Below are 51,680 nucleotides of genomic sequence, written 5' to 3' on the forward strand. Positions count from 1 at the left end.
GGGAAAGGCGATGTTACGGGTCCCAACCATCAGCGGCACGAGATAGACCGCAATCGCTTCCATGACCGGTACGGCAAACAGAAACATCATGTTGGTGCCGTGCATCGTGAATATTTGGTTGTACCGGTCTGGTCCAATGAATCGCGCTTCGGCTCGCGACAACTGCAGTCTCATCAAGAGTGATAAAATTCCGCCCAGGAACAGAAACACGAACGCCGTCACGATATAGCGGCGACCTATGATCTTATGGTCGACCGTGGACAAGGCACCCCAGAAGCTCCGAGGCGTACGCCAGATCGCTGTCAGGTGCCGGTCGACGTCGGCCAGGTCAAGGTCGGTGTCACGAAGATCGTTCGCACGGTCATGAGCCGTCATTTGAGGCTCTCCAGGTAGGCCGAGACGGATCGCAACTCGTCGCTGGTGAGAGGGACCGCAGGCATGTTGTTGCCAGGTTTAAGTGTTTGAGGGTCGGCGATCCACGCGGCCAACGTACCCCTCGTCCGGTCGAATAGACCCGCGCCAATCGTCCCGCGGCTTCCGACATGCGTGAGGTCGGGGCCGGTCGTCCCGTCCGCGGTGGTCCCGCGAACGCGGTGGCAGGCCGCGCAAGGCTTTCGCAGGAAAGCAGCCTTGCCGCGCGCCAGCTCCGGCTGATCTGGCACGAGACTTTCAGCAAGTTGGCTCGCATACCACCGACGATATGAAGCTTCATCGTCGGCCATGACCAACAGCGCCATGTGGCTGTGCTGAAGACCGCAGAATTCAGCGCACTGGCCGCGGTAGACACCTGGTCGATCCGCGTGAATTGTCAGGGTGTTGGTTCGCCCTGGTACCAGATCCTGCTTGCCGGCCAGGCTTGGGACCCAGAAGGAGTGGACGACGTCCGCGCTCTCGAGTTGTAGCCGCACACGGGTGCCCACGGGAATATGTATCTCGTTCGCCGTTTGGAATGCCGATTGGCCATCTTGGAGATAGGTGACGCGCCACCACCATTGCTCGCCTCGAACGACCACCGTCATCTCCGGCTCCCCGATACCGTCGATCAGCCGCGTGGTGTAGAAGCTCGCCACCGTCAGGCCAGCGATAATCACCGCCGTGGCGACGACCAACGAGGTCACGATGAACCTGGCACGTCTGTCCGAGCGGGCGGCGCGGTCGATCGGAGAGGACCGATGATGAAGAACCGCGTAGGCGAGAGCCGCCACGACAATGACCCACACCGTCACGCCCACGAAGATGAGGATCAGCATGAGCTGCCTTAGGTGGACCGCGGGCTCGCCATGAACGTCGAGCGCTGACTGTGTTCCCGCGCAGCCGGCAAGTGTCCCGATGACAAATATGAGGGGTATCTTTCCATTCACGGGCTTGGCCCTTGCCGCGGGTGGACACCTATCGGACCCTCTTCGAACAACATGACCGCCGGCCCGCGGTTTTCCGCGGGCCGCGCATGCTTGGCGTCATCTCGTCCGGGAGCACTGACTTTCGGTGTGTAGGACCCCATGGACTGAACATAGCCGGCGAGCTGCCAGATCTGCTCGATCGGGATGCGTTCACGGAAAGGCGGCATGCCGTGCGGCCGTCCGTCACGGATTGACGCAACGATCGAAACCATCTCCGGGCCATAAAGCCACCAGCCATCCAGGAAAGACGGGCCTTGCCCACCTCGTCCGTCGCCATGACATGTGGGGCAGCCGAACCAAGTATAAAGGCGCTTGCCTTGGCTCAGGTTATAAGCGTCGTTTTCGTATGGTTGGCCGCGCGCGAAGTCTATCTCGGGCGGCGCTCCACTTATGCCGTTCGGCATCAGCCTGAAACCGTCCAGTTCGGAATTAACGGGCGGATCGAGCCGGAACCTTCTGCCTTCGTCGATCCAGCCCATCACGCCGGCGCCTACGATAAGCGCGGCGGCAACACCCGACCAAGAGATGACATGCGACCAAGTGACGGCATGCCGGATCGGCGAACTTTGATCACGACAGTCCACGGGTTGATCGCGATCGCCGCGTGGAGCGCGCGCCACGCCCGAAAATCCTCGGCGGGCTGGGCGCCACGTCACGAACAAGGCCACCCCAACCAGCAGCATCGTAAGCCCGTTTATAAGCCTGGAAGATGTTATGATCATCCTTCTTAATCTTCACGTTAGTCGCGAGGTGCCTCCGAGGATCGGGTGACCGTGACAGGAAGCAGCTTGTAGGACGGGGTTTTGGACCTTGGGTCATGGTGGTCCAAGGGAAATAGCGGGTTGGCCTCCGGAAAATAGGCGGCGCACGAGCCTCTCGGGATGTCGTACTTGACAATTCGAAACCCGTGGACCATGCGTTTGCTTGATGGGTCGATCGCGGTGACAAGATCGACCGACATCCCGTTCTCAAGACCAAGGGCCGCGATGTCGGCGGCATTCATGAATACAACTCGCCTCGTTCCATCCACGCCCCGAAAGCGATCGCTGTAGCCATACACGGTCGTATTGAATTGATCATTGGACCGAAGAGTGGCCAAGTGAAGAACGTCGGTCCGTCCCTGCGTTGACAGGTCCGGGAAAAGCCTCCGCGGCGTCAAGAAATTCGCCTTGCCGTTCGCGGTGACCCACTTTCGTTCGCGCGCCGGAACGGGTCGAGGAAATCCTCCCGGCTTGAAAAGCCGCTTGTTGAAGTCCCTGAAGGTTTCGGGATATGTCTCCTCGATCGCATCCCTGATCTTGGCGTAGTCGTTTGTCCACTCGTCCCAAGGAACGCTATCTGATCGCAACGTGGCCTTGGCCAGCCCCGCGATGATCGCGGGTTCCGAGAGCAGCTCCCCGCTCGCCGGTTTCATTTTGCCAACGGAGCCGTGGAAGTGAGCGATCGAACTTTCGATCGACACGGCCTGGGGACCCGTGGCCTGTTGATCGATCTCGATCCTGCCCAGGCAGGGCAAGAGGTACGCGATTTCTCCGTGGACGACGTGGCTTCGATTGAGTTTCGTCGCGATCTGCACGGTCAGTCGCATTTTTCGCCAGGCTCGTTCCATTGCGTCGGTTTCCGGCGCCGCCCTCAGGAAATTGCCTCCGAGACCGAGGAAGGCGCGCGCCTCCCCCCCCAAGATCGCCTGACAGGTCTCCACTGTCGTGCGGCCAGTCCATCGAGGCGGTTCGAAGTGGTAGAGCTCGGAGAGCTTGTCCAAGGGTACCAGACCTGGCTTCTCGGTTATGCCCACGGTTCGTTGCCCCTGCACATTGGAGTGTCCCCTCACCGCGCATATGTTCGCGCCGGGCTTTCCGATGTTGCCACGAAGCAAGGCTAGATTGGCGACCATGTGGACCGTCTGAACGCCCATGAGATGTTGAGTGAGACCCATCCCGTAGACGAGTAGAACCGCCTTGGCGTTAGCGTATATGGTCGCGGCCTGCTCCATCTCTTGACGTGAGAGACCTGAGATTTTTTCCAGTTCGCTCCAGTCATGGCCGCGAGCCGCGGCGGAGAATTCCTCGAAGCCCGCCGTATGCTCCGCTATGAAGTCGTGATCCAGCACATGTTTCTTATCCACGGCCGCCATCGAAGCCGCGAACGCTACCATCGCGGCGTTCGAGGGATCGGCGGGTTGACCGTCATTTCCCGCCACTTTTGTGCTGGTTTCGGCGCGAAGGGCATCGTCCGCCTCGATCAAGGCCTTGCATATACCAAACAGCGCCGCGATATCTCCTCCGTTGCGCACCTGGTGGTAGCTCGACGAGATCTTGGTTTCAGGGCCGCCTAGCATTTGCGTCGGCGATTGCGGGTTCACGAAGCGCTCAAGCCCCCTTTCCCGAAGCATGTTGAAGGTCACGATCGGGACGCCTCGATCGACCGCGTCCTGCAGGTCATGGAGGAGCCTCGGCGACGATGTCCCAACATTCTGGCCGATGTAAAATATGCAATCGGTGTTTTCAAAGTCCGACAGGATCGCTGTCCCGACGGAGGCGCCGATACTTTCCGGCAGCGCTACCGACGAACTCTCGTGGCACATGTTGGAGCTGTCGGGCAGATTGTTGCTGCCATAGATGCGCGCGAACAACTGATACATGTAGCTCGCCTCGAGGGACGCGCGGCCCGAGGTGTAGAAGTCGACTTGCCTTGGCTCGAAGCCCCGGAGTTCCTTGCCTATTTCCGCGAATGCTTCCTTCCATGAAACCGGGACATACTTGTCCGTCGAAGGATCCCAGCGCATCGGATGGGTCAAGCGACCCTGCTCCTCGAGATCGTGATCGCGCCATCGCTCAAGCTCGCTCAATGTGTGGGATGCGAAGAATGCCCTGTCAGCTCGGCGATCGGTGATTTCCCATGCGGTCGCCTTTGCTCCATTTTCGCAGAACTCGAGGGGATGGGTTTTCGCGGGCTTGGCCCATGCACAGCTCACGCACATGTAACCTTGCGGCTTGTTTTGCTCCGATAGCCTTCTAGCGCCTAAGGCAACCTTGTGCTCCCGGAGCAATATTTCGGCGACGGATTTGGCCGATCCCCAGCCCCCGGCGGGTCCTCCGTAACGCTTGATCTTGGGTGGATGGCCTGGTTTCGCAGACATGGCGGTCCCTCTTTTGTCGGCAAACCACGAAACGTGCCGTTTGTTCCCGATGGTCATGGGGTGGTCCGCGTATCGAAGCCGGGGCGGCTCCACGCAGCCTCGCTCGATGGTAAGATTGGCCGACAGACGAGCGGGAAGCGTGCCTAAACTAACGTTGGGCCGTGGAACGTAACCACACCAGTCCCGTGGAACTATCCTTCATGAATGGTGTTGGGACTTGCCACGCCAGCGAAATATTTTCTTGGCTGCTGACTGTTTAACCACTGGAGAGAAGCCTAGTGCGACGGCCCGCCCTGAGACTGCTTGTCGGAAAACGTGTCTTGATCGTTGAAGACGAGTATTTCCTAGCCGATGAGACCCGGCGAGAACTGGAAAGCAATGGGGCCGTCGTCGTGGGGCCGGTGGGCACTGTCGGCGCCGCCTTGGAGTTGCTCGAAACGGAACAGGTCGACGCCGCCATACTGGATATCCATCTCGCCGACGAACTCGTGTTCCCGGTCGCCGAGGAACTTGAACGACGAGAAATTCCCTTTGTATTCGCCACGGGATACGACCCTTCGATCCTGCCCTTGAAGTTTACCGGTTTCGCGCTTTGCGGGAAGCCAACGGAACTCGGCACCATCGCCGAGGCTTTGTTCGGCAATGGTCCGGTGGACCTTCACTGACACCGTCTATCCGAGCATGCCGGCCAGGCGCGCGCGGGCGCGGCTCACCCTGCTCTTGATGGTGCCGACAGGAACGTCGCAACGCTCGGCGGCGAGTTCGTAGCTCATCCCCTGGATCAGCACCAGATCCACGACCAAGCGAAAATCTCGCGGCAGCGTGTCAATGGCCCGCTCCAATTCATGGGCTCGCAGCTCCAAATCCTGGGTCGGTGGTGACCAAACCTCGCCAGCGCAGTCATCCAGGCCGCCGACCTGTTCCCTCCTTGAGAGCTTGTATTTCGTGCAGAAGGTGTTGCGCATTATCGTGAAGAGCCAGGAGCGAAGGTTCGAACCGCGCTGGAACCGGTGCGAGCTCCCGATTGCCTTCGTCAAGGTTTCCTGAACAAGATCGTCGACGTCGCTCGCCCCCCGATGAAATCGCCGAGCGAATTGCTGTAACGCGGGCAGAATTGCCATGAGTTCGGCTTCAGTGAAACCAGTCGCGCGATCATCCAACATCGTTGCTCTCCCTTGTCGGATGAACATCCCTTGCGGGCAGTCGTTCCATCGACACGACGTTTCGTCTCCGACCGTACAGACAGGCACGCATTGTTGGTGATTTCGAGCGGTCATCGCGGGGTTGCCGGAGACACCGCCACGGCTTATTCGCGAGGCGACGATCTTCCAGCCAAGTCAGGGGTTTGATCGCCCCTCGCGCATCGCCTCGCAGATTTTCAATAGCAGGGGGAGCTTGGATAGCTGATCCAAATCGACAGACAGCTTTGGCTTCCAGTTTGGGTAACTGTCGCTCGTGCCGGGAATGTTGGTTGGGCGCTTTTCGTCAGTCATGTCGGCCAACCGAACAGCGGCGAGCATCGAGGAGGTCTTGGCGATGAATTCGTGCGCGCTCACGACCAATTCCTCCAACTTTTTGTCGTTGGTGGTCACCGCTGGCGGATCAGCGGGCGGGTGCGTGCCGGTAATGTCCAGCGCGTTCTTGAGATCCTCCCGTTCGTGACGCCGCTCCTCGACATGGGCTTTCGTCACATCCGGGGGGACGATCCCGTGTCGCAGTCGCGCTTGAATATCGGCGCCACGCCACCAGCCAGCCAACGTTTGATGATCATGGGTCGAAATGCACGCGATAGACAGCCGAGGATAGGCGTCGGCGGGCTTGAAGCCGTGCTCTCCACGCTCGTAGGACAAAATTCGGTAGGATAAAACTCCAGCCGCGGCCAGATCTTCCCGAAGGCCGTCGGGGAGCACCCCAAGATCTTCCCCGATGACGATACACCGAAACCTTTTGGAGGTCTCGGCCAGAATTCGCAGCAGTTCATCTCGCGGATAGTCGACGTAAGCGCCCTGATCCGGCGTGCATTCGATCGGCACGAGAAACAGACGTCGGAGCGCCGCGGCGTGATCGATCCTGATGGCTCCCGCGTAGCGCATCGCCGAGGACAGCATGCGCCGAAAAGGCGCCTCGCCTCCTGACGCCATGGCGGCGGGATGAAAGGCCGCCAGATGCCAATCCTGTCCTTGCGTCGCGAACGGGTCAGGGGGGCTTCCGATGGTCGCGTCGGAGATGTAGGCGTCGCGCTCACCCCAGGTGGCCGACCCATCGATCGCCTCGCCGACAGCCAGATCGAGATAGAGGCCAATCCGGAGACCCTCTTGGCGCGCGGCCCGCGCGGCAGTCATCAGTTGCTGATGCGCATGCCATTGCAGCCACATGTGAAAGTCGATTGTTTCGGCGTGTTCCTTGGCGAAAACGGCAGCCTCGGAGCTGGTGGCGCGCTGGTAATGGATCGGCCATGATTTCCAGCCCGTGCCCCGTCCAAGCCCGCCCATGTGCGACGACAGGGTTTCGAACATGGCGTGCCGTCGAAGACTTTCACCTCCTTCCATGACGAAAGCGTCGAACGCCCGCCATTCATCCGCAAACTCGCCCCTCGCCGCCTGGAATTTTTTCCATAGATCACGCAGCACCTTTATCTTCGTCTCGGCGACGCCGAGATAGTCCACGAGGTCGGTTTGCCTTAGCGCCTCCAATCTCGCGTCCAATTCTGGATTGCTTTCAAAACCCGTGATCTTGTCGGCTGCTATATATAACGGATTGAGCATTTGCCGGTTCGAGGGTTCATAGGGACTGCATCGCTCCGGGTCGGCCAGGAATGGCGCATGCAGTGGATTAAGGCCAACGAAGTCAGCGCCCTGGGAAGCAGCGATCGTGATCATTTGAACAAGATCGTCGAAGTCGCCCATGCCCCAGTTGCGCGCCGAGCGAAGCTCATAGAGCTGCAGGCTGATCCCCCAGACCCGCTTTCCCTCGAGAAAGCCGGGCAGAAACGACTTGGGAACGATCTTTTCCACTACTTGCCTTGGTGTGGGCTTGGGGGCGGTTTGGCGGGCGGGGTCGGTCTCGACCCCTAACGCGGCCAGAATTTTTCGCTTGGTAGCGTCCGTGATCGGCACCTCCACATTCTCCGGGCTCGGCCTTGTGAGGCTGATCCCGTGTTCTCGCGCAAGCTGGTCAAGATTCGGTTCCAATATTTTTCTTTCTGGAATACGCTCTCGCATCTCAATTGGCCGCCGGACTAATGATGGCTGTCACGGCCCATGGCCCGAAAATCTCGTCGGTGGCCGCACCACGTGAGAAAATGACTTCGCCAGAGGGTGGTGATGGCGGTGTTCCTGTCTTATCCGAAAGGTTCGCGAGCAGACGTAGCGTTGACCCATTGTTCAGCACCCACTCGGCAACGGTCATGCTCCCATGTCGGTGGTGCCTTCCCACCCCGCCACCGGTCCCCTTGAGCAAGGGAACAATCCGTTGATGCCGCAGCGTGAGAAGTGACCGATAAAGCGCGAGCATTTCCAGCGCTTGTGGTTCGGCGAGCCTGGACCAGTCGAGCCTGGCCATTTCGAACGTCGACATCGCGGTCGGATCGAGAAGCTCATCGGTGTCGAAGCCGGGAAGACGAGACAGCTCCTTTCGGCGTCCCTCCCTCACCTTTCCGTTCAATTCTTCATTGAAATCACAAAAATATGGAAACGGCTCGCGCGCGCCCCATTCCTCGCCCATGAACAGCATAGGGATCTGTGGCGACAACAAATAGAGCGTCGCGATGGCCTTGAGCCGGTCGAGCGGCCGGTATGTGATCATGCGGTCGCCGAGCGCCCGATTCCCAATCTGATCATGATTTTGAATGAAGGAAACGAAGGCGGTCGGTGGTAGGTCGCGTGTCGGCTTGCCGCGATTTCCGCCACGATATGGCATATGTTCGCCTTGAAACACGAAACCCTGCGCGAGCGCCCGCCCGAGCTTGTCAGGCTCATCGGCATAATCCTGATAGTAGCCGAACGTTTCGCCTGTCGCCGCGATGTGCAGCACATGGTGCATATCGTCGTTCCACTGAGCGGTGAATAAGGTGGCGCGTCCAGTCTCGTCACGCTTTAGGAGATCGCTGTCGTTGTCTTCGTTCTCGACGACGAGGTGAACATGCCGTTTGTCGGCCGCCCACCGAACACGGCGCGCAAGCTCGTGCAAAAGATGTTCCTCGCTGTCGTCCTTGATGGCGTGCACGGCGTCAAGACGCAAACCGTCAAGGCGAAATTCCGTAATCCAGAAAATCGCGTTCTGAATCATGAATTCCCGAACGGCGGCCGAAGCCTCGCCGTCATAATTAAGACCGTTACCCCAGGGCGTCTTGTGATGTTCGGTGAAAAGCGGCGCGTAATTGGGAAGATAGTTCCCGTCCGGCCCGAAGTGGTTGTAGACGACATCCATGAAGATGCAAATGCCGCGTTGGTGAGCGGCATCCACCAGCGCCATCAAATCCTCCGGGCGGCCATAGGTGGCGTCGGGGGCATAGGGGAGGACGCCGTCATAGCCCCAGTTGCAGCGGCCAGGGAAGTCACTGACAGGCATGATTTGAATGGCGGTAACACCAAGGCTCGCCAGATGGTCCAGTTTTTCGATCGCGGCTCGGAACGTCCCCTGCGCGGTGAACGAGCCGATATGGGCCTCGTACAGAACGACTTCCTCCCAAGGCCGGCCCGGCCATGAATTCGTGTTCCATCGGTGGGCCTTCAGGTCGACGAGTTCACTTGGGCCGTGAACGTCGTGGGGCTGATGGCGCGAGGCGGGATCGGGGACCGCCGTTCCGTCCGGTAAAATGAACCTGTAGAGGTCACCGGGTCCCACTTCAGCGACGCGGCATCGATGCCAACCGTCATCATCCCGCTCCATTCGCCAGGGCTCACGGCCGTCGACGCTCAAGAGAACCTTATCCATGAAGGGGGCCCAAAGCCGAAACTCGACGCCGTCGTCAAGAAACCGAGGGCCAAAGGAATAATCCATCACGACATCACCTCGTTATCCAAATACATGTTGAAACCGACGCGGCACTCCCGCCCGACGTTCGACCAAGGTGGACGAACCGGACGTGCCGAGATACTTGAGACGCGAAAAGACGATCACGTCCTCACCGTCCTTGCCCGGCCGTGGTGCCGGTTCTTGATGGGTGACCGGCCTTCGGGCGACCGACGCGTATCCCGGCTCCTTCGCTTTCCGGTGCTCGTGTTGGCGTCGAGCGTTGGTTGCATACTCCGCCAAACCCCGCAACGAGCTGTCCGATCGCTTCCGCATCGCGTGCTCGTGCGAAATGTCCGCATGAAGCTGGATGGCTTGGCGCACACATCCCGGTCGCGCGCGAGTGCTCCGACCTTCAACCCTTCAGCGGCACGTGCCAACGCCGCGGCCCTCCCAATCGCCAGGCCGGCTCCGGTGACAAGCGCTGCTGGTGGCGTCATTTCTAGCCTCCAATAATGTAGATGGTCGTCAGGAACCCGTGACATTGATCCGGGTTCCCCGGCCGGGGGCGTTGGCTGGATGAACAAGACCTGATCCGTGATGCGACTGGAGCCGTTGGCGCGGCAGGATTGCGTTGAATGGACGGGCAAGCCCGGTTCCAAGTCGCGGGCCAGCGGCGATTGGAAAGTCAGCGCTTGGAATCCTCCGCGTTGCTGTCATGCAAGTACCTTGGCCACCACGGCGGCCTCCACGAATGCCCGTCGAGCGAGCTCCGGGCTGCCGTGGCGGGCGATGGCGTCCACGCAACGGCGCTTGGCGATCGCGTATTCCGGGTAAGTATTGGATGGCCAGCGGCGAAGAAGCTCCGAGAGTGCCGCGTCGGGCCCGTCTATCCGTTCGCGGAACCCTGTTCCTATCCTCACGAAAACGGGCGTCTCCCAGGTAACGTGGAAGTCCACGTCAATAATCCTTTCCATGAGGGGCTCCTTTCTTGACATCTTTGCCGACAAACCACGCCCGGGCCGCCAAGTTCCTCCACCGGTCGGTTCGTGCGCTAACGGACACGAGCCATCCGGTTGGGAACCCGTGGCGAAAGCCAGGGTTGGGTGGGTGCAACCAAAACACATGGAGATCGAAAATGTTCTATACTGACGGGAAACTGCAATTCCCCGTGCGCGTTGAGACGCCCGACCCACAATTCGCGCGAGCCTTGCAGCAGGCGATCGGCGGGGTTGAGGGAGAAATTCGCGTCGCCATGCAGTACTTTTTCCAGGCCTGTGGAGCCCGTGGCAATCCAAAGTTCCGCGACCTCTTGATGAACACGGCCGCGGAGGAGCTGGGACATATAGAGATGCTGGCGACCGCCGTCGCGCTCAATTTGGAAGGGGCGCCGGTCTCGGTCAAGGACGAGGTCGCGGCGGACCCGGTGGCGAGCGCGGTGCTCGGCGGCCTCAACATGAAGAACCTGCTGTCGGCTGGGCTTTCCGCGATGCCCGTCGATTCCGACGGCGTCCCGTTCGATATGTCGCACATCTACGCCAGCGGGAACATCGCGGCCGACATGACCGCGAACGTCGCGGCGGAATCCACTGGGCGGGTACTAGCGGTGCGTCTCTTCAATCTGACAAACGACGCGGGCATGAAGGAAATGCTTTCCTACCTCATCGCGCGCGACACGATGCACCAGAACCAGTGGTTGGCCGCGCTCGAGGAGCTTGGTGGTCCCACCGGCGTTTTTCCAATCCCCAACAGCTTTCCCCAAGAAAAGGAACTTCAGGAATTCAGCTACACCTATCTCGGCTTTCAAGCCGACGGCAGCGCCCCGGCCACGGGTCGGTGGTCGGAAGGGCCATCGGTCGATGGCAAGGGAACGTACTCGATGCGATCTCTATCGCCGATGGGCGAGACACCCAATCTTGGATCCGCGAAGCCGAACAGCGGCGCGCAAGCCGAGCAACTTTGATAAAATGGCGGGCTTCGGCCCGCCTCGCCGGATGAGCGATGAAGGATATTTTCCAGCCTTTCTGTCTGCCTGACCGCGCTACCCGCCGCGACTTCCGATGACGCGCGCGAAGCAGGAATTCGCGCGAAAGGTCATCACGTCAAATCTGCTCGAGATGGATGCGGCGAAAGTCGAAGTCGCCAGGGGGCGAGCGAACGATGCCACGTTCGCCCAGGATATGCCGCGGAACCACGGCCAAGCAGCGACGCCGCTCTCGGAAGCCGCCAGGAGCGATGCTGTGACCGTCGCGCGATCGCTCGACTTGGAGCATGGAAAAACTCGACGCGTTACGAGCGAGCGACGCCGCTAATCTGGACCTGGCGTGTCTCTCGACGCAAATGATCGCTCATCAGCAGACATTCGAAATGTTCGAGGCGTATCAGAGGGACGGTCCGGAGACGGTTCCTTGAGGAACTCGCCATGCGATGATGCCGGACCCGCGCATGCATTTAGCTCGTGTCCAGGGATTAGCCAACACATAGAGATACTCACGACGTGTCGGCTCGCGTTATTTGAGCCACCTTTGGGATTTAGTCATGAGGTAATAGTCGCGCGACTTGCCACGGGATTTTTTTGCTTCCGCGCTCGTCAACTCCTATTCCTTGATGAACATGAGCGTGGATAACGGCGGCAAGTCGGCTTCGATCGAGAATGAACGACCGTGAGCGGGTACGGGTTGGCCCGTGGCATCGAGAGCGTCCATTCCCGACCCACCATAGACCACATCGTCCGTGCTCAGTATCCTACGCCACAAGCCATCCAAGGGCACGCCTATCCTGTAGGCGTGGCGAGGCACGGGAGTAAGGTTCGATACAACGAGGCAAGCGCTGCTCCGCGTCTTATCGTACCGGACCATGGCCAGGACGGATCGCTCGGAATCGTCGGCGACCGCCCACTCGAACCCATCCGAATTCAGATCGCCGTGCTGAAGGCTCGGAAAATGCGAATATACCCGATTCAGGTCCCTTACCAATCGCTGGAGCCCTCGATGACGAGGATCGTCGAGCAGATCCCATTCGACCGAACCCTCGTGGTTCCATTCACTTCGCTGGCCAATTTCGCAACCCATGAACAGCAGCTTTTTGCCTGGATGGCCCCACATGAAAGCGAACAGCGCTCTTAGATTAGCGAGTTTGCCCCATTCGTCGCCCGGCATCTTTCCCAGCATCGAGCCTTTTCCGTGCACCACCTCGTCATGGGAAAACGGCAACACGAACCGCTCGTCATATGCGTAGATCATGCCGAACGTCATGGAACCGTGGTGGTATTTTCGATAGACCGGATCATCCGACATGTAGTGAAGAGTGTCATGCATCCACCCCATGTTCCATTTCATGTCGAAACCCAGACCTCCGTGGGCGGGCGATCCCGTCACTTTCGGAAAGGCGGTGGATTCCTCGGCAATCATCAACACGTTGGGATGGCGTTCGTGAACGACGCTGTTGAGGTGCTTGAAAAACTCGATCGCTTCCAGGTTCTCTCGACCACCAAACCGGTTGGGGATCCACTCCCCTTCAGGGCGGCTGTAGTCCCGATAAAGCATCGAGGCCACCGCGTCGACGCGCAGACCATCGACATGATACCGTTCCAACCACTCGAGAGCGCTGGCGATCAGGAAGTTTTTCACCTCGGATCGTCCAAGATTGTATATCAGTGTGTTCCAGTCCCGGTGATACCCTTCCCGTGGGTCCTCGTGCTCGTACAGGGCGGTACCGTCGAAGCGGGCCAGTCCCCATACGTCGCTTGGGAAATGGGCCGGAACCCAGTCCAAGATAACGCCAATGTCGCTCTCATGGCATCGGTTGACGAAATATCCAAAGTCCTCGGGCGTGCCGTATCTTCCCGTGGGCGCGAAAAGTCCCAAGGGTTGATATCCCCACGATCCGCCGAACGGATACTCCATGATCGGCATGAGCTCCATATGGGTGAACCCCATCTCCTTGACATACGGCACCAGTCGTTGCGAAAGCTCGAACCAGTCGAGCGACCTTCCGCCGTCGGACATCTCCCTCAGCCAAGACCCTGGATGAACCTCGTAGATCGAGATCGGCCGATCCATGACATCCGTCGTCGCGCGTTTCTCCATCCATGAAGCGTCGCGCCACCTGACAGGTTCCGGCGATGCGACCACGGAAGCGGTGGAAGGGGCGGCCTCGGCACTGCGTGCCACTGGGTCGGCTTTCTGGGCTAGCAGGTTGCCGTGACTGTCGACAATCTCGAACTTGTAGCGCTCGCCGACGGTCAAGCCAGGAATGAAGAGTTCCCAAACCCCTGCTTCACGCCTTAGTCTCATTGGATGTCTGCGACCGTCCCAACTGTTGAAATCCCCCACGACGGAGACCCTGCGCGCGTTCGGCGCCCAAACGGCGAAGCGGACGCCCTCGACGCCGTCGACGACAAGCGGGTTGGCGCCAAGCGCCGACGAAAGGCGGTAATGAGTGCCCTGCGATATCAAATGCAGATCGAGATCACCCAATAGCGGTGCGAAGCTGTAGGGATCCTCCGTCTCTTGTGACCCTTGAGGCCAGATAATCCTCAGCCTGTATGATGCTCCGCCCTCCAGGGCCGCCTCGAACAATCCCCCGGCGTCAACCAGCAACGATACCGCCAAGACCGATCCGTCGCCACGATCAAGCAATTCGACGCCTAGCGCTCCAGGAGCAAAGGTACGGATTTTTACCTTGCCGTCCAGCGCCGGGTGAGGTCCAAGAACCGCGAAGGGGTCGCCGTGCCTGCCCTCGACGATCGCGGCGAGTTCGCCTGGATCTAGATCCGATGTCATCACCACCTCGGTCTCCATCATGCGCGATCCCCCCGCCAAGGTGAAACGATTTTCGAAAATCCAAACAGTGGTATTGGCAGCCATTTTGGTCGATTGCGCGCTTCGTAGGCGATTTCATAGGCTGCCTTTTCCAGGAGGAAAATGTCGAGAAGCTCGCCGACGGTTTTCGGATCGCTCGGCAGCTCCGGTGACGCCGAAAGGGCTCGGGTATAGTTTTCAAGGAACGCTTTTTCGGCGGAGCCTCCGAACCGACTGATGACGAGCCGCCGACGCTCGTCGTGATGATCGGACACCGCGTCGTTCTCCAGGGTCGCCGTCGCCACGAGGTAGTCGAGCGAACGCAGCAGGCCCGCCGCGTCCCGCAGTGGGCTTGTCTTGGCGCGACGTTCGGCGAGATTTCGCGCTGGTTCGCCCTCGAAGTCGATGATGACAGCGTCGCCCTCCGACACCAGGATCTGCCCGAGATGGAAATCGCCGTGCGCGCGTGTCAACAACGTTGCCGCGGATTTCTCCGAACGCTGGGCGGCAAGCTCGAGAATCTGCTCCTTGCGAGAGAGTAAGTCGCGAACGCCTTCGTCGACCGCGTTATCGCCAGTGTCGCCCAGTTCCCGCAATTTCGAGAAAGCGTACGCGATCTCACCGGTGACCGCTGTCTTGATGGTATCGACGTCAGTCGACGAGGCGTGTCGTGGCGCGAACGATTGGTCATCGGTCGGTTTGGCCAGGAGCACGTGCAGCTCACCAAGGCGTTGGCCAATCATGGCAACGAAATTGAGGAGCGGGTCTAGCTGGTCGTCGGCAAGATCCAGGCCGGCTTCCGTGGTCGCCACCTCGTCCGCGATCCGCCTCAGATTGGCCAGCATCCAGTTCCACGCGTCGCCTTGATTGCGGATCGCGCCTTGAACCACGACGAGGGTCGACCGTCGACCTTCTCCATCGGTGCGAGCGACCTCGCCAAGAAGGGGCGCGGTATGTTCATAGCCTCGCTCTGTAAGAAAGCGGGTCATCTCGACTTCGGGGTGAATACCCTCGAACACGTGCCTGATGAGCTTGATCATCGCGACGTCGCCGATGATGAGCGAACTATTGGACTGTTCGGCCGAAAGCCACCTGATTTCCATTTCGTCGGTGATCTCGAGGCGGTCAAGATGCTCGGTGCCAATATATTCGATCGTACCGGAACGACCGGTAATCATCGATCTGTTTTTCAGGCCCTCGATTATCCCTCGCCCCATGGATTCCACGGTAAAGCCGTCCGTCAGAAATCCGACACGCCGCCCCTGTCTAATCCTTGCCAAGGCAAGCTGCTGGCCAAGGATGTTGGTCGTTGCGTCGTCCCATTCCACGGCGAGTGGAAGTTGATAGCTCTCGACGTGATCAGGTAGGACGGCTTCCAGCTCGCCGAGCACGACGCCATCGGCGAAGGGGATCGGGGTGGCTGAAACCAGCCTTGCCGATTGAAGCGATTGGTCCTTGGCGCCAAACCAACGCCGTCTGGATAGATATGCTGGAAGGATGTCGCCGCTCAAAACCCGTTCGTGCCGGGGTTCGTCCACGAGCTCCGTGAGGCTTCGGCGTATGACGACCGTGTGAAAATCTGGAAGTTGCTCGGGCGGAGCGGTGCGCCACGCTGGACCGTCCGATTGATCGGTGAGTTGAAACCAGAAAAAGCCATATGGCGGCAGCGTCAGAAGATAGGTGAGCTGTCCAATCGGCGGGAAAGGCGACATGCCCGTCATTTCGACGGGCACTCTTCCCTCGAAGGTCGAGAGGTCGAGCTCGACGGCTTGGGGTACTCTCGACAGATTGGCGACGCACAGGATCACCTCGCCCGCGTATTCACGAAGATAGGCAAGGATGCGCCTGTTGTCCGGCGTCAGAAATCGGAGCGATCCCCTACCGAAGGCGGGGTGCCGGCCGCGCAGCGCCAGCATGCGCCGGGTCCAGTTCAACAACGAGTGCGCGTCGGAGGTCTGGGATTCGACGTTGAGGGCCTCGTAACCGTATTGAGCGTCCGATACTGGCGGAAGGACCAGGCGCGCGGGATTGGCCTTGGAAAAACCGCCATTGCGATCGGGAGACCACTGCATCGGCGTGCGGACGCCGTCACGATCGCCGAGATAGATGTTGTCACCCATCCCGATCTCGTCGCCGTAGTAAAGCACGGGCGTGCCGGGCATCGATAGCAGAAGCGCGTTCATCAGCTCGATCCGTCTGCGATCGCGCTCCATCAGAGGCGCCAGGCGCCGACGGATTCCGAGATTTATGCGTGCCCTCTTGTCGGACGCGTAGGTGTCCCAGAGGTAATCGCGTTCCGCGTCCGTCACCATCTCGAGCGTCAATTCGTCATGATTTCTGAGGAAGATCGCCCACTGGCAGGTGTCGGGGATATCCGGCGTTTGCCGCATGATGTCCGTGATCGGGAAACGATCTTCCTTGGCGATGGCCATGTACATGCGCGGCATGAGAGGGAAATGGAACGCCATGTGACACTCGTCGCCCTCTCCGAAATACTCGCGGGTATCCTCGGGCCACTGGTTTGCCTCGGCGAGTAACATGACGCCGGGATGGGTCTCGTCGAGAGCTGCTCGGATGCGCTTCAGGATCGCGTGCGTTTCAGGTAGGTTCTCGTTGTTGGTCCCCTCGCGTTCGACCAGGTAGGGAATGGCATCCAAACGAAAACCGTCTATCCCGGTCTCAAGCCAAAAGCGCATCACTGACAGGAGTTCCTTCATGACGAGAGGATTGTCGAAATTCAGGTCTGGCTGGTGCGAATAGAAGCGGTGCCAATAGTACGCACCCGCCGTCTGATCCCACGTCCAGTTAGACTTTTCGGTATCAAGGAAAATGATGCGGGTCTCGGGAAACTTTTGGTCATTGTCCGACCAGACATAGAAATCGCGCTCCGGACTATCCGGAGGCGCTAGCCTCGCCCTTTGAAACCATGGATGTTGGTCGGAGGTGTGGTTGATGACCAGCTCCATGATCACTCGAATATTGCGTTGATGGGCCGCTGAGACGAATTTGCGGAAATCGTCGATGGTCCCGTAATCGGAACTGACGCTGCCGTAGTCCGCGATGTCGTAACCATCGTCTCGTCTGGGTGAGGGAAAGAACGGCAGGAGCCAGATGGCGGTCGCACCCAACGCCGCGATGTGATCGAGCTTCTCGAAAAGGCCTTGGAAATCGCCTATTCCGTCACCGTTGGCGTCGTAAAAGGACTTTATATGCAGTTGATAGATGATGGCGTCCTTGTACCACGAAGTGACGTCCGCGGTCTGCGTGGCGCTTGCGCCTATTGACACGTCGTCCATATCAAATCTCTCCTGTTTCGACGCGCCAGATGGCGAACGGCAAATGCGATGGATCGAGCCTGAGCGTCCGCCACTTCCCCGTTAGCGAGAACCGGCCGCCGCTGACCAAGTCTTCCACGTCGATCGTTCCACCGTCGTCCTTGCCCGATTTCCATAGGGGAATTTCAACAGTGCTTTCCTCCACGCCATGCGGGTTCAGGCAGATCCCGATAAGGAGAACGTTATGGCGGCCGGGCGCGGCTTTTTCGAAGAAGATCACATTTGGATTTGATGAGCTGAGAAGCGTGAGCCCAAGATGGGAATGGAGCGCGGAATTATCTCGTCGGATCCGGTTCAACATCGTTATTTCCGCCTTGATGTTGCCGGGGCGGTCATAGTCCCAGGCGCGGATCTCGTATTTCTCGCTGTCGGCGTATTCCTTGCGCTTGACGTCTGGTCGGCCCTCGCAAAGCTCAAATCCGTTGTAAACGCCCCACAGACCGGAAAGCGTGGCGGCCAGGGCGGCGCGAATGACAAACGCTGGCCGCGGGGCGTCTTGGAGAAAGTCCGGATTGATGTCGTGCGTGTTGACGAAAAAGTGGGGCCGAAAGTATTCCCGTGCCTCGGTCTGAGTGATCTCGAGCATGTACTGCTCGAGCTCCCACCGGCTGTCGCGCCATGTAAAATAGGTATACGACTGCGAAAAGCCCACTTTAGCCAGCCGATACATCACCTTGGGTCTGGTGAACGCTTCCGAAAGAAACACAACGTCGGGATGTCGGGCGCGAATGTCACCGATCAGCCATTCCCAGAAGGGAAACGGCTTTGTATGCGGGTTGTCCACGCGAAAGAGCTTGACGCCCTCGTTGACCCATAGTTGGACGATATCTCTCAACTCCTCCCAAAGCGCTGGCAAAGCGTCTCGCGCGTAGAAGTCGACGTTGACAATGTCCTCGTATTTTTTTGGCGGGTTTTCGGCGTAACGAATCGTCCCATCCGGCCGCCATTCAAACCAGCCCGGGTGCTCCTTCAGCCAAGGGTGGTCTGGTGACGCCTGAATTGCAAGATCCAACGCCAGTTCCAGACCTTCCTGCCTGGTCGCCGCGATCAACCGTCGAAAGGAATCGAACCCGCCAAGCCGAGGGTGGATCGCATCATGCCCGCCATCCGCCGAGCCAATCGCGTAGGGGCTCCCCGGATCATCTGGCGCGGCCAAAAGACTGTTGTTTCGACCTTTCCGGTTCGTGCTTCCGATCGGATGGATCGGTGGAAAATAAAGGACATCAAATCCCATCGCGCGGATCGCGGGTAATCGAGCGATGACGTCGTCAAAAGTGCCGTGCCGGTTCACGTCTCCACTTTGCGATCGCGGAAACACCTGGTACCAGCTAGCAAACGATGCCTCCACGCGTTCCGCATCTATCAACGAAGGCGTTGACCGCACCCGGAATAATCGCGCGCCGGCTTCAAGCATCAGATCCGATAGACGAGATGACAAAAGCAGCCGCGTCTTCTCGGTTGCGTCCGCGTCATCGAGACTAGCAACGATCCCGAGAAGCCTTTCGCGCAGCGCGGGGTCGCTCGTCCCACCGGTCATCGCGGCGGTGGCTTTACCGACCAGGGTCTCTCCCTCGATCAGTTCCAGGGTGAGATCGAGACCGGCCTGCGCTTTCTTGGAGAGCTCATGGCGATATATGGCGAATGGATTCTTCCAGGCTTCAACGCAAAATTCAAACCGGCCAATCCTGTCCAGTCGAAACGCGCCGACCCATCGATCGTTGCCATCAAGCGCCAACGGTGCCCCCCGCCACGCATCATCGTCCACCGCTCGATACAGCAGGGCTGCCTCTATTCGATCGTGACCGTCGGCGAAAATGTCGGCTTGAACGGAGACCAAATCGCCGACGACCCGCTTGGCGGGAAAACGTCCGCCTTCGACCCTAGGCTCAATGTTTTCTATCGCGATTCGTGCTGATTGGTCTGTTGCCTTCCCCGGCGAGGTAACGATCTCATTCGCGATCACGGCGCTCGCGGCCGCGGGGAGCAACGCGACATCGCCGGGCGAAAGCACGCCGCTCGTGGCTTCTTGATCGGGAAAGAATGGCGGGGCGGCCGCCGATATGATGTCAATGGGGTACGAGGAAGGATTGCGAAGATCGCGGTTAATGGCGAGCAATTCCACATGCTTCGCCACGCGAAGATCCGCGGCGTCCGAGAGGGTGATGACGGTCACTCGAGCGGAAGTTTCATGGGCGAAAGGCGCGACCGTTTTTCGCGATGCCATCACCTCGTTGGCCTCTCTAACCGCGGCGGAAATATCGAACCCGCCGTTTGAACGCATCATACGCACGTTTTGGCCCGCGCCTCGGGTCGCGTCTTGTGGCAAGACGGCGCCGAATTCGAATCCCATGGGGATCATGATGCCGTCGCCAAGTCTCGCGGAGAGCCAGAGCGAGCGAAGGGACTTGCGCTGGCGTATCTCTTGGCTATCGGTTCCATGCGCGAGCCTGGTCGCGAACGGTGCTTCGGGAAAGGCGACTTGCATGCCAAGTCGCTGTTGCAAACGGTGTTCCTCTAGAAACCAGCCATCGCGCATGTTCCACCACGCGAGCGAGGAGAACACACCGTCGAAGCCAAGGTCCCGTAACTTTCCGCGAAAGGCGAAATCGGTGCCGGGCGTGTAAACCAGCCGCAACGACTGAGCCGTGCCCGTTGCCGATCGAGCAACGCGATGAAGATCCGCGTCGCTCAATGCATCAAGGCCCATGTAGCGAAATCCGGAGACGCCAAGAGAAGATAGCCGCGACACAACGTCGTTGAGGCCGTCTATATCGGGCGCTTTAACCGAATGCCGCCAAGGCGCGGATGGCGAACGTCGCGGATCGAGCGAACCCGGCCCATCGCCGAGGCTTGATCCGCTCGCGGTGAACGCGACATCCATCATGAGAGCGACGCCCCGCGATCTTGCGGCTTCACACAAAAACGCGGCGCTTTCTTCAACCCCACCCGTAAATCGTAACGCCGGATCGATGGAGTCGTAGTCGACGGAAGCAAAAATGCTTCCTCCCGGATCATGCCTTTGAAAAAATGGACCCGTCAGTACCGCGTTGAAGTTCAATGAGGCGGCATGATCGAACATGGCGAGCCAGCTCATCTCGTCGGGCAGGTCGAGTGGATTGACATAATATATGCGGGGTCTCGAGCTTTCGGCGCGGCTCGGAGGTATCATCGGTGGTGTCTCCACGAGCGGGCGCGTTCAGCGCCAGGTTCCTTGACCAGAGCCATCGAAACTTCCAGACGATGTCCTTGTTCCTAGGGGAGGTTTGGAATTGTCGCGCTCGAAGCGATTCATGGCCTCGCCAAGGTGGTGCGCCCGACAATCGAGGCGATTGCCCGGGTCGGTTCGACGTGAAGAGTGATTTGCGATGGAAGTGTTCCCGGCCAGGACGACGCGAGCGTCAAGAGCCGATCCCGCGACGGAGCCCATGCCGTGTGGAAAGACAACAAGTTGGTCGGGCGGACATTGTTCTTTTGCTGATGGCACTTGGCGACCTAACGATGTTGACCCGAACAAAGGAGTCGGCCGCGAAGCTGGGTGAGAGCCGCGAGACGTCGACCGCGGAGCAGCTGAAGGCTTGGCGACCAGGCTGGCCCGCCGCTTTCCGCCTCTTTACCGAAGCGGCCGGAGCAATTCTCACGTCGCGAATGCCGCCCATTTTTCGGGGGCTTCCACCTGAAGAGAGCCCGCGTCTAGTTGCGGCACAGGCTCTGGGCGTTTCACCAGGTAATGACTTCGCGCTTCTCGATCGATTGGGCGGCGACGTTGCCGGAGCGCTTCAGTTGCTGCCGGAAGGTGAGTTGCCGCCTGTCTTTTCGCCCGCCTTCGAGATGTTTGCACGCGTTCGCTAGGACTCGGACCCTGCGCGCCGCGTGCCTCGTCAGGATAAAGTGTCAGCGGTGGTGCTCATCCACGCGCGATGCCGTTCTTCATCTTGTCGCGCCTGCATGAAGAAGGCCTTGGAGGCGGGGATCGCATCCTCGTGTCGGGCCGCCCGCTCATAAGCCGTGACTGTATCGTCTTCATTGGTCTTCATCGCCTTGAGGATCGCGGTATCGCCAATGAGACCGGCGAGCGCGATTTTACCGGTGGTGAGCATCTGCTTCATATCGCCCTTGGTCGGGGCCTCGATCCCGAGCTCGCGAGCCATCGTGCTCAGCACGCGCAGATGTTCAACGTGGTCCTCCTTGAACCTGGCGATCTGAGTGCTGAATTCTCGATTATCGAGACGCTCGATGCAAGAATCGTAGGCGGCGATCGCATCGTGCTCGAGGTAGATCAGATCCTTTACCAATTCCTCGATACTTGACTCGTGTCCGACCATCGTGACCATCATGCTCTCCTTGTACGTTGGACAATGTTGGGGAACGGCGTTCGTTGACCGATGTTCCCGCGATTACGCGACTGTCGTGCGCCGTACAAACGCGGAGGGCGAAGTCACCATGGCTGGCTGACCAACATGCGGTGAGATCTTTTCCCATTGGGTCAGGGACAATGTCGATGGCGCGTAATTGTCTGTCGCTGATCGGCCACCACGTTCACTGTTGGACGCATCGTTCGCGCCTTGCATGACCGTAGACGCCTTCCCCGGGGCGATTGCCGATGATCAATATCGCGAACTTCTCTCAGCCTCTCTTCCCGGCTTGCTCGCCGCGTTGTCGCTCTTCCAGGTCTCCATTTTCAGCCTTCCATTGGTGCCAGGGGCCCGATCCCTTGAAATCCAGTGTGAACTTGAGGAACCTGAGCGGGTGACCGTCTGGATAGCCAAGACTGGGCTTGACGGTACTTGCACGAGGCGTGGACGCCGACGGTTATTCCGAGCCGATGCATAGACGGCGCCTGTCAAGACGAAAGCAAAGGGTCGGCCGCGCCTCGAACGTCCGCGACCTCGACGTAGGGAAGCTAGTCAGGATTGCCCTTCTCATTCGGCCGGTTAACCCAGATGCCGCGAAAACCTAGCGCGTGGCGGGCTTTCATATCCCAATACATGCCCATGGCCACATGGACAGTCTCGTCCGCGGTCACCCCGATGGCGCGATAGGCATGCTCGAGGAACTTTCTCGAGGGCTTGTAGGCTTGCGCCTGTTGGGCGGTGATAACGTGATCGAATGGGGCGCCGATGCGTTCGACCGTGGGGGCGATCAGGTCGTCATCGGAATTCGTCAAGATGGATGGCCAGCTTGTAGCGTTCACCGAGCCGCCGCAGCGCGTCTGGAACGTCCGGGTGCGGTCCATCGTCCTAGGCGAGTTCGCGATATGCTCGAGATCATCATTGTCCAGCTCCACGTGATGCGTTCGGAACGCCGCGAGAAAGCCGGACCGCGGAGTATCCTCGTAAGGCCGATGAGGCTTCTCCGCCGTCGTTCGCCCTTGCTTCCCTTGAAAAGCTTTCGAGGATCTGTCCGGCGTCGACACCCGTTCGATCGCCGGCTGCAAGCGTCCTACCTACTTAGTCCAGGAGCACTTCGTACCACCGCACGAGAGTCCCTTAGCAATCAAACGTGATGACCTTGGGAGCAGGGTCAATATCGAATGACGGTTCAGGCGCGTGGTTCAGGTCTGGTGGAACCTGTTCAAGGGAACCGTTTTCCACGGCCATGTCGGCGGTCGCTTCGACGAGATCGAACGACTGCTCCTCGCCCGCCAGTCGTTCGTCCGCTCGCTTTCCGAGCCGCGTATCATGGCTTGTCCGCGGCCACGTGCTCGGCAAGCTCGCCCTTGCTGATGAAGGTGTCCGTCGATCCCGCCTCGTGATCAGGGTGCGAAACCTCGATTTCGATTTCTTCCGGAAGCTCGAGTGCTTGTTCAGCGTTCATCAAGCCAAGGGGAATTCGATCACCATCCGATGTGACAGCTACCTCGACGATTTTGGAAAGCTTATCCAACTCCATCTCCTTCAATGTGACAGTTTCAAAAAACCAGACCGGCGGAGGATCCGATCAGCGCAGCGCCATCTCGTCCGCTGCCCTTGGACCTTGGCAAACCCGCCGTGTCCCGCCATGAGGCTGGTAGGTGTTGTCTTCAGGCCTATAGGACCGGTAACGCGATGCGCACCAAGTCGCCACGCGCTCCCCCACGGAGGACGATCGCGCGGCTTGGCCTTTCGAGTATTTCGAGACGGGCGCGGTGGTTTCAAGCGGCGGCGAACAGGTTCTGACCTCGCCGCTAAACGAGCGGTAGGAATTCGTCGCGGGATTGAACGAACGATATCGGCTGGCGCACCAATGGAGATGGTCCGCCGACAAGGGCTCAGCGCTGGCCGCGGGAGACACCGAAGCCGCGACTTCCTGTTCCTCCGGCGCCTTTGTCCCGGCGGTCCGAACAGGTGCCGAGGCGTATGTCGAAAGAACGGCGGGTATCCGCTCGAAGGTTTGCGCGGACCGATCGATCTTGACCGGCGCCGAGGTCCACAAATCCGACCCCTCCATTGTCATCGACGCCGACCTGTCGGAGCCTTCTACGACTGCAGTGACGGACGCTACTCCAAGCGACGCGCCAACCGCGCAGGCCAGTCCGCAAGCGAGAGATGTGATGGTCTTCATGACGTTTTCCAGATGCCAAATTGTTCTGGTGGAGAAAACGCGAAAGAAGACAAACCGTTCAATCGAGTTTGAAATCGTCAAGAAGCGGTCGATCGCGGATAGCGCGAGCTGGCAAACGTTGGCCGGCTCCCGGCTCCCGGCTCCCGGCTCCCTGCTCCCGGCTCGCGACGAAGCACTGGCGTTTCGCGGTGTCGTTGTTTGATCTCCTTTGCGCATTACAACGCACGGGCTGATGACAAGAACGGGCCGAGCGATCCTAGCGCCCATCCCTGGTGCATCGGCGGTCCACTTATGTCATCGATGCGGAAGGCTCCGCGCGACATTAGAGCCCGACATGGATGCCTGCCTCTTCCCTCGGACCGCGCCGACGCGTTTCGGTTGGCTAGCCATTCTTCTCGCGCGCGCCGAGTGGGCGGTTCGAGCGCGCGAGACCCGCTGGCCGGCACGCCGCCGTTGTCCGCGCGCCCGCGAGCCCGAGGGGAGCGTCGTGGGAAACTCCGTTCGTCCATGTTCCGCGAGGAGAACTGTCTTCACATGTTGCCCGCGATCCTCTCATGCGGCATGATTGGTGGTATGCTGAACCTTTTTGATCCAGACAATTTCATCGTGCGCGCCGAGGTTCGTATCCTAGACATCGAACCCGAGATCAGCCGTGTTCTCGAGCTGCCGATCAGCCTCAACCTCGCTCAACTGCACGAAGTGCTGCAGGCTGCGTTCGGATGGACTGATAGTCATCTGCATCAGTTCAATATCGGCGGCCTGATTTATGGCGCGCCGGAGTTCGATGAGGATGGTCTGTCCGACAACACGACCTTCGAGGCCACCGAAGTGAGGATGACTGATTTTCATTTTCCCCATGGCGGCAACGAGGACGCGCTGACCTTCCTCTACGAGTATGACTTCGGAGACGGTTGGCGCCACCTCCTTCGCTTGATCCGCGTTCCTCGCGAGGAGGGTGTGAAATATCCCCGCTGCATCGCCGGTAAACGCTCCGGACCTCCAGAGGATGTGGGCGGAACCTCTGGTTATGCCGACTTCCTTGAGGCCTGGCTCGATCCCGAGCACGAGGAACACAAGGATATGCGACGATGGGGCGGTCGCAAATTCCATCCGGAAGCCTGTAATCTCGATGATATCAATAAAGCGATCGTCAAAGCGATGCGTCGATCAAGGGGAGGCTATCGCTTCCGTCGAGAAGAGCGTTATTGATCCAGCCAGCGATCAACCATAAGGTCGAGATACCGGGCTGAAATAGCAATCATCATGGTTTCCCGGCTGAAGGGTCCTTGACGCATAAATCCGTGGGTCCGCTCAGCGTAGACGCCAGGCGCGTGCCACGCGATCCAGATCAGCACGGGGGATTGGCGGCAAAAACATATCGTTAGCCGGGGTAAAACGCCGCGCGCCACCACGTTCGCGTCACCGAGGGCTGGCATATTTGGAGAAGAGGTAATCGTAGCGACGCGCGGTCGACCGCGCCCAGATCTGGGCTCCGCCAAGGACGATCCGGCGTGACCGTTGATCATGCCGTCATCGAAGCGGAAACCTGAGCGGATTTAGCGCGGAGGGCCCGAGGCCGAGGATGCCCCGGGCGCTACGTGGAAGGAAGCCTTGCCGCGCATAACCGGGGAGATTTCATGACGGAAGACACACTCGTGACATTCAATGCTGGCTCATCCTCCTTGAAGATCGGCGTCTTCGAAATGGCGTCGGGCGTGGCGCGTTCAGCGGGGCGGGCGAAGATCGACCTCGAGACCGGCCCTCCCCGGCTGTCTGGCAAGATTGGCGGCCTGGCCTTCGAACGAGAACTTGTTGGCGATCCAAAAGCCGACCTGGGTGATGTCGTCGCGCAGGTGATCGATCATCTGCATGCCGTCTTACCGGGCAAGATCATTGCCGCGGGGCATCGCGTCGTCCATGGCGGCATGACGTTCGACGCTCCGGTTCTGCTTGGTGATCAAGTCGTCACTGACATTGAAGGCTTGATACCGTTCGCGCCACTCCACCAGCCCGCTGCCTTGGGGGTGATCCGCGCCGTGAGGGACAGCCATCCCGCGATCGCGCAAACAGCCTCGTTCGATACGGCCTTCCATGCCTCGCAGAGCGATCTCGTCCGCCGCCTCGCGATCCCGCGAGCGATGCACGACGAAGGCGTTAGGCGATACGGGTTTCACGGCCTTTCCTATGCCTACATCGCTCACGCGATCGCGCGGATTGATCCGCGAGCCGCGGCGGGTCGCGTCGTGGCATGCCATTTGGGAAGCGGGGCCAGCATTTGCGGCATGATCGGTGGCCGGAGCGTCGATGTCAGCATGGGGTTCTCGGCTCTTGACGGAATTCCGATGGCGACGCGGCCCGGCTGGATTGATCCCGGCGCCTTGCTCCATCTCATGCGAAAAGGCATGATCCAGCCGGAGCGGCTGGAGCGGTTCCTCTACCATGAATGTGGCTTGCTCGGTGTCTCGGGCATCAGCGGCGACACGCGGGTTCTACTCAAGGACCCAAGTCGCGAGGCTGCCGAGGCCATCGACCTTTTCTGCCTGCGTGTGGCGGGCGAGATATCGCGGCAGGTGGCCACGCTCGGCGGACTCGACGCCGTGGTTTTCACCGCAGGGATCGGCGAGAACCAACCCGACATCCGCGGCCGGATCGCGGCGCGGCTGGGCTGGCTGGGCCTTGACTTGGACGACGGCCGCAATGAAGCTAACAACCAGATCATCAGCACGGCGAAGAGCCGGATCACGGTTTTCGTCATCCCCACCGACGAGGAACAGGTCATCGCGAGCGAGGCCCTTTCCGTCGTCTCGCGTCATAGGCTGTGAAGGAGAAGATCGTGAACGATGTCGCCATGAATGTCATCGATGATGCCGAACTTGCCCTGATCGACCGTTATTGGCGGGCAGCCAACTACCTATCGGTCGGGCAGATCTACCTCATGGACAACCCGCTCCTGCGCGAACCGCTGAAGGCGGAACACATCAAACCGCGACTTCTCGGTCACTGGGGCACGACACCCGGGCTGAACTTCATCTACGCGCACCTCAATCGGGTCATCAGGAAGCGCGACCTCGACATTCTGTACGTTTGCGGCCCGGGCCACGGCGGCCCAGGCATGGTTGCGAACACCTATCTCGAGGGCACCTACAGCGAGGTCTACCCAGACATCCCCGAAAGCACGGAAGGTCTGCGGAAGCTGTTCAAGCAGTTCTCCTTCCCCGGCGGCATTCCAAGTCACGTCGCGCCGGAGACACCCGGCTCGATCCACGAGGGCGGCGAGCTCGGCTACGCCCTGGTGCATGCCTTCGGAGCGGTATTCGACAATCCGAACCTGATCGCTGCCTGCGTTGTCGGTGATGGTGAAGCGGAAACCGGTCCACTCGCCGCTGCTTGGCACTCGACGAAGTTCCTCAATCCGTCCCGCGACGGCGTCGTGCTGCCAATCCTTCATCTCAATGGCTACAAGATCGCCAACCCCACGATCCTCGCCCGGAGCAGCGACGAAGATCTCACCAGTCTATTTCGAGGTTACGGGTATGAGCCAATCTTCATCGAGGGTGAGGATCCTCATTTTATGCACCGGAAGATGGCGGAGATAATGGAGTATGTCTTCGAAAGGATCCGCGAACTCCGGGACGAGGCTCGCGCCAACGCATCCTCGCCAGGCGTTCCCCGCTGGCCGATGATCGTCCTGAGAAGCCCTAAGGGATGGACGGGCCCGAAGGAGGTCGATGGTAAGAAAGTCGAGGGCTTTTGGCGCGCGCATCAAGTTCCGGTCGCCAATTGCCGGGGCGACGACGGGCATCGAGGGATTCTCGAGGAATGGATGCGGTCGTACGACCCCGACGATCTCTTCGACCACGAAGGACGGATGAAGGAGGAGCTTCGCGCCCTGGCTCCCACGGGAACGAAGAGGATGGGGGCAACGCCGTTCGCCAATGGGGGCCTGCTTCGCAAGGAATTGCTGGCGCGACCCATCAAGGATTTCGCCGTCGAGATTGGCGAGCGCGGCTCTCAACAGGTCCAGACCACGGAGATCTTCGGCCATTACCTCAGGGAGGTCGTCAAGCTCAATGCCGGCAACAAGAACTTCCGCGTCTTTGGTCCCGACGAGACCGAAAGCAATCGCCTGGGAAGCGTCTTCGATGAGACACAGCGGGTGTGGATGCAGGCCATCGAGGATTATGACGTGCATCTGTCACGCGATGGCCGGGTGATGGAGGTGTTGTCCGAACATCTTTGCCAGGGGTGGCTGGAAGGCTATCTGCTAACGGGACGACACGGCCTCTTTTCCTGTTACGAGGCTTTCATCCATATTATTGACTCCATGTTCAACCAGCACGCCAAGTGGCTGAAGGTCACACGCGAACTGGAATGGCGGGCGCCGATCTCCTCGCTGAACTACCTTTTGACATCGCACGTGTGGCGGCAGGATCACAATGGTTTCTCACATCAGGATCCGGGCTTCGTTGATCTCGTCGCCAACAAGAAGGCGGACATCGTCCGCATCTATCTGCCGCCGGACGCCAACACGCTCCTTTGGGTCGGCGACCACTGCCTGAAGACCTATGACCGCATCAACGTGATTGTCGCGGGCAAGCAGCCGGAGCCACAATGGCTTTCCATCGAGGAAGCCGAGGCCCATTGCAAGGCAGGCGCCAGCGTCTGGGACTGGGCGAGCTACGAGGAAGACACGATCGCGCCCGATGTGGTCATGGCCTGCGCCGGTGATGTGCCGACGATGGAGACGTTGGCGGCGGTGATGTTGCTGCACGAAGCGATACCTGACCTCAAGATCCGCACCGTCAATGTCGTGGACCTACTCGCGCTGCAAGATCCCGAACAGCACCCCCATGGCATCGATAACGCGGCGTTCGACCGCATCTTCACCAAGGACAAGCCCGTCGTTTTCGCGTACCACGGCTATCCATATCTCATACATCGGCTGACCTATCGCCGGACGAACCACCAGAACTTCCACGTGCGCGGTTTTATCGAGGAAGGCACCACGACGACGCCGTTCGACATGACGGTGCTGAACGAGCTGGACAGGTTCCATCTGGCGCTCGGGGCGATAGCCCGCGTGCCGGGGCTGGCGGAGAAGGTGCCGGATGTCGCGAACCGCCTACGGGAGAAGCTCGCGGAACATCGTGCCCACGTCGAACGGTATGGAGAGGATATGCCGGAGATCAGGAATTGGCGATGGAAGCGCTGACGAGGAACTCGGCGCGATCCAGTATCAACCGGCCACAAGAGCGAACCGGCAATGCAGAGGGGAATAGGTTCAGGTGTCTCTGCGCGGCGAGGCAGCGCGCATCGAAAGGCCTTTCGCGGACAGCGGGAAGCCGCGTTTCACCCCTGTGCCCGCCATGGCGGTCCAGCTCCCTGACGATTGTCGGGCACGACGTTGACCAGCTTCTCGCGGCGCGCGACGTTGCCAGAGCGGATTTGAGCCGCATCGTCATAACTGGAGCTCACATCGCGGGTCGGTCACGCCGATGTTATCTTCTCGTCGGATCAGGGCGATGGCCCTCTCGACGCGAGGCTACCGCCTCCAACGGAGCTTTCAAGGTGATCGCGCTGACAACGGTAGCGCGATCTTCTTGGACGGGTCGGTCAAAACGCTCATCCGAAGCCACTCGCTTGTCATCAGCGAGCGAGAACGGTGATAACACCGCAATAGCTCATCGCCGTCAAAAGCAGAAGCGACGCGGATGCCGCGAGAATGACGCGCCCGCCCGCGCTGGCGACGGTGCGAATGTTCACCGAAAGACCGAGCGCCGCCATTGCTAGGACGGTCAACGCGCTCGATAGCGTTAGCAAGAACGGGATGATCGCGGCTGGTATGAGCCCCATCGAACGAGCGATCACCACAATGATGAAGCCTATGATAAACCACGGAACGAGACCCCGTTGCGAATGGGCGCGATCACCGCGGTCCTTCTGAAGAATTCCAAGGACGAAGATGACCGGCCCCAACATCAGGACGCGCAGCAGCTTGATGAGCGTCCCGGTTTGCACCGCGACTAGGCCCGCGGGGGCGGCTGCCGCAAGAACTTGCGGCACGGCGTAGACCGTCAAGCCGGCCAAGGCGCCGTATTGCGTTACCGTCATGCCCGCATAGAGATAAACTAGCGGAAGGATGAGAACCGAGGCGACACCCAGAACCGCTGTAAAGCCCAGCGCGGCGGCAACTTCGTCCGAATCCGCTTCGATCACCGGAGCAACCGCAACGATCGCGGAATTGCCACAGATCGAGTTTCCGCAGGCGATCAACAGGGCAAGCCGGCTCGACAATCCGCAAAAGCGGGCAACGAGAAAGCTGGCGCAGATCGAGATGACAACGATCGCCACCACGCAGACGACCAGCGTCGCACCGGCGCTTCGTAGCGTTCCCAAACTCAAGGAAGCGCCCAGAAGCACGATCGCGATCTCGAGCAATGTCTTGGAGCTGAAACCGATGCCCGGCTGCCATGATGTTTTGCCGGGTAAAGCTGTCCGCGTGATGATCCCGATCACGATCGCAAAGACCAGTGCTTCGAGAAGCCCAACCCCGAATACGGCATGTTCCAGTCGCTCGAACAGATAGGCGGCCGCAGCCACCGCGATGCAGGCAAGCAAGCCGGGAACGATCTGGCGACCATGGTTGTAACAGTTTTGGAGGGTCATCGGGCACCTGGAATTCTAATGATTGCTTGACAGATTTTTCAGCTAATCGCGTCGACTTCCATCGAATATTCTTCTACATTTCATTCGACAAAATAGAATGATTTCCCATGACCTTTGAACAGCTTGCAATTTTCGTCGCGGTGGCGGAACGCGAACATTTGACCAAGGCGGCGGCCTCGATCAATCTCACGCCATCGGCTGTCAGCACCGCGATCAAGAATCTCGAGCACCATTATGGCGTCGAGCTTTTTCACCGCGTCGGCCGCCGCATCGAGCTGACGGAATCGGGACGGATCTTCCTCGGCGAAGCGAAGTCATTGCTCTCGAGAGCGCGCGCGGCCGAGCTCGTGCTCAGTGAACTCGGCGGAATGCGGCGCGGAGCGTTGAGTGTGTTCGCCAGCCAGACGATCGCCAGCTATTGGCTCCCTTCCCGCCTCATGCGGTTCCACGCGTCACACCCGGGCATTGACCTCACTCTGACGATTGGCAACACCCGAACGGTCGCCGACGCGGTCATATCCGGCGAGGCTGATGTCGGCTTCGTGGAAGGCGACATCGACGAGCCGGCGCTCGCCGCCTCGGTCGTCGCGCAAGACGAACTGGTGGTGGTCGTTAGTGCGTCGCATCCTTGGGCGCGCGGCGGAACACCACCGAACGACGAGCTTGTCGCCGCACCTTGGGTGATGCGCGAGATTGGCTCGGGGACCCGTTCCGTATTCGAGGACGCGCTTGTCGAGATGGGTATAACGGTCGGGGATTTGACGATCGCGATGGTGCTGCCATCCAACGAGGCAATCTTGGCGGCACTCGAGGACAGCCTGTGCGCCGCCTCCGTTTCCCGTCTCGCCGCTCAGCAACACATCGAGGCCGGCAAACTGATCGAGGTCGATTTTTGCCGGCCGGTCCGTGAATTTCGCCTTCTGAACCACAAGGAGCGGCACAACAGCAGGGCCGCCTCGACTTTGATCGAGATGTGCCGCGTCAAAAAGCTCTAGCTGCCGCTCAAAGCTCAGCCAGCGTCGCAAAGGTCGCGGCGAACGATGCGTCGGCGCGATAAAAGACCGGCGGCTCACCGACCGGCGCGGCAATACTGATTTCCTGACCGCCGGCATACGCCTCGCCGCTCCATACGTGTATCCAGTCAACGCCGTTTGGCAGATAGAGCAATCGTTCTTGCTGTCCGGCTTGCCAGACAGGCGCGACAAGCAGTTCCTTGCCATAAAGGTAGCTGTCCTGGATCGCATAGGTGTCGCGGTCGTCTTCATGATGCAGGAAGAGTGGTCTCTGCACCGGAAGGCCTGTTTCCTCGGCGGCTGCCGACAGTGTGCGGAGATAGGGTGCCAGATGCACGTAGAGGCGCGTCATGCGCGCGAAATGCGCCAACACTTGTGGATCCAGGTCAATCTGGACGTTGTCACGGGGCCGATTTCCCTCATGCGTGCGCATGACCGAGGTGAAGACCGACATCTCCGCCCAACGCATCAACAGTTCAGGGGTCCGTACGTTTCCGAACAAGCTGGTGTACCCGCCGATATCGGAGTGATGGTAGGCGTTGCCGAGCAATCCTGACGATAGTGCCGCCGAGATGACGGTCACGAGACCGTCATGGCGCGAAAAGTCAACCGATTGGTCTCCCCCCCATAGCAAAGGGCAATGCGCTTGGACGCCGGTGAAGCCTGCCCGCATGAAGAACAGCGCTTCACCAGTCATGCCACGCGAGGCGACGGCATTGGCATTGACCTCGGCCCAAAGGGTCGGCCACGCATTGTGCATCAGCTTGGCGTCGATGCCATTGTCCAGATTGACATCGATCGGCAGGTATTCGCCAAAATCCGCCATCCAGCCGGATAGACCGAAATCCAGCATCTTCTTGCCGATGACCTCTTCCGCAAACCATTCGGCCGCTTCCGGATTGGTGAAATCGACGACGCCGCAATCGAACTCGCCGAAATCGACCAGGGCTGTCGCGCCTTCCGCGGTCTTGGCAAAATAACCGGCACGTTCAGCCTCCGGGAAGAGCGGACCATCAACGCATAGGTAGGGGTTCACATAGCCCAGAAAGCGGATGCCCGCGTCATTCAGCTCGGCCATCTTCTGGCGTAGACCCGGATAGCGCTCCTCGTTAGCCTGCCAGTCCCAAAACAGTCTTGCGCCGAAGGAGGTCTGCCTAAGCCCGACCCAGTCCTCACACCAGAGACCGGAGACCTGTACGCCGGCGTCCCGCATCGCCTGCAGCCTGGCGAAGGAGTTGACACCGTCTTTCAGGCCAATGATCGCACCCTTATAGACCCACTCGGGTAGGCGCGGCTGGCGGCCGAAGCGCTGGGAAAGCTGGCGGACGAGCTCTACGAAACTGGGCGCCGCGAAGAGCTCGATCCGTTCGGGGATCGCCCAGGCCTCGATCTCGTGGAAGCTCTTGTGGCGGAAGTCGAAGACCGAATAGGCGGTCGTCTCCACATGCAGTGCGTAGCGTGCCGACGAGACATAGGTCGGCTGCGGGTAGTTGGTATTGAAGTAGTCGCCGCCGGCGCGATCCTTGATGTTGGACTTGAAGGTAATCTCGCTGGTCTTGTCGCGGCCGACGCCCGGCTCGGACGTCCAGAGCGGAAAACGCCTGCCGCGCATGTCGAAATAAGACATCTGCTCGCCGCCACCCCAGACATGCTCGTCATGGTCGGCGGCGACCCGCATCCAGAAGCGGTTGATCAGCGGATCGAGGGCTTGGATCTCGATGGCGCTGTCGGTGAGGGTCAGGACGAGGCGTGGCGGCTGGCCAGCGCGTTCCGACAAGGCGATCCGGCGCCCGTCGATCTCGGCATGCGCCAATCTGCTGCGCTCGATCACATAGTCCTCGATGTCGAAATTGCCGCGATACATGTCCATGCGCTCTTCGCCAATGCCAACGAAGATCGCGGGTGCGCTGCTTGTGTGGTTGAGAACGACGCGCCCGTCGAGGGACACGGTGAAGCCCGAAGCAGTCGCCTCGAGCACGATGCGTTCTCCGGTCCCGCTCGCGTGCCTGAGTTCAGTCGGCGCCGGACGTTCGAGTGTTGAATCGGTAAACATATGATGTCGCTGCATTGCTGTGGCGTGGCTCATCCCTTGATGCCTCCCGAGGTCAGGCCGGACACGACACGCTCCTGGAAGATGACGATCAGGATTGCCACCGGAACGATGCCGACGACGAGCGCGGACGAGATGACCGGCCAGGGAAAGGCGAACTCGCCCTGATAGAGCTGGATACCGACAGGGAGGGTACGGAGCGACGGATTGGAGTTGAATGACAATGCCAGCAGGAACTCGTCCCAGGCGTTGACGAAGGCGAGGATGCCCGCGGTGAAGACGCCGGGCGCGCAAAGGGGAACGACGACCTTGAAAAGGGCGCCAAGCCGGGTGCAGCCGTCGATCATCGCCGCATTTTCGAGATCGCGCGGGATGCCCTCGAAGAAAGAGATCAGCATCAGCGTGCAGATCGGCAGGGACAGCACCGTATAGGGTAGGATCAGTGCAACCCACGTGTTCAAGAGATTGAGCGAGCGCATGATCTCGAAAAGCGGTACGAGCAGGGTCACCAGTGGGAAGGTGGAGACGGCGACAATCAGCGCCAGGATCAGTCCACGGAAACGCAGGTTGAGCCGCGCCAACGCGTATGCGGCGAGAACCGATACGAAGAGCGTGAGCAGCGTCGACAGCAGCGCCACCATGAAGCTGTTGAACAGGAACAGATGCAGCGGCTGGTCGGAGAAAGCCTGCATGTAGTTTGCGAGCGTGGCTTGATGCGGCAGCCAGGTGATCGGTTTCAGCGTCAGTTCGCTCTCCGTCTTCAGCGACGTGAACAAGATCCACAGTGCCGGGAACAGCCCGTTGACGAGCAGGATCGCGGCGGCAATGAAGCGCAGAGGTTTACCGGTCAGGAACGACGCGGGGCTGGGAACGACGACGGCGCTCATGACCTATTCCTTTGTCCTGATGATGCGGAGATAGACCGCGGTGACGACCATCGACAGCGCGAACATGACAACGGCGAGCGCCGATCCGTAACCGAGGTCGAGGAACGACACGGTGTTTTGGTGGATGTACATGGCAAGCGTCGCCGTCGACGTACCCGGACCACCGCCCGTCATCATGAATGGGATATCGAAAGTCTGCAGCGCGGTAATGGTGCGGAAAATCAGAGCGACGACGATCGAGGGCTTGAGCAGCGGCAGGGTGATCTCGAAGAACTGTCGGATACGCCCTGCCCCATCGACATCGGCCGCCTCATAGAGAGAACGTGGAATGGTCTGAAGGCCAGCAAGGATCATCAGCGCCATGAAGGACGACGTCTTCCACACGATCGTCAGGCAGATTGCGGCGAAAGCCCAGTTCGGGGAATTGAACCAGATGATACTGCCGAAGCCGAGACGCGTGAGCACATCGTTCACTACACCGTATTCCGAGTGGAAGAACCACGCGAAGATCAGACCCGCGAAGGACAGCGGCAGCGCCCAGGGGATGAGCAGCGACAACCGCACCGGCCATTGCATGGCAAAGGGCAGATTGGCGAGAAGCGCAAGTCCGAGGCCGACCAACAGGGCGCCAGGTACCGTGATGATGGTGATCAGCACCGTGTTCCACAGCGTCTGCCAGAACACCGGATCGTCAATCATCGCGCGGTAATTATCGATGCCGACGAACTCCGCCGGCAAGCCGGAAGTTAGCGACAGGTTGAAGAAGCTGGTGTAAACCAGCCGCCCAACCGGATAGACGATGATCAGCGACAGCAGGATGGCTGCGGGCGCCAGCAAGAGAACGGCCAGCGCGCGGTCGCTCAGGTCGAGCCATTTGCTCCACCGCGGCAATTGCTCTTCATCCGCGTCAGTGAGCGGCATGATTGATATACTCACGGCGAGCGCTCCTGCTGTGCGTGTTCATGTCATATCCCTTTCTGTCGGGGCGCGGTCAGCGCGACCTGCAACGCTGAAACACGATGCACCGCAGGTCAGCGCATGGTGCGCAAAGGCGGATTATCGCAAGATCCGCTTCAGCCGCGCTTCGATCTGCGAAGCGCCTTCTTCCGGCGTGCTGACACCGGCCAGCACGGCATTGATGGTGGTGCGGATCGTCTCGCTGACCTCGTTGTAGCGAGGGGTGACAGGGCGGGCCTTCGCGGTTTCAACCACCGGCAGAGCGCGGGCGAACCACGGCGCCGCCTTGGTGACGTCGGCATCCTTGTAGAGATCGGCATAGGTCGGCAACAGCGCGCCATTGACCGCCATGAACTTCGAGACTTCAGGGCTGGACAGGAACTCGACAAGCTTCCTTGCCTCTTCCTGATGCGTGGAGTAGGCGGACACGCCGAACTCCCAACCGCCCAGGCAGCTTGCTTGCTCGCCGCCGGTCACTGACGGAAGCGTGGCAACATCGACCTTGCCGACAACGGCCGAATCCTTGCCCTGGAAGCTGGACCAGCCATAGGACCAGTTGATGGCGAACACGACGTTGCCAGCCTGGAATTCCTTGCGAGTGTCATCGGTCGCCACTTCGGAAATGTTCTTCTTGGCGACGCCATCATCGACGAAGCTCTTCCACAGCGCCAGCGACTTGACCGCGGCATCGTGATCGAAAGTCAGCTTGCCGTTCTCGACGAGCGTCTTGCCCTGGCTCCAGTAAGGCAGCAGGAAAGTGCAGACCGCACCCTCGATCGCCTTGCCCTGGAATGACAGGCCCTGAAGATCTGGACGCCCTTCACCCTGGGTGATTTTCTTGGCCGCTGCCGTCAATTCATCCCACGTCTTTGGGGGCTGGATGCCGTACTTGTCGAGCAGATCCTTGCGATAGTAGAGGAACATCGCATCGGCGAATGCCGGGATGGCGACCACCTTGCCATCGACGGTATTTGCTTCCGTGTAGGTCGGCAGGAACTTCGACATATCCTTGTCGGAGAAGTCGCTGGTCCAGCCGGCCTTGGCATATTGAGCCGGCCGGATGACATCGAGCATCAGGACGTCGAGATTAGTGTCCTTGGCCGACATCACGGTGTTCAGGTACTGAGCCTGAGCCTCCGACGTGTTGCCGCCAGCCTCGATGGTGACCTTCACCCCTGGCGTCTTGGCTTCGTATTGGTCGAATACCTTGCGCCATACATCGGGATGATGCTGGCTCGACACGAAGATCTTGAGTTTCGTATCTGCGAAAGCCGGAACGGCCGAGCCCAGAATGCTGGCGCAAAGCGCCAAGCCGATAAGTGGCCTGCTGATCATGTTTTCCTCCCAGTGATCATAAGCGCGGACCTCAATCCTCCGCCGCGCAAAGAGCTTCAGGCGATCGCGCGCTGCGTCGCGGCGTCGAACAGATGAATCCTTGAAGGGTTGACGCCGATCCTGATTTCCTCGCCGGCATGCGTGCGAACATCAGGCGGCATACGTGCGGTCAAGACGTCGCCGCCCAACTGGAAATGGACCAGTGTGTCGGAGCCGAGCGGCTCGACGACCTGAACCTTCACGGCCAGTTGGACATCGGATGCCGCGACCGGCGTGAAATGCTCGGGCCGAATGCCGACGATCACTTCCCGGCCTTCGTCCAGCGTTCCTTGACCTGAACGGACAGCGGCACATGGCAGCTGGTTGCCGTCGGCGAAGAAGAGACGGTCGCCCTTGATCGCGGCTTTTGCGAAATTCATCGCCGGAGAACCAACGAAGCCACCGACGAAGACGCTGTTCGGCCGGTTGTAGACTTCATCGGGTGTGCCGACCTGCTCGATATCGCCGCCGCGCAGAATGACGATGCGGTCCGCCAGCGTCATCGCCTCCACCTGATCGTGCGTGACGTAGATGATGGTCGTGCCGATCTGCTGATGCAGACGCTTGATCTCGGTGCGCACCTGTCCGCGAAGTTTGGCATCGAGGTTCGACAGCGGCTCGTCGAACAGAAACACCTGCGGGCGGCGCACGATCGCGCGGCCCATGGCGACACGCTGACGCTGACCACCGGACAATTGCCCCGGCCGGCGATCCAGAAGATGCGAGATGCCGAGGATTTCCGCCGCCTCGTCGATGCGTCGGTTGGAATCGGCAATGTTCGTTCCGCGCACCTTGAGGCTGAAGCCCAGGTTCTCGCGCACGGTCTTGTGCGGATAAAGCGCGTAATCCTGGAAGACCATGGCAATGTCGCGTTCTCGCGGCGGCAGCGCGTTGACGACCCGATCTCCGATACGGATTTCTCCGCCGGAAATGGTCTCGAGCCCGGCCACCATGCGCAGTGTCGTCGATTTTCCGCAGCCGGACGGACCAACGAAAACGACGAACTCGCCGTCGGCGATCTCCAGATCGATACCCTTGACGATGCGCAGAGCGCCGTAACTTTTGTCAAGCTTCCTCAGACTTACCGACGCCATGCGTTCCTCCTCCAACCTTGACCAAAATCAAACCAAGGCCACCTTGGCAGCGATCATACCGACCGCGATAAGGAAATCAATAGTGTATCAATTTTATTTATGTCGATTAATTTACAACCTAACCTATTGAACTTTAGAGCATCCATTGTTTATGCGGAAATTGCATTTCGTCAGTTTTTCCCGGGCCCTTGGCGGAGCAGGATAATGTCCAACCTTAGCGAAGCCGGCTGACGTAACGTGCCAGTTCATGATCATACCACGTATGCGAGAGCTCGGCCGTCGCACCGTCCTGTGCCTGGCTCATACGCACGACATGGGGTACCGAACTACCCGGTTTCTGCCCAAAGGCCTCGGGCGCCCATTCGGGAACGGCACTCATCCCGATCTGATCCTCGGCGCGCGCTATCCACAGTCCGAGCCTGGTCCTGTAGTAGAGATAAAGAGATTCCGACAATTCCTCCGCGGTGACCGTTTCCACATAGGATCCGTCGAGCCAAATCTCCTCCACGGCCACCACCTTGCCGGACAGACGACGCAAACGACGGATGCGATGCCCTTCGCTCGAGGCGCCGAACGTCGGCAAATACTCGGGTTTTTTCAGTCGGCATACATCCAGTACCTCGGCGGTCGGAAGCCCGCCGCCGCCGACCAGTTCAAGTCGGAACATGGCGTAGACGCTCTTGGGATCGCTGATCGCCCTGATGTAATTGCCCGAGCCTTGAACGCGCTCCAGAAGGCCGCGGTTTTGCAATTCCGCCAGGGTCTTGCGCAACGTTCCAACGGCGATGCCAAGGTTGGCGGCCATCTCGCGCTCGGGGGCAAGCTTCTCGCCATCGATCAACCGCCCCGCCGCGATATCACGAACCAGAAGCTCGGCGATCTGGAGATACATGGGCAGGCTGCCGCGGGCGTTCTTCATTTGCAGGCTTTCCTTGGGCGCGAGACAAAAAATTGATACACCATTGATTTACTAAAAACCTGATGATATTCAAGTGTCATTCGGCAGCTGAGGAGGAATTTCATGACCGTTGTACCGATAACATCAGGCGATCTCGATGCCGCCGAAGTATCATGGTTTTCCGCGCTGTGCTCCGACGATTACGCATATCTCGGCGTTCCTGACGACACTTTGCGCTCGAGCTGGGCGCATTGCTCGTCAATCGTTCAAAAGACGGAAGCGCTTGGCTTCCGCAACATCCTGTGCCCCTCGTCCTACCAGGTTGGCCAGGACACACTTAGCTTCGTTGCTGGTTGCGCGCCGATCACGGAGAAGATCAACTTTCTCGCGGCGATCCGCTGCGGCGAAATGCAGCCAATCATGCTGGCTAGAACTGTGGCCACGCTCGACCATATGCTGAAGGGTCGGCTGACGCTAAACGTCATCAGCTCCGACTTCCCTGGCGAGGTCGCCGACAGTGCCTACCGCTATCGCCGCAGCCACGAGGTGGTTGAGATCCTGCGCCAGGCCTGGACGCGCGACACGATCGACCACGACGGAGAGATCTACCAGTTCAAGGGCGTCTCCACTGAACCGGCGAGGCCATATCAGCAGAACGGCGGGCCGCTGCTTTATTTCGGCGGCTATTCGCCTGACGCGCTTGAACTGTGCGGCGCCCAGTGCGATGTTTATCTGATGTGGCCCGAGGTCAAGGAGCAGCTTGCCGAGCGCATGCGCGCCGTCCATGCCCGGGCCGAGGCCCATGGCCGCACGCTCGATTACGGCCTGCGCATTCATATGATTGTCCGTGACACCGAAGCCGAAGCCCGCGAGTACGCTGAGCATCTGGTGTCAAAGCTTGATGACGAGTATGGCCAGCTGATCCGCAACCGCGCCCATGACAGCATTTCGCTCGGGGTTTCCCACCAGGCGCGGGCCCGCGAACTCGCCGACAAGTTCGGCTATGTCGAACCCAACATCTGGACCGGGGTCGGCCGCGCGCGTTCTGGCTGCGGCGCCGCTTTGGTGGGGTCCACCGATCAGGTGCTGACCGCACTCGAAGACTATCAGAAAATGGGCATCCGTGCCTTCATCTTCTCGGGCTATCCGCATCTCGACGAGGCCGAGCATTTCGGCACGAAGGTTCTGCCGCAGATGAAGACCTGCTCTCTGCCGGAAGTACGAGGCAGGGTTCCCGCCGAGACCCCAGCCACTCCCCTTGGAAATGGAAAGCGCCACTGATGGAACGCATCGAACTGAACGCCGACGTTTCGCTGAGCCGGCTCGTCTATGGAATGTGGCGCATCGGCGATGACGCCGACACTTCGCCGGCGCATGTGCAGGCGAAGGTCGAGGCGTGCCTCGCCCAGGGCATAACCACTCTCGATCAGGCCGATATATACGGCGGCTACACCGCGGAAGCTATTCTTGGTGGTGCGTTTCGGGCGTCACCCGGCCTGCGCGACAAGCTGGAGATCGTTACCAAATGCGGCATCGTGGCGCCCGCTGGCCGGCATGCCGCCTCGCGCGTCAAGCACTACGATACCAGCGCCGCCCATATCAGGGCCTCGGTCGAGGCGTCCCTGCGCGACATGGCGACGGACCGGATTGATCTCCTCCTTATCCATCGCCCGGACCCATTCATGGACGCGGACGAAACCGGCGCGACGCTCGATGCACTCGTGAAATCGGGCAAGGTGAAAGCGGTCGGCGTTTCCAATTTCCGGCCCTGGGATTTCGCACTGCTGCAATCGTCGATGAGCACCCCTTTGGTGACCAACCAGATCGAGCTCAGCCTCTCCGCCACCGACGCCTTTACCAACGGCGATCTCGCCTTCCTGCGGGAGCGCAAGCGGCCGGTCATGGCCTGGTCGCCGCTGGGTGGCGGTTCTCTGTTGACCCGGGGTGGTGCGCTCGCCACGAGACTTTCCAAGATCGCGGCCGAACAGGGTGTCGATGTCGCCGCGGTCGCGGTCGCGTGGCTGCTGGCGCACCCGGCTTCGATCCTACCGGTGCTGGGGACCAACAACTTGCGGCGGATCGCGGCAATCTCCGACGCGAATAAAGTGTCAATCGATCGCCAGACCTGGTTCGAGCTCTATTCACTTGCCAATGGACATGAGGTGCCGTGATGACAATCGTCGAAACCGCGAGATCCTTCGAAGAGCATGTGTTCATACCTGATGCCGAGACCACGCGCAGCTACCGCAACGCGCTCGGCGCTTTCCCAACGGGCGTGACCGTTGTGACCGCGAACACCGATGCCGGTCCAATTGGCATGACGGTAAACAGCTTCGCATCGGTCTCACTCGACCCACCGCTGGTGCTCTGGTCGCCAGCCAAGAGTTCGTCGCGCCACGCACTCTTCACGTCCGCCGGACATTTTTCCATTCACGTCCTGAGCGCGGAGCAAACAGCGCTTAGCAGCCGCTTTACGCGGGGCGGCCAAGGCTTCGCGGATCTAGGATGGGAGCATAACGTGGAAGGCGCTCCCATCATCCCTGGAACGCTTGCCCGGTTCGAGTGCGAGCAGCAGTCTGTCTATGATGCTGGCGATCACTCACTGGTCATTGGGCGGGTATTGCGGGTCGGGCTGCGGGATGGCGAGCCGCTTTGCTTCGCACGCGGTGGTTTCGGCCGGTTCGAGCGTCATGCCTAAGAGCTTGATCGGACAAGGCCCGAGGCAAGTTTCATTTCGCCGTGGTATCTGTCGCCCATCACGCGCGGTTTCCAGTTTCGCTCGCTGAGTTACGGGCGGGCAAGCGTGGGCCGCTGTACCAATGTCAAGCCGGACACGATCCGGCGGTTTTTCGCGGGCGGCGGAAAAGCCTTCAGCTCTATCCCATGGGAGATGAGAAGCCCGCCGCCTAACATCTGAAAATTCCGCCGTTATCGATTGCGGTGCGCACCATGGCGGGGTATGGATTCGCATCGGACCCGAGGGCAAGGGAACTGCATGTCACCATTGAGTAGCGGTTCCAGTGAATTGCAGCCGGGCTCCGTTTCGCGCGCGTCACTCGCGATCATTGGCCTGATGTTCATGGCGCTGCTCTCCGTCCTAGGTTTATGGCTCGGTTCAAGCTACCAGGCGACCGTGAAACGCGCTGACGCCCAGGTAACCGCTGCTTCGAAAATCGTTGCCGCTAACGCGGTCTGGCTCAATTCGCTTGCTCGCGAGACACTACACCGCATAGACGATTCCCTGGGGTCGAACGTGCTCTCCGCGGATGCGGAACGGGTCCACGATCTCAACGCGGCCGTCGCGGACCTCCCGCCGCAGGTGACGGCATACGTGGTCGGCGCCGACGGTCTCACGCTGTTTTCCAACAACCCCAGGACACAAGCGATGGACGTGTCCGATCGCGACTACTTCACACGGCTGAGGAATGGCGCGGACGAATACACATCGGACTTGATCGTCAGTCGCTTGACCGACCGCCAGATTTTCGTCGTCAGCCGGCGGCTCGAACGGAATGGAAACTTTGCTGGTATCGCCGCTATTGCCTTTAACGCGGATGTACTCAGGCCAATCTGGGATGCTGTCGATATCGGACCAAATTCGACGGTGAGCTTGATCAGGCGCGACGGCAAGCTCATCGCGCGCCACCCAGAGCCCCCGGGTCCGGTCGACATGGGTGGGTACGTGCTCTTTACTGACTACATGAGGAAGGCGACTGCTGGTGTCTATCGCTCCTATTCGCCTGTTGACGCCCAAGACCGACTGGTTGGCTACCGTATCATAGAGCGAACACCATTCGTCGCCATCGCGTCGGCCGACATTGGCGTCCTCATGCAACCATTCTGGGACGATGCGAAGATCGCTGCCCTTTTGATATTTTTCGCGGTTATCGGCGCGATCGCGGCCGCGCTCTGGATCCAAAAACTAATCAGAGTAGATGGGTTGCACACTCGTCAGCTCGCGCAAGCGCTGGCAGCGAACCAAACACTGATGCGCGAGATACATCACCGGGTCAAAAACAATTTGCAGACGGTCATGGCACTGCTTCGCCTGGAGGGGTTCGAGCCCGACGTGGTGCGAAGGCTCAATGAGCGTATCTCCGCGATGTCGGCCGTGCATGAACAGATGTATGGCTTCGATCAGTTTAGTGGAGTATCCGCGGTCGAGTTCATCCCGTCCTTCGTGAGCACGCTCGTAAACGTTCATGGGCAGTCCGTGACTGTTTCGTTTGATGTCGAGAACGTGACGATCGCGCCCGACCGAGCCACGCCCTTCGCCCTGCTCGTCAATGAGTTGATCGCGAACAGCATGAAATACGCCTTCGCCGGCCGAGAGGCGGGGTCCATCCGTGTCGGTCTTCGATCCGGGGCCGAGGGTTTCGCCGAACTCTCCGTCGTTGACGACGGGATCGGCTTTGATGGAGACACGGATTCGCCCGGCATGGGCACACGCTTGATCAAGGCTTTCGTTCAACAGCTGGGTGGTGAGTTTCGTTTCGTGAAAGACAATGGAACGAAATTCACGGCGGTGTTGAAGATCGCCGATTGAGCACACCGAAGCGTCCTCCCCACGTCCGTGAGCCGCTTTCATTTTGGACACGGCGCGTCGCGCCAACATCCGGCGTTGTCGGGTGAAAGGCCCGTGCGTCGACCCGTTTCCCCATACACGGATCAAAACCACGGGAACTTTCCTCAAGCTCCGGATTTGTCAGACGAACCAAGAGGAGGTCCAAGCATGTTCGTCCGAGACGTTATGACAAGGCAGGTAATGACCGCGGCGCCCGATGCCAGCATCAGGCAGGTTGCGCGGGTGATGTCACAAATCGATTCTGGCGCGGTCCCCATCGTCAACGACAAGGTTCTCGGTATCGTGACTGATCGCGACATCGTAGTGAGGGCGGTGGCCGAGGGGCTCGATCTTGACGGCCCGGTGTCGGAGATCATGACCTCGGGAGTTGAGAGCTGTCTTGAGGATGACGACCTGCGCGAAGCTTCTCGCGGAATGTCTGAGCTGCAGATGCGCCGTCTGTTGGTCTTCGACCGGGCGGGCAATGTATGTGGCATACTTTCGCTCGGGGATATGGCGGTTCTTGATGAGGAACTAGCGGGCGTTACGTTGGAAGAGATTTCGGACGACGAGGACCCGAGATAAGCCGTCGTGTCCCAACGATGTTCGCGACGTGAAGGCCCGTTGTTAACCTCCTGAAAACCCAGTAAGTCGCTGGTCTTTCCACGACCTTCAACCTCTTCACGCCTCGGAGATTCTTGAAAAGCGAACTTGCCGGTCGACCCCGCCTGGCCGCGGTGTGATCTCGGATGCCGAGGGCGCTGACCGAATGATGTGATGTGCACGCGCTTTGGGTTTGGGTCCAAGTCGTATCACTCGGCCAGCCCACGAACTATCGGCCAAGCATGCAAATATCGCAATACTTGCATGTATGTTCGTACGTTACCGCGCTGATGATCCAGCCACCGCGCAAGCTTGATCAGTCACTGATCGATTTGGCGACCAAGCTTGCAGTCGAAGAGATGATTTCAGCGACCACCTTGCTATCGCCTCGCCTATTTCGCGAGCCGGTGCAAAACTCACTTGGTTCCCAAGCGCCGAACCGCGCCAGGGTCTTTCAGCGAAGCCTCACGAGCCGGCGGACATACGGAGCTAGCATTTTCCAGATCGAACGCCATTTATCGTGAAATCGAGGATTTGGAGAGAAGGACGTCATGCGGGACATACAAAGTGACGAGGCCGACCTTAACGCCTCGATCATCGAAATCGAAGCTGTTGAATTTGATCCAGGATCCCCGGGCTGGGCAGCGTTGTACGCCCGGCTTGCTGGTGGCAGCACCTTGAGACTGGAATTTGACGCAAAGGCGTTTGTCACGCTGGAGACCGCCATTAGCGCGGCGCAAAAGCAGATGACCGAGGACCAGGGAGTGCAGTGACGCCCGCAATGAGGGTGTTTATCGCCTTCCGGACGCTTCTCGCGGACCATGCTCAAGAGGAGCCGCGGGCGTGGTCCATGCCGGCGGCTGGCGACCGGCGCTTGCCATCGGCTCGGCTACCAGCGCGCCGATCTCGCCCAGCACTGGATATTCCCTTGAAGAAGCGGGCGACCATCCGTCCGCTGGCGCTCGCGGGGATCGTCTTTGGGTCTGGCCGGTCATCGCGCTGTCCCTCTTTTCGTTGTTGAGGATAATGGTGGCAAGCGCGATGGACTGCTGATCCGCCGTTTTGCCGAGGGTCAGAGGAGAGCATTGGAAGCGTCAGAGGAAGAAGAACTCGTATGCGATCGTCGAGCCATTGCGCGGCCTTTTCACCCGCCGGATTGCCCTCGTCGTTGATCGCAACGTTCTCGACCTGAGGGACGCGGCATGTCTCAGACGGGATTTCCACTCCCTCCGCGAGAACGTGCCCGCGAGGATGAGCGTGATCCCGTAGCGTGACGCGTAACATCAAGAGCGCGGTTAAGTGCCCCTGCTCCCTGAACCTTGGCAACCGCGATCGCCCGCGACACGAGCGCGGGGCGCTATTGCTGACTAAGGAGCATCGACCAGTAAGACGCGTGGATCAGTATCGCGATCGTCAACGGCCTGGAACCACGCGCGAATTTCGACGTTTCACTGCCATTCCAAGGACACCAACGCCGACTGCTTGTCGGCCGCGAATCAGACGGAAGGAACAACATCGTGGGCATCTTTGACCGCATCAAGCAGGCTATCCTCGGCCAAGCGCACGCTGCCCAACAGCGCGGCGGCGGTGCTTCGGTCCCGATCGGGCGGACGACCGCCGCGGGCGCGACAGCGCAGTCTGGTTCATCGTTGTCCGGGGGCAAGCCAACGCCCTCCCCGGTGTCCACCCAACCCACGACACCACCGTCCGGCCAGATCGCATCCCCAGCTCCTTCCCAGGAACAGGCCTCCGCTGGCGCTTCCTCGATCAGTTCCCCCCGGGCCGTCGACATTGTCCCCATCTTGGATGCCGCGGTGACGAAGTCAGGTCAGAAGCTCGACTGGAAGCGTTCGATCGTTGACCTGATGAAGGCTGTGGGAATGGACGCCAGCCTCGACGAGCGTACGGAACTCGCGCGCGAACTTGGCTACGCCGGCGATGCGCACGACTCCGCGAGAATGAACACCTTCTTGCACAAGGCGCTGATGAAGAAGCTTTCTGAAAATGGTGGAACGGTTCCGGCTGATCTTCTCGACTAATCACCGATCCTCATTTCATCCAGCAGGGCGCTAACAGGTGTGTGTCGCATCCGTCCACTGAAAGGAAAAGACCATGATGAGCGGACCAATGAAAGCGCTTCTAGGCGCTATCGTCATCGCGGGGTACCAGAACCGCGATAAGATCGGGGAATTCATTCGAGGCTTGCAGGGCCCACGGTCGGGGGGTGATTACGCCAGTGGACGGGAACCTGGATCCACCACGTCGCAACCCGCCGGTGGGCAGGGAGGCATCTTCACGGGCCCCGGCGGCCTTGGTGATCTTCTTGGCGGACTGACGACTGGCGGAATTCTAAGCGGTGGCCTCGGCGACCTCCTGAAAACGTTCCAACAGAACGGCCATGAGGATAAGGCGAGGAGCTGGGTCGAAACTGGTCCCAACGCGACCATGGACAACGACCAGCTTTCGGAAGCTCTTGGTCCGGAAGTCATCAACGAACTGTCGGCCAAGACAGGATTGTCGCCGCGAGACATCCTCGACCGCCTTAGCCGCGACCTTCCCACCGCTGTCGATAACCTTACTCCCCATGGCAAGGTGCCGGACGCGGGGGACGAATTCCTAGCTTCCGCCAGCGCGCCAACAAACAGCCCCCAGACGCAAACCTAGTCGAAGAACTCAATAGGAGGAGCCGATATGCCAGACTCGAAATCGCCAGCCGTCCAGTCAATGCTGAATGAGCAAGCCAAGCAGCGCGAGAGCGCCCGCGAGGGTCACCTCGACAAGGGTCTCGAGGATACATTCCCCGCCTCGGACCCGGTATCGGCGACGACCACCTCGATCCCCGCGGGTCGCACGGATCCAGATGAAGCAGCTCGCGTCGCCGATGACCCATCCTTCGCGACGCAGGGCGATTATCCCTTGGTCGACGCCGCCCTCGCCGCGACAGGCGAGAAATCGAGCGGCTTCGACCACGATGTTCGGCGTGAGGGACTTGATGGCCTCCGTCGCGATGCTGGCCGCGTGGCGGACTCCATGTCAGAGGTCGCGGAAGGCGGTGTTCACCTGGCGAAGTCGCAAGTCCGCGGGATATGGACAGACGTGGAGGCCAGGATCCGCGATCGCCCCCTCACGGCGGTCGGTATCGTGGCTGCCCTTGCTTATTTGTGGGGTGCGACCCGCTAGTGCGCATAAGCGGCGCAAGGGAGCCTGGCCGGCGCCCGTCGCCGGGATCCACCCGGGTTCCAAAGGCTGCCGAGATTTGGCCGCCTTTGTCCGCGAGAGGCATTTTATCGGGTGGACGCAGCGAGTGTCCGCCCCACGCTTTCTTGAACGCGGGCGGCGGACCCCGGAGGCGCGGCGGCTGGCATGAAAGCGCGGCCGCCGCGTTAACCCGCCGCAACAAAAACAGTGTGTTCGCTTTCACGGCTGCCCGTCGGCACTCAAGCTCTTCTGTGTCCAGATTGTTAGTGATGTGTCGGGATGACGGATTTGGAAGCAGCGATGCATTCGAGCACGTGGATAAGCTTCTCGAACTCTCGCAGTATGTCGAGAAGATCGGTGGTCTCCATCATGGATATTTCGTCAACCGAGCCGCGGACCGTGAAGATGAGAGTGTCGATCCAAATGTGTTTGTCTGGCGGGACGCCTTGGACTGCCGTTGCGTAATAGGTTTCCAACTGCCCGAGAATCCGTTCGATCAGGCAGTGGCGATGATGTCGATCAAGCAATGGCAGCGCGTGGCAGGCATCGTTGATGTCGGCGGCAAGTGTCATGCTGTCCTCCTGGGCGTTTCCCAGATTTATCACAACAACCGAAACGGCTATTGGGACTTAGGTCCGAGTCTTGTCATCAGTCCGGTTCCGTACGGTGTGGGCCGCGCGCCGCGCCACGTCGCGCGCTTGAGTTCGCGGCAAGCGGCGGCTGGCGGTGCGCGACCATGGTTCAAGTTGCCTATCCGCGCCGTGCCTCAATCAGATGGTGAAGACGCCACGATTATCGGTCCGGCCTGGGTTCAGGTGCCCCTACCCGGCCATGAGCTTATATCGATGGACTTAGGTCCCCCGCCTCTATGTCCCCTCAGCGTTGAGGGCGGCATGTTCGACGATGGTTTCCTCGCGCGAGCTACATCGTGCATCAAGACGGGAAAACAGATGCGCTTCGCCCGACGCCCGGCCCGCCCCAAATACTGGTCCAACCAAAGAGGCTCCGCGCTATGAAACCGTAACCGCGTCCATTCATCGATGGCCCAGCCTCACTTATTGGAATTGCGCGTGACCGAGGGCGTTTGATTTGTCGCATTCCCCGGTTTCATTTCACGGTTGTCCCCCGCCGCCCCTTTTTCTCGCGTCAATGAGAACACGTCCATCGGCTTACTTCCGTTACCGGTATCAGGCGACTCGTCGCGGGAACCCAAGCATCTGACTGAACCGGTCTGGTTGGGGGTTTCCCGTCAGGGCAATTCGACGAGCTCAGCCAGAGCACCGGGATTTATGTCTAGTACGCGCCACGCCTACCCCGAATTTTCATGGGTAAGGAACCACATCACTTTATGAGAGCTCAATGTTTGCTTGCCTTGTGGCGGTCGAAGGCTCGGTGGCCTTGGTTTTCATATTGAACCGGGCCGCGCGGAGACGCGCGGTCTTGGCATGACCAGACAAGTTCAGGTCTGATGACATCCTATACATCGATGTCTCGTGTACCACCAAACATGGTCCAGGGTTGATCGACGTATTCGAGCGACACTTTGAGATGAGGCATGCTTGCGGCTCGTCTAGCATCGTTGCTTTTCAGATCACCGCGCACCATCACCTTGACCGGGAAACCAGGTCGCCATGTCCGTCGTCTCATGCCACCTCTCAACTGCTATTCCGGAACGCTTTCCGGGCGGCTGAGTTCCAGGGGGAGATGTCGAGCGGAAGGTGCGGAACGAACTGCTTGAACGGAGGTTCACATCGCACGGACGAAACGCTCGCCACGGTGCGTTCTAGTGGGTAACGCGGCTGAGAAGGTTTCGGGGAATGCAAAAGACCGCCGGCAAGGCTCGCCAGGTGGAGGCGGACGTTCGACGGGCAAAAGGTTGAGCGAGGAAAACAAAGCTCGACAGTGCATCGCGCCCGCGACGGGACCAGCTGGATGAACCGGTCGCGCGTTTCTAGCGGGCGCTATCCAAAGGAAACGGCGAATGTCGCCTACTTGTATAACTCTTGAAAGATAGGATTTCCAATGTCTCAAGGCGATAATCCGAACACCAATCCCATCCATGCCCTTCTCGCGGAGCTTGGCATTGTTGACCCGATTTCCGTTGCCGATGTCCAGGAGCGGCATGCCGAGATTATCGCGGCCTATCAAGACGGCAAATTGACCGACGCCGCCCTCCGCCACAGTCTAGCGCGAGCTTGCGACGAAACCGTCACTGGAACACTCGATACCGAGCCAGATCAACCCAATCGAAACCTGCGGTAACGGGTCACGCGCGTGCCCAATTAGGTCGACACAAGAGCTCGAAATACATTGGCTCGCAGGTGAGAGAGGTCAGGAACATCCACGGCCTTGTTGGGCGCGATCCAGCGCATCATTGGAATGCTCCGAGCCGTGAGCCCTATCCCGTCATGAGGACTGAAGACGGCCACTGTCGGCTCCCACTGGCTCTGTTTCCTGGCGGGAGATGCCTTGCCTCGCGACGGGCACGGACCGCACTGGACTGGTTGCCTCTACCACCAACGGGACGGTCACCGGCGTAAAAACGCCTAACGCACCGGCCGGGTGGCGCGATCTTTCACTTCCTCCGCCTTGCCTGGATTTCCTCCGACTTGCCGCGGCGCGTTAGACCCGCGCGCGGCCGGTGCGGCTGTTCATGGTTCGCGCGGTCGGCGCCCGCTGGAACCGGAAAGAGAATACTGGACTACCGCCGACGTCCCGCCACCGCATCGGGAAGCGTCAACACTTGAAACAAAGGACACAAATCGCCAAATCAACAGAGTGGGGACAGCTATATGAAGTGGCCAAATGACGAAGCAAGTTTCCGTTCCAAAAAGTTCACTCGATACGTTGGGCGCCATTGCAAGGTTTCGCCGTCAACATCGTTCCAGCCGAGGCTGGCTGCTGGGTAACAGACAAGTTTCATCGGCGGCGATTGCTCGCTTGGAACAGAAATCCCTGGTCAAGGAGGTCGCCTTCAAAGGCGAGCCAACCCTCATCCTCACCGAGGTCGGTAAGCACCTCCTCGCGGAGCACCCACGGGATTAAGATCGGGGCTTTGAACGCCCCTTTTGAATGGCCCGGTGCTTTCCTGTCGTGAGCCTTGGAGCTTCAGATATACCGTGCCGGAGAACGGACAGTCGATGATCACGTCACAAGAAAAAGCCCACGACGTGGAGGCGTGGGCTTTTCTTCTCCGCTGTTGAGGGTTGGCGGAGGGAACGAGATCCTCGAGTTCAAAAGGTCCGTTCGCGATGATAACTTCGCTTAGCATTGAAGGTTCCCCACCAAATAAATTGGCATTTGTCCGCAGCTTGCTTTCGGTGCGTCGATCGACAAATGGATCGCCCACGCCTAACACAATCCGGGGCAGACCATCTGAGCGGTAGGTATCTTCCACCCAGGAGGGTCGCCCTCGCCCACGATGAATGCTACGGATTGCTCGGCTTTCGCGGTTGCTCCCCAGCAAGCATCTCGTCGATGCTAGCACCTTCGCCACTGTCCCCTGATCTCAATGCTCCCCGAGCTACCTTTAGGTCATCCATCATCTTCTCAGCGAAAGCGACAGCTTCCTCATCATTCAAGGCACTATCGGCGGACATGCGGACGCTAACGAGCTCGTTGCCTTCCCCGTGATACTCGACCGTGATCGTGCCCTCGGTCGTTCTTGCTACGTTTATGCCTAACAGGCGCATCTAAAACTTCCTTGATTTGTCGACGCGACGAATAGATCGCTCGCGCACAGGAAAGCTCTCGATGATAATAAGGTTCCATTGCACACGCCAGGCGATCGGGACGACACGCGCTCAAGTTCAAAGAGCGCATTTCAAGGGATGATCTCCTTGCGAGCCTGTCCTCGACGCCGGCGAGGTTTGTTGACTATGCCTTGTTCGCGCCGAAGGAGCATGAACCCGCCGCAAGCGTTACAGTAGGCAGCCAAAGCGGCGGCCTTGATCGGGATATGGCGGCGCTTAAGGGTGGCGGTCGAGGAGCTGGCTAATTCATCGGCCTGGAGCTTCGTCGTCAGGTTCCGTCGAACGGGAAGCAACTCAGCGCACCCAGCTTACAGCCTTGGGGACGTCAGTCTGGTTGACGACCCCACAGCCGACACCGCGTACGGATGCCATTGCTGCACTAGAGCGTCGGGCAGTTTCTTTGAATCTGACGATTCCCCTGGCTTCGATTTTATGATTCAACATGGCAGGAGGAC

General features: G+C 59.7%; 42 protein-coding genes and 1 pseudogene (1 of these 43 only partly in view). 20 read left to right on the top strand and 23 right to left on the bottom strand.

The window, feature by feature from the left end:
• From ctaD to ACCD05_RS19620, 4 genes are all read right to left on the bottom strand, one after another.
• Nucleotides 1-375, bottom strand: the beginning of a protein-coding gene (gene ctaD, locus ACCD05_RS19605; protein ID WP_413394763.1) for a cytochrome c oxidase subunit I. The gene continues 1,533 nt to the left of window position 1, outside the view; only the first 375 of its 1,908 coding nucleotides appear in the window; its start codon is at nucleotides 373-375; its stop codon lies beyond the left edge, outside the window.
• Entirely contained in the window at nucleotides 372-1,349 is a 978-nt protein-coding gene (coxB, locus tag ACCD05_RS19610) for a cytochrome c oxidase subunit II (RefSeq protein WP_413394803.1), read from the bottom strand. Before coxB ends, ctaD begins: the two co-directional genes overlap by 4 nt.
• 8 nt (nucleotides 1,350-1,357) lie before the next feature.
• Nucleotides 1,358-1,879 (bottom strand): c-type cytochrome, encoded by a 522-nt coding sequence (locus ACCD05_RS19615; protein WP_111564042.1) that lies wholly within the window; start codon nucleotides 1,877-1,879, stop codon nucleotides 1,358-1,360.
• A 260-nt stretch (nucleotides 1,880-2,139) separates the two neighbouring features.
• Complete coding sequence (locus ACCD05_RS19620) at nucleotides 2,140-4,539, bottom strand: FdhF/YdeP family oxidoreductase (protein ID WP_413394805.1); 2,400 nt, start codon at nucleotides 4,537-4,539, stop codon at nucleotides 2,140-2,142.
• Between the two features lie 320 nt (nucleotides 4,540-4,859).
• On the opposite strand from ACCD05_RS19620, the gene ACCD05_RS19625 reads away from it, so the two are divergent.
• Nucleotides 4,860-5,204 (top strand): response regulator, encoded by a 345-nt coding sequence (locus ACCD05_RS19625; RefSeq protein ID WP_283193703.1) that lies wholly within the window; start codon nucleotides 4,860-4,862, stop codon nucleotides 5,202-5,204.
• A 6-nt stretch (nucleotides 5,205-5,210) separates the two neighbouring features.
• Here ACCD05_RS19625 and ACCD05_RS19630 read toward each other — a convergent pair whose 3' ends face one another.
• The 4 genes from ACCD05_RS19630 to ACCD05_RS19645 form a co-directional block, all read right to left on the bottom strand.
• Nucleotides 5,211-5,702 (bottom strand): sigma-70 family RNA polymerase sigma factor, encoded by a 492-nt coding sequence (locus ACCD05_RS19630; protein ID WP_413394766.1) that lies wholly within the window; start codon nucleotides 5,700-5,702, stop codon nucleotides 5,211-5,213.
• 174 nt (nucleotides 5,703-5,876) lie between these two features.
• Nucleotides 5,877-7,760, bottom strand: coding sequence for a 4-alpha-glucanotransferase (gene malQ / locus ACCD05_RS19635; protein WP_413394768.1), 1,884 nt, complete (start codon nucleotides 7,758-7,760; stop codon nucleotides 5,877-5,879).
• A 1-nt stretch (nucleotide 7,761) separates the two neighbouring features.
• Complete coding sequence (treZ, locus tag ACCD05_RS19640) at nucleotides 7,762-9,540, bottom strand: malto-oligosyltrehalose trehalohydrolase (protein WP_413394770.1); 1,779 nt, start codon at nucleotides 9,538-9,540, stop codon at nucleotides 7,762-7,764.
• Nucleotides 9,541-10,208: 668 nt separating this feature from the next.
• On the bottom strand, nucleotides 10,209-10,469 hold the full coding sequence (locus tag ACCD05_RS19645; RefSeq protein WP_112436703.1) for a DUF982 domain-containing protein: 261 nt from the start codon (nucleotides 10,467-10,469) through the stop codon (nucleotides 10,209-10,211).
• A gap of 161 nt (nucleotides 10,470-10,630) precedes the next feature.
• On the opposite strand from ACCD05_RS19645, the gene ACCD05_RS19650 reads away from it, so the two are divergent.
• Complete coding sequence (locus ACCD05_RS19650; protein WP_112436697.1) at nucleotides 10,631-11,455, top strand: manganese catalase family protein; 825 nt, start codon at nucleotides 10,631-10,633, stop codon at nucleotides 11,453-11,455.
• Between the two features lie 97 nt (nucleotides 11,456-11,552).
• The gene (locus ACCD05_RS19655; RefSeq protein ID WP_313760645.1) at nucleotides 11,553-11,804 is read left to right on the top strand and encodes a DUF4142 domain-containing protein; all 252 of its coding nucleotides are present in this window, start codon (nucleotides 11,553-11,555) and stop codon (nucleotides 11,802-11,804) included.
• A 285-nt stretch (nucleotides 11,805-12,089) separates the two neighbouring features.
• Here the strand turns inward: ACCD05_RS19655 and glgB are convergent, their stop codons facing one another.
• Genes glgB through ACCD05_RS19670 form a run of 3 tightly spaced genes read right to left on the bottom strand, consistent with a single transcriptional unit; the run spans nucleotide 12,090 to nucleotide 20,798 of the window.
• On the bottom strand, nucleotides 12,090-14,297 hold the full coding sequence (glgB, locus tag ACCD05_RS19660) for a 1,4-alpha-glucan branching protein GlgB (RefSeq protein WP_413394773.1): 2,208 nt from the start codon (nucleotides 14,295-14,297) through the stop codon (nucleotides 12,090-12,092).
• Entirely contained in the window at nucleotides 14,294-17,590 is a 3,297-nt protein-coding gene (gene treS / locus ACCD05_RS19665) for a maltose alpha-D-glucosyltransferase (protein WP_413394776.1), read from the bottom strand. Before treS ends, glgB begins: the two co-directional genes overlap by 4 nt.
• Before the next feature lies 1 nt (nucleotide 17,591).
• A complete protein-coding gene (locus ACCD05_RS19670; protein ID WP_413394778.1) occupies nucleotides 17,592-20,798 on the bottom strand; it encodes a maltotransferase domain-containing protein in 3,207 nt (1,068 codons plus the stop codon).
• A 420-nt stretch (nucleotides 20,799-21,218) separates the two neighbouring features.
• On the opposite strand from ACCD05_RS19670, the pseudogene ACCD05_RS19675 reads away from it, so the two are divergent.
• Nucleotides 21,219-21,433: pseudogene (locus tag ACCD05_RS19675) on the top strand (HipA N-terminal domain-containing protein); the annotation flags it as partial.
• A gap of 74 nt (nucleotides 21,434-21,507) precedes the next feature.
• Here the strand turns inward: ACCD05_RS19675 and ACCD05_RS19680 are convergent.
• From ACCD05_RS19680 to ACCD05_RS19695, 4 genes are all read right to left on the bottom strand, one after another.
• Nucleotides 21,508-21,960 carry a DUF2383 domain-containing protein gene (locus ACCD05_RS19680; RefSeq protein ID WP_112436692.1) on the bottom strand — a complete coding sequence of 151 codons (453 nt, stop codon included), beginning with the start codon at nucleotides 21,958-21,960 and terminating at the stop codon, nucleotides 21,508-21,510.
• Nucleotides 21,961-22,529: 569 nt separating this feature from the next.
• Nucleotides 22,530-23,063, bottom strand: a complete 534-nt coding sequence (locus ACCD05_RS19685) for a hypothetical protein (protein ID WP_413394780.1) — start codon at nucleotides 23,061-23,063, stop codon at nucleotides 22,530-22,532.
• Nucleotides 23,064-23,305: 242 nt separating this feature from the next.
• Complete coding sequence (locus tag ACCD05_RS19690; protein ID WP_413394807.1) at nucleotides 23,306-23,518, bottom strand: hypothetical protein; 213 nt, start codon at nucleotides 23,516-23,518, stop codon at nucleotides 23,306-23,308.
• Nucleotides 23,519-23,566: 48 nt separating this feature from the next.
• Nucleotides 23,567-23,899 carry a BA14K family protein gene (locus ACCD05_RS19695; protein ID WP_413394809.1) on the bottom strand — a complete coding sequence of 111 codons (333 nt, stop codon included), beginning with the start codon at nucleotides 23,897-23,899 and terminating at the stop codon, nucleotides 23,567-23,569.
• Between ACCD05_RS19695 and ACCD05_RS19700 the strand changes: the two genes are divergently transcribed.
• The 4 genes from ACCD05_RS19700 to ACCD05_RS19715 all read left to right on the top strand — a co-directional run bounded on the left by ACCD05_RS19700 (nucleotide 23,823) and on the right by ACCD05_RS19715 (nucleotide 29,381).
• Nucleotides 23,823-24,371: a hypothetical protein gene (locus tag ACCD05_RS19700; protein ID WP_413394817.1), complete on the top strand. Its 549-nt coding sequence runs from the start codon at nucleotides 23,823-23,825 to the stop codon at nucleotides 24,369-24,371. The two genes, ACCD05_RS19695 and ACCD05_RS19700, sit on opposite strands and share 77 nt — an antisense overlap.
• Nucleotides 24,372-24,706: 335 nt before the next feature.
• Nucleotides 24,707-25,378: a plasmid pRiA4b ORF-3 family protein gene (locus ACCD05_RS19705; protein ID WP_413394811.1), complete on the top strand. Its 672-nt coding sequence runs from the start codon at nucleotides 24,707-24,709 to the stop codon at nucleotides 25,376-25,378.
• Nucleotides 25,379-25,806: 428 nt separating this feature from the next.
• On the top strand, nucleotides 25,807-26,991 hold the full coding sequence (locus ACCD05_RS19710) for an acetate/propionate family kinase (protein ID WP_313760638.1): 1,185 nt from the start codon (nucleotides 25,807-25,809) through the stop codon (nucleotides 26,989-26,991).
• Between the two features lie 26 nt (nucleotides 26,992-27,017).
• On the top strand, nucleotides 27,018-29,381 hold the full coding sequence (locus tag ACCD05_RS19715) for a phosphoketolase (RefSeq protein WP_413394813.1): 2,364 nt from the start codon (nucleotides 27,018-27,020) through the stop codon (nucleotides 29,379-29,381).
• Between the two features lie 434 nt (nucleotides 29,382-29,815).
• Here the strand turns inward: ACCD05_RS19715 and ACCD05_RS19720 are convergent, their stop codons facing one another.
• Nucleotides 29,816-30,835, bottom strand: a complete 1,020-nt coding sequence (locus ACCD05_RS19720; RefSeq protein ID WP_413394782.1) for a YeiH family protein — start codon at nucleotides 30,833-30,835, stop codon at nucleotides 29,816-29,818.
• Between the two features lie 107 nt (nucleotides 30,836-30,942).
• On the opposite strand from ACCD05_RS19720, the gene ACCD05_RS19725 reads away from it, so the two are divergent.
• Complete coding sequence (locus tag ACCD05_RS19725) at nucleotides 30,943-31,830, top strand: LysR substrate-binding domain-containing protein (protein WP_413394784.1); 888 nt, start codon at nucleotides 30,943-30,945, stop codon at nucleotides 31,828-31,830.
• A 7-nt stretch (nucleotides 31,831-31,837) separates the two neighbouring features.
• Here the strand turns inward: ACCD05_RS19725 and ACCD05_RS19730 are convergent, their stop codons facing one another.
• From ACCD05_RS19730 to ACCD05_RS19755, 6 genes are all read right to left on the bottom strand, one after another.
• Nucleotides 31,838-33,829 (bottom strand): alpha-glucosidase, encoded by a 1,992-nt coding sequence (locus ACCD05_RS19730; protein WP_413394815.1) that lies wholly within the window; start codon nucleotides 33,827-33,829, stop codon nucleotides 31,838-31,840.
• Nucleotides 33,830-33,930: 101 nt separating this feature from the next.
• Nucleotides 33,931-34,785 carry a carbohydrate ABC transporter permease gene (locus ACCD05_RS19735; protein WP_111563990.1) on the bottom strand — a complete coding sequence of 285 codons (855 nt, stop codon included), beginning with the start codon at nucleotides 34,783-34,785 and terminating at the stop codon, nucleotides 33,931-33,933.
• A 3-nt stretch (nucleotides 34,786-34,788) separates the two neighbouring features.
• Nucleotides 34,789-35,706 (bottom strand): carbohydrate ABC transporter permease, encoded by a 918-nt coding sequence (locus tag ACCD05_RS19740; RefSeq protein WP_111563989.1) that lies wholly within the window; start codon nucleotides 35,704-35,706, stop codon nucleotides 34,789-34,791.
• 135 nt (nucleotides 35,707-35,841) lie between these two features.
• Nucleotides 35,842-37,077: an ABC transporter substrate-binding protein gene (locus ACCD05_RS19745; RefSeq protein WP_413394786.1), complete on the bottom strand. Its 1,236-nt coding sequence runs from the start codon at nucleotides 37,075-37,077 to the stop codon at nucleotides 35,842-35,844.
• Between the two features lie 56 nt (nucleotides 37,078-37,133).
• The gene (locus ACCD05_RS19750; RefSeq protein WP_413394788.1) at nucleotides 37,134-38,210 is read right to left on the bottom strand and encodes an ABC transporter ATP-binding protein; all 1,077 of its coding nucleotides are present in this window, start codon (nucleotides 38,208-38,210) and stop codon (nucleotides 37,134-37,136) included.
• Nucleotides 38,211-38,424: 214 nt separating this feature from the next.
• Nucleotides 38,425-39,129, bottom strand: coding sequence for a GntR family transcriptional regulator (locus ACCD05_RS19755; protein ID WP_413394790.1), 705 nt, complete (start codon nucleotides 39,127-39,129; stop codon nucleotides 38,425-38,427).
• Between the two features lie 102 nt (nucleotides 39,130-39,231).
• On the opposite strand from ACCD05_RS19755, the gene ACCD05_RS19760 reads away from it, so the two are divergent.
• The 9 genes from ACCD05_RS19760 to ACCD05_RS19800 all read left to right on the top strand — a co-directional run bounded on the left by ACCD05_RS19760 (nucleotide 39,232) and on the right by ACCD05_RS19800 (nucleotide 47,455).
• The gene (locus ACCD05_RS19760) at nucleotides 39,232-40,389 is read left to right on the top strand and encodes an LLM class flavin-dependent oxidoreductase (RefSeq protein ID WP_413394792.1); all 1,158 of its coding nucleotides are present in this window, start codon (nucleotides 39,232-39,234) and stop codon (nucleotides 40,387-40,389) included.
• Nucleotides 40,389-41,279: an aldo/keto reductase gene (locus tag ACCD05_RS19765; protein WP_413394794.1), complete on the top strand. Its 891-nt coding sequence runs from the start codon at nucleotides 40,389-40,391 to the stop codon at nucleotides 41,277-41,279. Before ACCD05_RS19760 ends, ACCD05_RS19765 begins: the two co-directional genes overlap by 1 nt.
• The gene (locus tag ACCD05_RS19770; protein ID WP_111563983.1) at nucleotides 41,279-41,806 is read left to right on the top strand and encodes a flavin reductase family protein; all 528 of its coding nucleotides are present in this window, start codon (nucleotides 41,279-41,281) and stop codon (nucleotides 41,804-41,806) included. The genes ACCD05_RS19765 and ACCD05_RS19770 overlap by 1 nt, the downstream gene beginning before the upstream one ends.
• Nucleotides 41,807-42,103: 297 nt before the next feature.
• A complete protein-coding gene (locus ACCD05_RS19775) occupies nucleotides 42,104-43,654 on the top strand; it encodes a histidine kinase dimerization/phosphoacceptor domain -containing protein (protein WP_112436266.1) in 1,551 nt (516 codons plus the stop codon).
• Nucleotides 43,655-43,840: 186 nt separating this feature from the next.
• Entirely contained in the window at nucleotides 43,841-44,257 is a 417-nt protein-coding gene (locus ACCD05_RS19780; protein WP_112436267.1) for a CBS domain-containing protein, read from the top strand.
• 569 nt (nucleotides 44,258-44,826) lie between these two features.
• A complete protein-coding gene (locus tag ACCD05_RS19785; protein ID WP_111563980.1) occupies nucleotides 44,827-45,048 on the top strand; it encodes a hypothetical protein in 222 nt (73 codons plus the stop codon).
• Nucleotides 45,049-45,792: 744 nt separating this feature from the next.
• Nucleotides 45,793-46,314 carry a DUF3597 domain-containing protein gene (locus ACCD05_RS19790; RefSeq protein ID WP_413394797.1) on the top strand — a complete coding sequence of 174 codons (522 nt, stop codon included), beginning with the start codon at nucleotides 45,793-45,795 and terminating at the stop codon, nucleotides 46,312-46,314.
• A 73-nt stretch (nucleotides 46,315-46,387) separates the two neighbouring features.
• The gene (locus ACCD05_RS19795; protein WP_112436269.1) at nucleotides 46,388-46,939 is read left to right on the top strand and encodes a YidB family protein; all 552 of its coding nucleotides are present in this window, start codon (nucleotides 46,388-46,390) and stop codon (nucleotides 46,937-46,939) included.
• Between the two features lie 27 nt (nucleotides 46,940-46,966).
• Complete coding sequence (locus ACCD05_RS19800) at nucleotides 46,967-47,455, top strand: hypothetical protein (RefSeq protein ID WP_111563977.1); 489 nt, start codon at nucleotides 46,967-46,969, stop codon at nucleotides 47,453-47,455.
• 281 nt (nucleotides 47,456-47,736) lie between these two features.
• Here the strand turns inward: ACCD05_RS19800 and ACCD05_RS19805 are convergent, their stop codons facing one another.
• Entirely contained in the window at nucleotides 47,737-48,045 is a 309-nt protein-coding gene (locus ACCD05_RS19805; protein WP_111563976.1) for a hypothetical protein, read from the bottom strand.
• 1,450 nt (nucleotides 48,046-49,495) lie between these two features.
• Here ACCD05_RS19805 and ACCD05_RS19810 point away from each other — a divergent pair.
• Both ACCD05_RS19810 and ACCD05_RS19815 read left to right on the top strand, forming a co-directional pair.
• Nucleotides 49,496-49,735: a hypothetical protein gene (locus tag ACCD05_RS19810; RefSeq protein WP_112436270.1), complete on the top strand. Its 240-nt coding sequence runs from the start codon at nucleotides 49,496-49,498 to the stop codon at nucleotides 49,733-49,735.
• A 543-nt stretch (nucleotides 49,736-50,278) separates the two neighbouring features.
• Complete coding sequence (locus ACCD05_RS19815; protein WP_111563974.1) at nucleotides 50,279-50,518, top strand: hypothetical protein; 240 nt, start codon at nucleotides 50,279-50,281, stop codon at nucleotides 50,516-50,518.
• Nucleotides 50,519-51,680 lie beyond the last annotated feature (1,162 nt).

The sequence above is a fragment of the Rhizobium sp. Rhizsp42 genome (assembly GCF_047304155.1).
GTDB lineage: Bacteria > Pseudomonadota > Alphaproteobacteria > Rhizobiales > Rhizobiaceae > Rhizobium.

Excerpts from the sequence above, each read along its gene's own strand:
- ACCD05_RS19615 (WP_111564042.1), bottom strand. The coding sequence starts at position 1,879 with ATGGGCTGGATCGACGAAGGCAGAAGGTTCCGGCTCGATCCGCCCGTT.
- ACCD05_RS19620 (WP_413394805.1), bottom strand. The coding sequence starts at position 4,539 with ATGTCTGCGAAACCAGGCCATCCACCCAAGATCAAGCGTTACGGAGGA.
- ACCD05_RS19630 (WP_413394766.1), bottom strand. The coding sequence starts at position 5,702 with ATGTTGGATGATCGCGCGACTGGTTTCACTGAAGCCGAACTCATGGCA.
- malQ (WP_413394768.1), bottom strand. The coding sequence starts at position 7,760 with ATGCGAGAGCGTATTCCAGAAAGAAAAATATTGGAACCGAATCTTGAC.
- treZ (WP_413394770.1), bottom strand. The coding sequence starts at position 9,540 with ATGGATTATTCCTTTGGCCCTCGGTTTCTTGACGACGGCGTCGAGTTT.
- ACCD05_RS19645 (WP_112436703.1), bottom strand. The coding sequence starts at position 10,469 with ATGGAAAGGATTATTGACGTGGACTTCCACGTTACCTGGGAGACGCCC.
- ACCD05_RS19650 (WP_112436697.1), top strand. The coding sequence starts at position 10,631 with ATGTTCTATACTGACGGGAAACTGCAATTCCCCGTGCGCGTTGAGACG.
- ACCD05_RS19655 (WP_313760645.1), top strand. The coding sequence starts at position 11,553 with ATGACGCGCGCGAAGCAGGAATTCGCGCGAAAGGTCATCACGTCAAAT.
- glgB (WP_413394773.1), bottom strand. The coding sequence starts at position 14,297 with ATGATGGAGACCGAGGTGGTGATGACATCGGATCTAGATCCAGGCGAA.
- treS (WP_413394776.1), bottom strand. The coding sequence starts at position 17,590 with ATGGACGACGTGTCAATAGGCGCAAGCGCCACGCAGACCGCGGACGTC.
- ACCD05_RS19670 (WP_413394778.1), bottom strand. The coding sequence starts at position 20,798 with ATGATACCTCCGAGCCGCGCCGAAAGCTCGAGACCCCGCATATATTAT.
- ACCD05_RS19680 (WP_112436692.1), bottom strand. The coding sequence starts at position 21,960 with ATGGTCACGATGGTCGGACACGAGTCAAGTATCGAGGAATTGGTAAAG.
- ACCD05_RS19690 (WP_413394807.1), bottom strand. The coding sequence starts at position 23,518 with ATGGAGTTGGATAAGCTTTCCAAAATCGTCGAGGTAGCTGTCACATCG.
- ACCD05_RS19710 (WP_313760638.1), top strand. The coding sequence starts at position 25,807 with ATGACGGAAGACACACTCGTGACATTCAATGCTGGCTCATCCTCCTTG.
- ACCD05_RS19715 (WP_413394813.1), top strand. The coding sequence starts at position 27,018 with ATGAATGTCATCGATGATGCCGAACTTGCCCTGATCGACCGTTATTGG.
- ACCD05_RS19720 (WP_413394782.1), bottom strand. The coding sequence starts at position 30,835 with ATGACCCTCCAAAACTGTTACAACCATGGTCGCCAGATCGTTCCCGGC.
- ACCD05_RS19725 (WP_413394784.1), top strand. The coding sequence starts at position 30,943 with ATGACCTTTGAACAGCTTGCAATTTTCGTCGCGGTGGCGGAACGCGAA.
- ACCD05_RS19735 (WP_111563990.1), bottom strand. The coding sequence starts at position 34,785 with ATGAGCGCCGTCGTCGTTCCCAGCCCCGCGTCGTTCCTGACCGGTAAA.
- ACCD05_RS19740 (WP_111563989.1), bottom strand. The coding sequence starts at position 35,706 with ATGCCGCTCACTGACGCGGATGAAGAGCAATTGCCGCGGTGGAGCAAA.
- ACCD05_RS19745 (WP_413394786.1), bottom strand. The coding sequence starts at position 37,077 with ATGATCAGCAGGCCACTTATCGGCTTGGCGCTTTGCGCCAGCATTCTG.
- ACCD05_RS19750 (WP_413394788.1), bottom strand. The coding sequence starts at position 38,210 with ATGGCGTCGGTAAGTCTGAGGAAGCTTGACAAAAGTTACGGCGCTCTG.
- ACCD05_RS19755 (WP_413394790.1), bottom strand. The coding sequence starts at position 39,129 with ATGAAGAACGCCCGCGGCAGCCTGCCCATGTATCTCCAGATCGCCGAG.
- ACCD05_RS19760 (WP_413394792.1), top strand. The coding sequence starts at position 39,232 with ATGACCGTTGTACCGATAACATCAGGCGATCTCGATGCCGCCGAAGTA.
- ACCD05_RS19765 (WP_413394794.1), top strand. The coding sequence starts at position 40,389 with ATGGAACGCATCGAACTGAACGCCGACGTTTCGCTGAGCCGGCTCGTC.
- ACCD05_RS19770 (WP_111563983.1), top strand. The coding sequence starts at position 41,279 with ATGACAATCGTCGAAACCGCGAGATCCTTCGAAGAGCATGTGTTCATA.
- ACCD05_RS19775 (WP_112436266.1), top strand. The coding sequence starts at position 42,104 with ATGTCACCATTGAGTAGCGGTTCCAGTGAATTGCAGCCGGGCTCCGTT.
- ACCD05_RS19780 (WP_112436267.1), top strand. The coding sequence starts at position 43,841 with ATGTTCGTCCGAGACGTTATGACAAGGCAGGTAATGACCGCGGCGCCC.
- ACCD05_RS19785 (WP_111563980.1), top strand. The coding sequence starts at position 44,827 with ATGCGGGACATACAAAGTGACGAGGCCGACCTTAACGCCTCGATCATC.
- ACCD05_RS19795 (WP_112436269.1), top strand. The coding sequence starts at position 46,388 with ATGATGAGCGGACCAATGAAAGCGCTTCTAGGCGCTATCGTCATCGCG.
- ACCD05_RS19800 (WP_111563977.1), top strand. The coding sequence starts at position 46,967 with ATGCCAGACTCGAAATCGCCAGCCGTCCAGTCAATGCTGAATGAGCAA.
- ACCD05_RS19805 (WP_111563976.1), bottom strand. The coding sequence starts at position 48,045 with ATGACACTTGCCGCCGACATCAACGATGCCTGCCACGCGCTGCCATTG.
- ACCD05_RS19810 (WP_112436270.1), top strand. The coding sequence starts at position 49,496 with ATGTCTCAAGGCGATAATCCGAACACCAATCCCATCCATGCCCTTCTC.
- ACCD05_RS19815 (WP_111563974.1), top strand. The coding sequence starts at position 50,279 with ATGACGAAGCAAGTTTCCGTTCCAAAAAGTTCACTCGATACGTTGGGC.